Origin of the sequence: Salinigranum sp. (assembly GCF_041641895.1) — an archaeon.
Taxonomy (GTDB): domain Archaea; phylum Halobacteriota; class Halobacteria; order Halobacteriales; family Haloferacaceae; genus Salinigranum.
Window position 1 is genome coordinate 1 of sequence record NZ_JBEPXO010000012.1, and the last position, 56,686, is coordinate 56,686.

The 56,686-nt window shown below is 67.0% G+C and carries 55 protein-coding genes and 1 pseudogene; 34 read left to right on the plus strand and 22 right to left on the minus strand.

Annotation, left to right across the window (positions count from 1 at the left end; genetic code table 11):
• From ACESK5_RS04025 to ACESK5_RS04125, 21 genes and pseudogenes are all read left to right on the plus strand, one after another.
• Positions 1 to 363 (plus strand): annotated as a pseudogene (locus ACESK5_RS04025) (hypothetical protein); the annotation flags it as partial.
• Positions 364 to 576 carry a 50S ribosomal protein L29 gene (gene rpmC, locus ACESK5_RS04030; protein ID WP_372910260.1) on the plus strand — a complete coding sequence of 71 codons (213 nt, stop codon included), beginning with the start codon at positions 364 to 366 and terminating at the stop codon, positions 574 to 576.
• Positions 577 to 591: 15 nt separating this feature from the next.
• Positions 592 to 1,149, plus strand: a complete 558-nt coding sequence (locus ACESK5_RS04035) for a ribonuclease P protein component 1 (protein ID WP_372910261.1) — start codon at positions 592 to 594, stop codon at positions 1,147 to 1,149.
• Positions 1,140 to 1,466 (plus strand): 30S ribosomal protein S17, encoded by a 327-nt coding sequence (locus ACESK5_RS04040; protein ID WP_103426612.1) that lies wholly within the window; start codon positions 1,140 to 1,142, stop codon positions 1,464 to 1,466. Before ACESK5_RS04035 ends, ACESK5_RS04040 begins: the two co-directional genes overlap by 10 nt.
• Entirely contained in the window at positions 1,466 to 1,864 is a 399-nt protein-coding gene (locus ACESK5_RS04045) for a 50S ribosomal protein L14 (protein ID WP_372910262.1), read from the plus strand. The genes ACESK5_RS04040 and ACESK5_RS04045 overlap by 1 nt, the downstream gene beginning before the upstream one ends.
• A gap of 13 nt (positions 1,865 to 1,877) precedes the next feature.
• Positions 1,878 to 2,252, plus strand: a complete 375-nt coding sequence (rplX, locus tag ACESK5_RS04050; protein ID WP_372910263.1) for a 50S ribosomal protein L24 — start codon at positions 1,878 to 1,880, stop codon at positions 2,250 to 2,252.
• Entirely contained in the window at positions 2,249 to 2,962 is a 714-nt protein-coding gene (locus tag ACESK5_RS04055; protein ID WP_372910264.1) for a 30S ribosomal protein S4e, read from the plus strand. Before rplX ends, ACESK5_RS04055 begins: the two co-directional genes overlap by 4 nt.
• Positions 2,962 to 3,498: a 50S ribosomal protein L5 gene (locus ACESK5_RS04060; RefSeq protein ID WP_372910265.1), complete on the plus strand. Its 537-nt coding sequence runs from the start codon at positions 2,962 to 2,964 to the stop codon at positions 3,496 to 3,498. The genes ACESK5_RS04055 and ACESK5_RS04060 overlap by 1 nt, the downstream gene beginning before the upstream one ends.
• Positions 3,495 to 3,668: a 30S ribosomal protein S14 gene (locus ACESK5_RS04065; RefSeq protein WP_103426607.1), complete on the plus strand. Its 174-nt coding sequence runs from the start codon at positions 3,495 to 3,497 to the stop codon at positions 3,666 to 3,668. Before ACESK5_RS04060 ends, ACESK5_RS04065 begins: the two co-directional genes overlap by 4 nt.
• Before the next feature lie 2 nt (positions 3,669 to 3,670).
• Positions 3,671 to 4,063, plus strand: coding sequence for a 30S ribosomal protein S8 (locus tag ACESK5_RS04070; RefSeq protein ID WP_103426606.1), 393 nt, complete (start codon positions 3,671 to 3,673; stop codon positions 4,061 to 4,063).
• 2 nt (positions 4,064 to 4,065) lie between these two features.
• The gene (locus tag ACESK5_RS04075; protein ID WP_372910266.1) at positions 4,066 to 4,605 is read left to right on the plus strand and encodes a 50S ribosomal protein L6; all 540 of its coding nucleotides are present in this window, start codon (positions 4,066 to 4,068) and stop codon (positions 4,603 to 4,605) included.
• Complete coding sequence (locus tag ACESK5_RS04080; RefSeq protein WP_372910267.1) at positions 4,606 to 5,337, plus strand: 50S ribosomal protein L32e; 732 nt, start codon at positions 4,606 to 4,608, stop codon at positions 5,335 to 5,337.
• A complete protein-coding gene (locus tag ACESK5_RS04085; protein ID WP_372910268.1) occupies positions 5,334 to 5,789 on the plus strand; it encodes a 50S ribosomal protein L19e in 456 nt (151 codons plus the stop codon). The genes ACESK5_RS04080 and ACESK5_RS04085 overlap by 4 nt, the downstream gene beginning before the upstream one ends.
• A complete protein-coding gene (locus ACESK5_RS04090) occupies positions 5,789 to 6,343 on the plus strand; it encodes a 50S ribosomal protein L18 (protein WP_372910269.1) in 555 nt (184 codons plus the stop codon). The genes ACESK5_RS04085 and ACESK5_RS04090 overlap by 1 nt, the downstream gene beginning before the upstream one ends.
• Complete coding sequence (locus tag ACESK5_RS04095) at positions 6,340 to 6,996, plus strand: 30S ribosomal protein S5 (RefSeq protein ID WP_372910270.1); 657 nt, start codon at positions 6,340 to 6,342, stop codon at positions 6,994 to 6,996. Before ACESK5_RS04090 ends, ACESK5_RS04095 begins: the two co-directional genes overlap by 4 nt.
• Entirely contained in the window at positions 6,996 to 7,460 is a 465-nt protein-coding gene (locus ACESK5_RS04100; protein ID WP_372910310.1) for a 50S ribosomal protein L30, read from the plus strand. Before ACESK5_RS04095 ends, ACESK5_RS04100 begins: the two co-directional genes overlap by 1 nt.
• Positions 7,457 to 7,966 carry an uL15m family ribosomal protein gene (locus ACESK5_RS04105; protein WP_372910271.1) on the plus strand — a complete coding sequence of 170 codons (510 nt, stop codon included), beginning with the start codon at positions 7,457 to 7,459 and terminating at the stop codon, positions 7,964 to 7,966. The genes ACESK5_RS04100 and ACESK5_RS04105 overlap by 4 nt, the downstream gene beginning before the upstream one ends.
• A gap of 3 nt (positions 7,967 to 7,969) precedes the next feature.
• Positions 7,970 to 9,439 (plus strand): preprotein translocase subunit SecY, encoded by a 1,470-nt coding sequence (gene secY, locus ACESK5_RS04110; protein WP_372910272.1) that lies wholly within the window; start codon positions 7,970 to 7,972, stop codon positions 9,437 to 9,439.
• Between the two features lie 306 nt (positions 9,440 to 9,745).
• Complete coding sequence (locus ACESK5_RS04115) at positions 9,746 to 10,642, plus strand: metallophosphoesterase (protein WP_372910273.1); 897 nt, start codon at positions 9,746 to 9,748, stop codon at positions 10,640 to 10,642.
• A 130-nt stretch (positions 10,643 to 10,772) separates the two neighbouring features.
• Complete coding sequence (locus ACESK5_RS04120) at positions 10,773 to 11,072, plus strand: AbrB/MazE/SpoVT family DNA-binding domain-containing protein (protein ID WP_372910274.1); 300 nt, start codon at positions 10,773 to 10,775, stop codon at positions 11,070 to 11,072.
• Positions 11,069 to 11,506 carry a type II toxin-antitoxin system VapC family toxin gene (locus tag ACESK5_RS04125; RefSeq protein ID WP_372910275.1) on the plus strand — a complete coding sequence of 146 codons (438 nt, stop codon included), beginning with the start codon at positions 11,069 to 11,071 and terminating at the stop codon, positions 11,504 to 11,506. Before ACESK5_RS04120 ends, ACESK5_RS04125 begins: the two co-directional genes overlap by 4 nt.
• Before the next feature lie 61 nt (positions 11,507 to 11,567).
• Here ACESK5_RS04125 and ACESK5_RS04130 read toward each other — a convergent pair whose 3' ends face one another.
• A complete protein-coding gene (locus tag ACESK5_RS04130; RefSeq protein ID WP_372910276.1) occupies positions 11,568 to 11,729 on the minus strand; it encodes a hypothetical protein in 162 nt (53 codons plus the stop codon).
• A gap of 571 nt (positions 11,730 to 12,300) precedes the next feature.
• Between ACESK5_RS04130 and ACESK5_RS04135 the strand changes: the two genes are divergently transcribed.
• The 3 genes from ACESK5_RS04135 (at position 12,301) to ACESK5_RS04145 (ending at position 15,417) form a co-directional block, all read left to right on the plus strand.
• The gene (locus ACESK5_RS04135; protein ID WP_372910277.1) at positions 12,301 to 12,885 is read left to right on the plus strand and encodes a hypothetical protein; all 585 of its coding nucleotides are present in this window, start codon (positions 12,301 to 12,303) and stop codon (positions 12,883 to 12,885) included.
• A gap of 316 nt (positions 12,886 to 13,201) precedes the next feature.
• The gene (locus ACESK5_RS04140) at positions 13,202 to 14,500 is read left to right on the plus strand and encodes a DUF362 domain-containing protein (protein ID WP_372910311.1); all 1,299 of its coding nucleotides are present in this window, start codon (positions 13,202 to 13,204) and stop codon (positions 14,498 to 14,500) included.
• Positions 14,501 to 14,628: 128 nt separating this feature from the next.
• The gene (locus ACESK5_RS04145) at positions 14,629 to 15,417 is read left to right on the plus strand and encodes an SDR family oxidoreductase (RefSeq protein ID WP_372910278.1); all 789 of its coding nucleotides are present in this window, start codon (positions 14,629 to 14,631) and stop codon (positions 15,415 to 15,417) included.
• Positions 15,418 to 15,506: 89 nt separating this feature from the next.
• On the opposite strand, the gene ACESK5_RS04150 is transcribed toward ACESK5_RS04145, so the two are convergent.
• A complete protein-coding gene (locus ACESK5_RS04150; protein ID WP_372910279.1) occupies positions 15,507 to 18,257 on the minus strand; it encodes a cation-translocating P-type ATPase in 2,751 nt (916 codons plus the stop codon).
• A gap of 138 nt (positions 18,258 to 18,395) precedes the next feature.
• Positions 18,396 to 19,070 carry a hypothetical protein gene (locus ACESK5_RS04155; protein WP_372910280.1) on the minus strand — a complete coding sequence of 225 codons (675 nt, stop codon included), beginning with the start codon at positions 19,068 to 19,070 and terminating at the stop codon, positions 18,396 to 18,398.
• A gap of 94 nt (positions 19,071 to 19,164) precedes the next feature.
• On the opposite strand from ACESK5_RS04155, the gene ACESK5_RS04160 reads away from it, so the two are divergent.
• Positions 19,165 to 19,689: a phosphopantetheine adenylyltransferase gene (locus tag ACESK5_RS04160; protein WP_372910281.1), complete on the plus strand. Its 525-nt coding sequence runs from the start codon at positions 19,165 to 19,167 to the stop codon at positions 19,687 to 19,689.
• 4 nt (positions 19,690 to 19,693) lie between these two features.
• Here ACESK5_RS04160 and ACESK5_RS04165 read toward each other — a convergent pair whose 3' ends face one another.
• Together ACESK5_RS04165 and ACESK5_RS04170 are read right to left on the minus strand one after the other, a co-directional pair.
• Positions 19,694 to 20,659 carry a DUF1616 domain-containing protein gene (locus tag ACESK5_RS04165; protein WP_372910282.1) on the minus strand — a complete coding sequence of 322 codons (966 nt, stop codon included), beginning with the start codon at positions 20,657 to 20,659 and terminating at the stop codon, positions 19,694 to 19,696.
• Positions 20,660 to 20,826: 167 nt separating this feature from the next.
• Positions 20,827 to 23,040, minus strand: a complete 2,214-nt coding sequence (locus tag ACESK5_RS04170) for a hypothetical protein (protein WP_372910283.1) — start codon at positions 23,038 to 23,040, stop codon at positions 20,827 to 20,829.
• A 716-nt stretch (positions 23,041 to 23,756) separates the two neighbouring features.
• Here ACESK5_RS04170 and ACESK5_RS04175 point away from each other — a divergent pair.
• Entirely contained in the window at positions 23,757 to 24,959 is a 1,203-nt protein-coding gene (locus tag ACESK5_RS04175) for a hypothetical protein (RefSeq protein ID WP_372910284.1), read from the plus strand.
• Between the two features lie 175 nt (positions 24,960 to 25,134).
• Positions 25,135 to 26,637 (plus strand): sulfatase-like hydrolase/transferase, encoded by a 1,503-nt coding sequence (locus tag ACESK5_RS04180; protein WP_372910285.1) that lies wholly within the window; start codon positions 25,135 to 25,137, stop codon positions 26,635 to 26,637.
• Between the two features lie 100 nt (positions 26,638 to 26,737).
• Here ACESK5_RS04180 and ACESK5_RS04185 read toward each other — a convergent pair whose 3' ends face one another.
• The 8 genes from ACESK5_RS04185 to ACESK5_RS04220 all read right to left on the minus strand — a co-directional run bounded on the left by ACESK5_RS04185 (position 26,738) and on the right by ACESK5_RS04220 (position 37,501).
• Positions 26,738 to 27,775 carry a glycosyltransferase family 2 protein gene (locus ACESK5_RS04185; RefSeq protein WP_372910286.1) on the minus strand — a complete coding sequence of 346 codons (1,038 nt, stop codon included), beginning with the start codon at positions 27,773 to 27,775 and terminating at the stop codon, positions 26,738 to 26,740.
• Positions 27,772 to 29,592: a hypothetical protein gene (locus tag ACESK5_RS04190; protein ID WP_372910287.1), complete on the minus strand. Its 1,821-nt coding sequence runs from the start codon at positions 29,590 to 29,592 to the stop codon at positions 27,772 to 27,774. The genes ACESK5_RS04185 and ACESK5_RS04190 overlap by 4 nt, the downstream gene beginning before the upstream one ends.
• Positions 29,589 to 30,767: a glycosyltransferase family 4 protein gene (locus ACESK5_RS04195; protein WP_372910288.1), complete on the minus strand. Its 1,179-nt coding sequence runs from the start codon at positions 30,765 to 30,767 to the stop codon at positions 29,589 to 29,591. The genes ACESK5_RS04190 and ACESK5_RS04195 overlap by 4 nt, the downstream gene beginning before the upstream one ends.
• 212 nt (positions 30,768 to 30,979) lie before the next feature.
• The gene (locus tag ACESK5_RS04200) at positions 30,980 to 32,254 is read right to left on the minus strand and encodes a glycosyltransferase family 4 protein (RefSeq protein WP_372910289.1); all 1,275 of its coding nucleotides are present in this window, start codon (positions 32,252 to 32,254) and stop codon (positions 30,980 to 30,982) included.
• Between the two features lie 17 nt (positions 32,255 to 32,271).
• Positions 32,272 to 33,792: a sulfatase gene (locus ACESK5_RS04205; protein ID WP_372910290.1), complete on the minus strand. Its 1,521-nt coding sequence runs from the start codon at positions 33,790 to 33,792 to the stop codon at positions 32,272 to 32,274.
• Between the two features lie 230 nt (positions 33,793 to 34,022).
• Positions 34,023 to 35,411 carry a glycosyltransferase family 4 protein gene (locus ACESK5_RS04210; protein WP_372910291.1) on the minus strand — a complete coding sequence of 463 codons (1,389 nt, stop codon included), beginning with the start codon at positions 35,409 to 35,411 and terminating at the stop codon, positions 34,023 to 34,025.
• Positions 35,412 to 35,465: 54 nt separating this feature from the next.
• A complete protein-coding gene (locus ACESK5_RS04215; protein WP_372910292.1) occupies positions 35,466 to 36,482 on the minus strand; it encodes an NAD-dependent epimerase/dehydratase family protein in 1,017 nt (338 codons plus the stop codon).
• Positions 36,479 to 37,501, minus strand: a complete 1,023-nt coding sequence (locus tag ACESK5_RS04220; protein WP_372910293.1) for an NAD-dependent epimerase/dehydratase family protein — start codon at positions 37,499 to 37,501, stop codon at positions 36,479 to 36,481. The genes ACESK5_RS04215 and ACESK5_RS04220 overlap by 4 nt, the downstream gene beginning before the upstream one ends.
• 508 nt (positions 37,502 to 38,009) lie before the next feature.
• On the opposite strand from ACESK5_RS04220, the gene ACESK5_RS04225 reads away from it, so the two are divergent.
• Both ACESK5_RS04225 and ACESK5_RS04230 read left to right on the plus strand, forming a co-directional pair.
• Complete coding sequence (locus ACESK5_RS04225; RefSeq protein WP_372910294.1) at positions 38,010 to 38,279, plus strand: hypothetical protein; 270 nt, start codon at positions 38,010 to 38,012, stop codon at positions 38,277 to 38,279.
• Positions 38,279 to 39,367 (plus strand): DUF4350 domain-containing protein, encoded by a 1,089-nt coding sequence (locus tag ACESK5_RS04230; RefSeq protein ID WP_372910295.1) that lies wholly within the window; start codon positions 38,279 to 38,281, stop codon positions 39,365 to 39,367. Before ACESK5_RS04225 ends, ACESK5_RS04230 begins: the two co-directional genes overlap by 1 nt.
• Before the next feature lie 172 nt (positions 39,368 to 39,539).
• Here ACESK5_RS04230 and ACESK5_RS04235 read toward each other — a convergent pair whose 3' ends face one another.
• The 3 genes from ACESK5_RS04235 to ACESK5_RS04245 form a co-directional block, all read right to left on the minus strand.
• Complete coding sequence (locus ACESK5_RS04235; RefSeq protein ID WP_372910296.1) at positions 39,540 to 40,535, minus strand: hypothetical protein; 996 nt, start codon at positions 40,533 to 40,535, stop codon at positions 39,540 to 39,542.
• Between the two features lie 149 nt (positions 40,536 to 40,684).
• Positions 40,685 to 41,206, minus strand: coding sequence for a hypothetical protein (locus ACESK5_RS04240; protein ID WP_372910297.1), 522 nt, complete (start codon positions 41,204 to 41,206; stop codon positions 40,685 to 40,687).
• Positions 41,199 to 42,773, minus strand: a complete 1,575-nt coding sequence (locus ACESK5_RS04245) for a DUF58 domain-containing protein (RefSeq protein WP_372910298.1) — start codon at positions 42,771 to 42,773, stop codon at positions 41,199 to 41,201. The genes ACESK5_RS04240 and ACESK5_RS04245 overlap by 8 nt, the downstream gene beginning before the upstream one ends.
• A 136-nt stretch (positions 42,774 to 42,909) precedes the next feature.
• Here ACESK5_RS04245 and ACESK5_RS04250 point away from each other — a divergent pair, with 136 nt between their 5' ends.
• The 3 genes from ACESK5_RS04250 to ACESK5_RS04260 all read left to right on the plus strand — a co-directional run bounded on the left by ACESK5_RS04250 (position 42,910) and on the right by ACESK5_RS04260 (position 46,476).
• Positions 42,910 to 43,905, plus strand: coding sequence for an AAA family ATPase (locus ACESK5_RS04250; protein WP_372910299.1), 996 nt, complete (start codon positions 42,910 to 42,912; stop codon positions 43,903 to 43,905).
• 269 nt (positions 43,906 to 44,174) lie between these two features.
• Positions 44,175 to 45,224 (plus strand): glycosyltransferase family 2 protein, encoded by a 1,050-nt coding sequence (locus ACESK5_RS04255; RefSeq protein WP_372910300.1) that lies wholly within the window; start codon positions 44,175 to 44,177, stop codon positions 45,222 to 45,224.
• A 181-nt stretch (positions 45,225 to 45,405) separates the two neighbouring features.
• Positions 45,406 to 46,476, plus strand: coding sequence for a glycosyltransferase (locus ACESK5_RS04260; protein ID WP_372910301.1), 1,071 nt, complete (start codon positions 45,406 to 45,408; stop codon positions 46,474 to 46,476).
• A 46-nt stretch (positions 46,477 to 46,522) separates the two neighbouring features.
• Here ACESK5_RS04260 and ACESK5_RS04265 read toward each other — a convergent pair whose 3' ends face one another.
• Positions 46,523 to 47,419: a T9SS type A sorting domain-containing protein gene (locus ACESK5_RS04265; protein WP_372910302.1), complete on the minus strand. Its 897-nt coding sequence runs from the start codon at positions 47,417 to 47,419 to the stop codon at positions 46,523 to 46,525.
• 199 nt (positions 47,420 to 47,618) lie between these two features.
• On the opposite strand from ACESK5_RS04265, the gene ACESK5_RS04270 reads away from it, so the two are divergent.
• Positions 47,619 to 48,590, plus strand: a complete 972-nt coding sequence (locus ACESK5_RS04270) for a hypothetical protein (protein WP_372910303.1) — start codon at positions 47,619 to 47,621, stop codon at positions 48,588 to 48,590.
• A 70-nt stretch (positions 48,591 to 48,660) separates the two neighbouring features.
• Here ACESK5_RS04270 and ACESK5_RS04275 read toward each other — a convergent pair whose 3' ends face one another.
• The 5 genes from ACESK5_RS04275 to ACESK5_RS04295 form a co-directional block, all read right to left on the minus strand.
• The gene (locus ACESK5_RS04275) at positions 48,661 to 49,389 is read right to left on the minus strand and encodes a thiol-disulfide oxidoreductase DCC family protein (RefSeq protein ID WP_372910304.1); all 729 of its coding nucleotides are present in this window, start codon (positions 49,387 to 49,389) and stop codon (positions 48,661 to 48,663) included.
• 60 nt (positions 49,390 to 49,449) lie between these two features.
• Positions 49,450 to 50,070, minus strand: a complete 621-nt coding sequence (locus ACESK5_RS04280) for a hypothetical protein (RefSeq protein ID WP_372910305.1) — start codon at positions 50,068 to 50,070, stop codon at positions 49,450 to 49,452.
• Positions 50,067 to 50,792 carry a hypothetical protein gene (locus ACESK5_RS04285; protein WP_372910306.1) on the minus strand — a complete coding sequence of 242 codons (726 nt, stop codon included), beginning with the start codon at positions 50,790 to 50,792 and terminating at the stop codon, positions 50,067 to 50,069. The genes ACESK5_RS04280 and ACESK5_RS04285 overlap by 4 nt, the downstream gene beginning before the upstream one ends.
• A 162-nt stretch (positions 50,793 to 50,954) precedes the next feature.
• A complete protein-coding gene (locus ACESK5_RS04290) occupies positions 50,955 to 52,373 on the minus strand; it encodes a sulfatase-like hydrolase/transferase (RefSeq protein ID WP_372910307.1) in 1,419 nt (472 codons plus the stop codon).
• A gap of 99 nt (positions 52,374 to 52,472) precedes the next feature.
• Entirely contained in the window at positions 52,473 to 53,975 is a 1,503-nt protein-coding gene (locus ACESK5_RS04295) for a lipopolysaccharide biosynthesis protein (RefSeq protein ID WP_372910308.1), read from the minus strand.
• A gap of 310 nt (positions 53,976 to 54,285) precedes the next feature.
• On the opposite strand from ACESK5_RS04295, the gene ACESK5_RS04300 reads away from it, so the two are divergent.
• The coding region (locus tag ACESK5_RS04300) for a PQQ-dependent sugar dehydrogenase (RefSeq protein WP_372910309.1) at positions 54,286 to 56,686 on the plus strand (2,401 nt) is incomplete at its 3' end.

Genomic DNA, 56,686 nt, shown 5'->3' on the forward strand with positions numbered 1-56,686 from the left:
GAACTCCTCACCGAAGAGCCCGAGGACGTCCCCGACTTCTCCGACGAGGACGTCGAGGTCCCCACCGACGAGCCCGACGAGGTGCTCGACGAGGAGGACATCGAGGTCGTCGACGAGGAGGACATCGCCATCGAGGAGGAGGTCGTCGAAGAGGACGTCGACGCGGAGACCGGTCCCGCCGAGACGGCGCCCGAAGACCCCGACGCGGACGAAGCCGCCGCGGAGGCCGCCGCCGAAGAGGCGCTCGACGAGGAGGTCGAGGCGGAAGCCGCCGACCTCGTCGCCGAGATGGAAGCGGCCGACGACGAGGACGAAGACGCGGACACGGACGCCGACGACGCCGACGAGGAGGAGGGAGCGTAGATGGCCATCCTCTACGCCGCGGAGATCCGCGACATGACGCCCGCCGAACGACAGGCCGAACTCGAGGAGCTCGAGACCGAGCTGCTCAACGCGAAGGCCGTGCAGGCAGCGGGTGGCGCGCCGGACAACCCCGGTCGCGTGAAGGAACTGAAGAAGACCATCGCCCGGATCAAGACGATCCAGACGGAAGAAGGCGACATCGACGAGGAATAACGGACTCGAACCGAGATGGCACTCACACCCGAGACCCTGACACGACACGAACTCAACGGCCTCCTCGTGGAGGTCGTCGACGCCCCGAACCCCGACCTGGTCGGGATAGCCGGGCGTGTCGTCGTCGAGACGATGCACACCCTGCATCTGGACTGCGACGCGGCCCCGCCGCGTCGAACGCGAGACGGCGAGGCCGTCGAGCACGACGGTGCTCGGGTGCGGCAGGTCCCCAAGCAGGGGTCCGTGTTCGAGTTCCGCCTCTCGACCGCCGAGGCCGCCGAGACCGACAGCCGGACGGGCGACGTCCCTACCGTCGCGTCCGGCGCTCGGTCTCGGCCCACAGGCACACGCACAGATGAAGCCGCCGAAGCTGCGAAGGCTTCGGGGACCGCGTCCGAACTGGTTTCGGGGCCCGACGAACCCGCCACCGACGCCGACTCCAACGGCGAGTCGGTCGAGGCGGCACGGGTCGAAGCTGGCGAGGGCGTGGCCTACGTTACGGTGGATGGCACACAGCTGCTCTCACGACCCGCGCTCCGCACGGAGAACGCAGGTGAATCAACATGGCGTTAGGACTCAACGTACCACAGCCGGAGGAGACCTGCTCCGACCAGAACTGTCCGTTCCACGGATCGCTTTCCGTGCGCGGACAGACGCTGGAGGGCACCGTCGCCTCCACAGACATGGACAAGACCGTCGTCGTCGAGCGAGAGTACGACGTTCGCGTCCCCAAGTACGACCGGTACATGAAGCGTCGGAGTCGGATTCCGGCCCATGCACCGCCGTGTCTGGGACTCGAAGCAGGCGACACGGTCCGTATCGCAGAGACACGACCGCTCTCGAAGACGAAATCGCACGTGGTCATCGAACGCGTCGGAGGTGACGACTGATGAAGGCGCTCAAGGCCGACGTCACTCGTGGCCTCAACCGCGGCGCGCTCGTCACGTGTGCGGACAACACCGGAGCCCGCGAGCTGAAGGTCATCAGCGTCCACGGCTACTCCGGCACGAAGAACCGTCAGCCCTCGGCGGGCATCGGTGACAAGGTGACCGTCTCGGTCACCAAAGGCACCCCCGAGATGCGCCGCCAGGTGCTCGAAGCCGTCATCATCCGACAGCGGAAGACCATCCGTCGACCGGACGGCACGCGCGTGAAGTTCGAAGACAACGCGGCCGTCGTCATCGACGAGATGGAAGAGCCGCGCGGGACCGAAATCAAGGGTCCCGTCGCACGCGAGGTTGCCGAGCGCTTCGGGAGCATCGCATCGACAGCGACGATGATAGTCTAACCAGGAACCGCATATGACGAAACAACCACGCAAACAGCGAACTCGGACGCGCGACGCGCCGCTCCACGAGCGGCACAAGCAGGTCCGTGCCACGCTTTCGGAGGACCTCCGCGAGGAGTACGGTCGGCGAAACGCCCGCGTCAACGCGGGCGACACCGTCGAGGTACTCCGCGGCGACTACGCCGGCGAGACCGGCGAGGTCATCGAGGTCGACCTGAAGAAGGCGGCCGTCCACGTGGAGGACGTGACCGTCGAGAAGGCCGACGGCGAAGAGGTGCCGCGGCCGCTCGACGCGTCGAACGTCCGCATCACGAAGCTCGAGTTCCACGACGACGACGACCGACGCGAGGCACGACTCCGCGCGGACACGGAGGAGGATAACGAATGACGCGACACCAGAAGCGACTCTCGGTCCCGAACACGTGGCCGGTCGAACGGAAGGAAGCGACGTGGACGGTCAAGGCCGACGCCGGCCCGCACGGCGAGGCGGGGGTTCCCCTGCTCATCCTGCTGCGGGACGTGCTCGGTTACGTCGACTCGAAGAAGGAAGCGCGCTACGCGCTCAACCAGGACAGCGTCCTCGTGAACGGGGTGGCGGTGTCGGACGAGTCCCGCCCCATCGGGATGTTCGACATCCTCGCGTTCACCCAGCGCGAAGAGTACTACCGGGTGTTCCCCGACGAGGGGGGCCGCCTGGCACTGACGCCCATCACGGCCGACGCGGCGGACAGCCGTCTCGGCAAGGTGGTCCGCAAGCAGCAGGTGAAGGGTGGTGCCTTCCAGCTTACCCTCCACGACGGGACCAACGTCCGCGTCGAGGAGGGGAGCGACTACGCGACGAACGACTCCGTCGTCGTCGACAACGAGACAAAGGAGATCGTCGCCCACTTCGGCTACGAGGAGGGCGCGCTCGTCACGGCCGTCGACGGCCAGCACGCCGGCGAAATCGGCGAGGTGGCCGAGATCACGGTCACGCCCGGCAGCGGTGCCAACACCGTCCGCGTCGTCCGCGACGACGACACGGAGTTCGAGACGGTCGAGGGCTACGTCGTCGTCATCGACGAGAAGTTCACCGAGAGTTCGGGAGGTGACGACTGATGTCGTCTGACTCCGGCGCGGGCTTCCACGAGATGCGACAGCCCGCCGTCGAGAAGGTCGTCGTCCACATGGGCGTCGGCACCGGCGGCCGCGAACTCGCGAACGCCGAGGACATCCTCGGCGAGGTCGCGGGCCAAGAGCCGGTCCGGACGCAGTCGAAGCGTGCCAGCCAGGACTTCGGTGTCCGTCGGGGCGAACCCGTCGGCGCGAAGGTCACCCTGCGCGGGACGGTCGCCGAGGAGTTCCTCGAGACGGCACTGCCGCTGACGGAACTCTCCGCCACGCAGTTCGACGAGTACGGGAACTTCAGCTTCGGCGTCGCCGAGCACACCGAGTTCCCGAGCCAGGAGTACGACCCCAACATCGGGATCTACGGGCTGGACGTGACGGTCAACCTCGTCCGCCCCGGCTACCGCGTGCGCAAGCGCGACAAGGCAGCCAGTTCCATCCCGTCGCGCCACAAGCTCACTCCCGAGGACGCCATCGCGTTCGTCGAGAGCGAGTTCGGCGTCGACGTGGAGGTGAGCGAAGAATGAGCGAAAGTGAGACAGAGACGGGCGAGCACGCCTCGCGACGCACCGGCATCGAGCGCGAGTGCCGTCGCTGCGAACGGAAGCAGGGCCTGGTCGGGAAGTACGACATCTTCCTCTGCCGGCAGTGCTTCCGCGAGGTCGCCCGCAACATCGGATTCAAGAAGTATCGATAACCATGGCGGATAACGATCCACTCAGCAACGCGCTCTCCGGCGTGAACAACGCCGAGAGCGTGGGCCATCTGAGCCACACGGTACAGCCCGCCTCGAACGTCATCGGCTCCGTCCTCGAGGTCTTCTACGACCGCGGGTACATCGACGGCTTCGAGTTCGTCGACGACGGCAAGGCCGGGAACTTCGAGGTCGAACTGAAAGGTGCGATCAACAAGTGTGGCGCCGTGAAGCCCCGGTACGAGACCGGGGCCGACGAGTACGAGAAGTGGGAGAAGCGGTATCTCCCCGCCCGCGACTACGGGACACTCATCGTCTCGACGAGCCACGGCGTCATGAGCCACTACGAGGCCCGTGAGGAGGGCCTCGGCGGCCAGGTGATCGCGTACGTCTACTGACAATGTCGCGAATACAACTGGACATCCCAGACGACGTCTCCGCCGAGATGGACCACCTCACGCTCACCGTCGAGGGGCCCGAAGGAAGCGTCTCCCGACGCCTCTGGTACCCCGACATCAGCGTCGAGGTCGACGACGACGCGGTCGTCATCGACTCGGCCGAGGAGGACGCGAAGACCGAAGCGACCGTGGGCACGTTCGAGAGCCACGTGCGGAACATGTTCCACGGCGTCACCGAGGGGTGGGAGTACCGGATGGAAGTCCTCTACGCCCACTTCCCGATGCAGGTTTCCGTCGACGGTGACCACGTGGTCATCGAGAACTTCCTCGGCGAGAAGGCACCGCGTCGCGCGAAGATCCGCGGCGACACCGAGGTACAGGTGGACGGCGAGGAGGTCATCCTCTCCGGCCCGAACAAGGAGGACGTCGGCCAGACGGCGGCCGACATCGAACAGCTCACCCGTGTGAAGGACAAGGACACGCGCGTGTTCCAGGACGGCGTCTACATCACGGAGAAGCCGACGAAGGCAGGAGGTGCCTAGATGTCCGCTGACGAGAACGACACCGACGGACCACAGGAACTCGAAGACATCAGCGGCGTCGGCCCGTCGAAGGCCGAGGCGCTCCGCGAGGCCGGCTACGAGTCGGTCGAGGACGTCAAGGCCGCGAGCCAGTCCGAACTCTCCGAAGTCTCCGGCATCGGCAACGCGCTCGCCGCGCGTATCAAAGCCGACGTCGGCGGCCTCGAAGTGGCCGAAGAGACCGAGGCGGAGGTCGAAGACGAGACCGAGGCCGAGGTGGAAGAAGCCGAGGAGGAGGACGTCCCGACGAAGACCGTCCCCCGCGGCCACGCGGACAAGACGCCCGAACTCGACGACGAGACCGAGCGGGCGCTCGCCCAGAAGCACCGCGAGGGCAAGCCGCAGTTCAAGCGGCAGGACTACCACATGAAGAAGCGGACGCCCGAGTCCTGGCGACGCCCCCGCGGCAACCTCTCGAAGCAGCGCCGCGGCATCAAGGGCAAGGGCGACACGGTCCAGGCGGGCTTCCGCTCGCCGAAGGCCGCGCGCGGACTGCACCCCTCGGGCTTCGAGGAGGTTCGGGTCCACAACACCGACGACCTGGCGGACGTCGACGGCGACACGCAGGCCGTCCGCATCGCCTCGTCGGTGGGTGGCCGCAAGCGCGAGCGCATCGAAGACGAGTGTGAGGACCGCGAGATTCGCGTCCTCAACCCGACCTACATCGAGGTCGAAGCGGAGGGAGACGAATGACGGACCTGAAAGCCCAGCGACGGATGGCCGCCGACGTCCTCGACGTCGGCAAGGACCGCATCTGGATGGACCCCGAGGAACAGGCCGAGATCGCGGACGCCATCACGCGCGAGGACGTCCGTGACCTGGTCGACCAGGGAACCATCCGCGTCAAGGACGCGAAGGGCAACTCGAAGGGTCGCGCCCGCGAGCGGAAGGCGAAGCGCGACTACGGCCACCGCAAGGGGGCCGGCTCCCGGAAGGGGAAAGCGGGTGCCCGTCAGAACAAGAAGAAGGCATGGATCAGCCGGATCCGCGCACAGCGGAAGCGACTCCGCAACCTGCGCGACGACGGCCCGCTGTCGCCCTCGGAGTACCGCACGCTCTACAACAAAGCGAGCGGTGGCGAGTTCGACAGCGTCGACCGGCTCGAATCGTACATCGAGACACATTACGGATACGAGGTGAAATAATGGCGACAGGACCACGGTACAGAGTACCGATGCGTCGTCGCCGCGAGTCCCGGACCGACTACCATCAGAGGTTGCGCCTGCTGAAATCAGGTAAGCCGCGGCTTGTCGCTCGCGTGAGCAACAAGCACGTCAGGGCGCAGCTGGTCACGCCGGGCCCGCAGGGCGACGAAACACACGTGAGTGCCTCGAGCGAGGACCTCGCCGACTACGGCTGGGAGGCCCCCACAGGGAACCTCCCGAGCGCCTACCTCACGGGCTACCTCGTGGGCCTTCGGGCCCGCGAGGCTGGTCTCGCGGAGGCGGTGCTCGACATCGGCCTGAACACGGCGACCCCTGGCAACAAGGTGTTCGCAGTACAGGAAGGCGCAATCGACGCCGGGCTCGACATCCCCCACAACGAGAGCGTGCTGGCGGACTGGTCGCGTAACCGCGGCGAGCACATCGCCGCGTACGCCGAGCAGCTCGACGAGCCGCTCTATTCGGGAGGATTCGACGCCACGGAACTGCCCGAGCACTTCGATAGCGTGCTCGAGCGACTTCAGGAGGACGCATGAGCAGAAGCAACGACGGATGGGAGCCGCGCACGCGGCTCGGCCGTATGGTACAGGACGGCGACGTCACATCGATGGACCAGGCCCTCGAGTCGGGTCTCCCGCTCAAGGAGCCCGAGATCGTCGACCAGCTCCTCCCCGGACTGGACGACGACGTGCTCGACATCAACATGGTCCAGCGCATGACCGACTCCGGCCGCCGGGTGAAGTTCCGGTGTGTCGTCGCGGTCGGAAACCGCGACGGCTACCTCGGCTACGCCGAGGGCCGTGACGACCAGGTCGGTGGCGCGATTCAGAAGGCCATCGAGGTGGCGAAGCTGAACATCATCAAGGTCGACCGCGGCTCTGGGTCGTGGGAGGACCGCGCCGGCGGTACTCACTCGTTGACCCGGAAGGCAGAGGGGAAAGCCGGCTCCGTCACCGTCGAGATCATCCCGGCCCCGCGCGGGCTCGGACTCGCGGCGTCGGAGACGACCCGGAGTATCCTCGAACTCGCCGGCGTGCAGGACGCGTGGACCAAGTCCCACGGCAACACCCGCACGACGGTGAACCTCGCGAAGGCGACGTACAACGCGCTGAAGAACGCCTCGCAGTCGCGGACCCCGCGCCGCGCGCGGCAGGTCCAGGCCGAGGCGGACGGGGAGGTGTCCGAATGATGCAGGCAGTCGTCCAGGTTCGCGGTGAGGTCGACATGAGCTCGGGCGTCCGCGACACGATGAAGATGCTCAACCTCCACGGGGTCAACCACTGCACGTTCGTCCCCGAGGAGGACACCTACCGCGGCATGATCACGAAGGTGAACGACTGGGTGGCTCACGGCGAGCCCTCGGTCGACGTGGTCGAGTCGCTGCTGCGCAAGCGCGTCGAGCCGCTCGAAGGTGACGCCGACGTCGACGAGGCGTGGCTCTCCGAGCACACCGATTACGACGACTTCGCCGCCTTGGCGGCGGCGCTCGCCGACGAGGAGACGACGCTGCGCGCGCAGGGGCTCTCGCCCGTGCTCCGCCTGCACCCCCCGCGCGGGGGCCACAAGGGCCTGAAGCACTCTGCCCCTGAGGGCGGACAGCTCGGCAAGCACTCGACCGACCAGATCGACGACCTTCTGGAGGCGATGCGATGACGTCGAAGAAGCGACGCCAGCGCGGCTCCCGCACGCACGGCGGCGGCACTCACAAGAACCGGCGCGGCGCCGGCAACCGTGGCGGCCGCGGCCGCGCCGGACGGGACAAACACGAGTTCCACAACTACGAACCACTCGGGAAACACGGCTTCACGCGACCCGAGGAGACGCAGGACACCGTCGTCGAGGTGCGTGTCCAGAAGCTCGACGAGGACGCGGCACTCCTCGCGAGCGAGGGCGTCGCCGAGGCCGACGGCGACGCGTACCACCTCGACGCGCGAGACGTCGCCGAGGACGGCCACGACGTCGACGTCGTGAAGGTGCTCGGCGGCGGACAGGTCCGAAACGAACTCCACATCGTCGCCGACGCCTTCACCAGTGGCGCCCGCGAACTCGTCGAGGAGGCCGGCGGCAGCGCAGAGCTCACCGAGCGCGCGCAGCAGGCCGCGGCCGAAGCCGAGGACGAAACCGAAAACGCTTCAGACGACGAGGCGAACGGAGAGTAACTCATGGGATGGAAGGAGGCCGCCGAACCGGTGCTGACGCGGATGCCCTCGGTCACCCGTCCGGAGGGGCACGTGCCCTTCCGCCGCAAGCTCGGGTGGACCGCGGGCATCCTCGTCCTGTATTTCTTCCTGACGAACGTCACCCTGTTCGGGCTGGCGACTGGCTCGGAGGACTTCTTCGGCCAGTTCCGCTCGATCCTCGCAGGGTCGCAGGGGTCGATCCTCCAGCTGGGGATCGGTCCCATCGTCACGGCGAGCATCGTGCTGCAACTGCTCGGCGGGGCCGACCTGCTCGGTCTCGACACGTCGGACCCCCGTGACCAGGTCCTCTACCAGGGGCTGCAGAAGCTTCTGGTCGTCGTGATGATCTGCCTGACGGGGCTCCCGATGGTGTTCGCGGGGAACTTCCTGCCCGCGGACCCCGCGGTCGTGCAGTCGCTCGGCGTCGGTTCCAACGGCGTGAAGGCGCTCCTCTTCGCGCAGATCGCCGTCGGTGGCATCCTCATCCTGTTCATGGACGAGGTCGTCTCGAAGTGGGGCGTCGGCTCCGGTGTCGGGCTGTTCATCATCGCCGGCGTCAGCCAGCAGCTCGTCGCCGGGCTGTTCAGCTGGGAGGCGCTCGGGCGGACCTCGGGCTTCTTCCCGACGTGGTTCGGCATCATCACCGGCTCGAACGAACTCCCCTCGCTGCTGACGGCGGAGGGCCTGCAGGCGCTGTTCCTCGGACAGGGACAGATCCTCGCGCTCATCACGACGCTGCTCATCTTCGGCATCGTCGTCTACGCCGAGTCGGTCCGCGTCGAGATTCCCCTCTCGCACGCCCGCGTGAAGGGTGCCCGCGGCCGGTTCCCGGTGAAGCTCATCTACGCGAGCGTCCTGCCGATGATCCTCGTTCGCGCGCTGCAGGCGAACATCCAGTTCCTCGGCCGGATCCTCAACTCGCAGCTCGCGTCGATGCCGGCGTGGCTCGGTCAGTACAACACGAACGGACAGGTCACCGGCGGCCTGTTCTACTTCCTCGCACCCATCCAGACCCGTGCGGACTGGATGTGGTTCCTCGGGCTCACGTCGAACGAGCCGTGGGAGATCATCGTCCGGATCCTCGTCGACCTGACGTTCATGATCATCGGTGGCGCCATCTTCGCCATCTTCTGGGTTGAGACGACGGGAATGGGTCCCGAAGCGACGGCCCGGCAGATCCAGAACTCCGGGATGCAGATTCCCGGTTTCCGGCGGAACCCACAGGTCATCGAGAAGGTCATGGAGCGGTACATCCCGCAGGTGACGGTCATCGGCGGGGCGCTCGTCGGCCTGCTGGCCGTGATGGCCAACATGCTCGGGACCATCGGGCAGGTCTCCGGAACCGGTCTGCTGCTGACGGTCTCCATCACGTACAAGCTGTACGAGGAGATCGCCGAGGAGCAGTTGATGGAGATGCACCCGATGATGCGCCAGATGTTCGGCGGAAACTGAACATCTGGAAAACATTCATTAACACACCTCGCGTTCGGGGTGTATGAGTTCTGAATCGGACGCCGAACCGGACGACGTGTCCCCGCACGTTCACCTGAAGATCAGCCCGGCAAAGAAGCGCAATCAGCTTAGCAGGATTTTTGATCGGTTTCTTAACTGGGTTTGGATTCTTGTGAGTTTGTTGCGCTGTGTATTCAGCACGCCCCGACAAACTATCAGCGGCTGAGGGTTTCAAGAAGGCCTCTGAACTCATCCTCGTCTCCCCCGAGTGCGACCTATTAAGCATTATTATGATGACAGTCGATTATGACTGAACAGCGCGTCCTCGTCATGGGTGACAACCACGGCGATGCTGACTCCCTGAGACGCGTCGTTGAGGAGACAGAGGGTGAGACCTTCGATTTCATCATCCATGTCGGTGACCTCACCAATGCGTCGTATACCGACGAACCAGACGCTGGGCGCACGCAGCTGGAGAGCATCGCTCCGCATTTCGAGTCACTCGCACAGCGCGGCACGCTAATCTACATTTGGGGTAACCGTGACGGGTACGGTGACAGCGTACCCCACGACGTACTTGATTCGGGCATCCTGCTTCACGAGGAAAGCAAGACCATCGACGGCCAGCGGTTCACGACTGATCCCAGTGATGTAACGTCCGAAACCATCCTCATCACTCACGGGCTCTACCCACAATTCATCGATCACTTTGAGGGGAGAGCGTACTTTTCGGGACACGTCCACGTCGGGCGGTATCGAGGACGGGTACTCAACTCAGCCTTCTTATATCGCGATGGACTCCACGGGTCTAACCCTCTAACTGGTGGCTATTTCGTCGTCACAGTGAAAGACGAGCCGCCGTTCGACGTGGGTTTCAGGAATCTTGACGGCCTCAAGCGAGTCGTCTGTCTCGACCATATCGAGCGCGGGGTTCTCTTCCAGCCACACTACCAGACGTGTATGTTCTGTTATTACGAGGGCAAACTTGAGGGAGAAATGCTCGCTACCGGTTTCTACGGCTGCACACAGAAGACTGGGCGCGAAGCGGTCAGCGACGAGGAACTCATCGAGTACGCTATGTCGCTATTCAATAATCCGCCAGATGGATTCGAAGAATCGTTTACTGCGTATCTACAGACTGCAGCCGATCATTCGCGTTCTCGAATTGAGCGGAACGACGATGGCCGACTCACACTCCGGTGACTGGGCTAAGCAGTAGTTGGTAGCGCGGCTTCATTATTCAGTTTTGTGAGTGGAAGAAACAGGACCGTTGAGCGGCATTTCAGAAAAGTATTACAAAAGCTAAAGTAATACTGTATGCTACTCATTACGTATGAACGACGCAGAAGACGGAACCACCGTCACCGTTACGAGCAAAGGGCAGGCAACGATTCCCAAAGAGTTCCGTGACAAGCTCCACATCGACACGCCGGGGAGAGTCCGATTTGTTGAGAACGAAGATGGAGAAATCGTGATACGGCCAGTAAAACGCCCGTCTGAGATTCGAGGGGCCCTCGCCACGTCCGAGACGGGGGGAGAGGAACAGACGGCCACTGAGATGCTCAGAGAGGAGCGAGAGCGAGATAAGAAGAATCTGGATAAAAAACACAGGCTGTCGGAAAACGGCAAATGAAGGTTGTATTCGATGCCGAGCCGCTCATCGCTTTTGCGTTCGATGAGCCCGGAGCAGGGGATGTTGAAGACTTCCTCGACGACGTGTATGACGGTGAAATCAACGGGTACGTCACGACCATCAATCTTGCAGAATTTCGGTACATAGCGGCCCGTTTAAGTTCGCCAGAGCGGGCGGATGCCCATATCAAGGACCTCAAGGAGATGGGTGTAACCGAATACAAGATTGACGACCTGTGGGAACTCGCATCGGACTTGAAAGCAACGTACAGTCCGTCACTCGGGGATGCGTACGCCGTCGCCGCCGTCAAGGAGGAAGACAACAACGGGAACGACGTGACACTCCTCGTCGGCGCTGACGATGACTATGATGACTTCGAAAATGAGGAGGGGTTCAAGCACTTGATTGAACGGTTCCGAGACGAGCCCGCTTGACACGAGTGTGAGTGAGATCTACATCGTGCGATCTCCAGTCAAAAAAAGAGGGGCTGCGTTGTTACCGAAGGTACGCGACGAGCGCGGCTCCTGCAACGATGATACCAGCACCGAGCGCGATGCCCGCTCCGATGCCGATTCCGCCAGCAGCGGTCGTTGCGAGAGGCGCATTGAACGCGACCTCCGGGGCGATGCTTACCGTTCCGACTTCGATCGGACTCATTCTCTCTTGATCTCCTTGTAGTGGTCACAGTACGGGCACGTCAGCCCGTGTTCTTGCGCACTGTACTCGAACCCGCATGATTCACACGCGATTAGATGCGGAGAGTACGTCTTCTCGTACTCTGCTCGCAGAGCAGTAGTGATCACGCCGTTCCGAGCAACCAGAATCACTCCTGCTGGGTCGTGGAGTCGAGTCCAACCACTCTGGCCCTTGACCTCTACGTCCGATGCTTGTACCCACATCTCGACTGCCGATAGTGGGAAAGCACTGCTCCGCATCGTACACCGCAGTTCCCCGTGTTCAGACGGTTGAGGAGCGGCTTCGGTGTTCGGTTGTCGTCGTTTCTTACGGGCCTTTGGGGGAGTCACCCTTCTAGCGCGCAGTGATCTCGGCTGAGATCGGACTGCCGCCAGTAGGGTTCGTCATGACCCCGTTCCATACATTCTGCTCGGGGTAAATATAACTTTCTCTATTAGTAAATCTATGATTTAGTCAGCAAGGTTTAGATATATAAATCTTTCTCAAAAAGATAAACGCATAATTTAATCTACGCTCGTGCTAACCTCAGAGCATGATTGATACTAGAATGCGGCTGAGTGCCGTCCGAGATGCGGGTAGTGCTGTTATTGAGCTATTAGATGTCGGATTTAAACCTGCAACTCCCGGGTTTGATCCAGATAACGCTCAATTGGAAGAGGATCCAGAATATGGTAAGTGTTTGAGAATGTTAGAGGACGCACTCAAACAATTTGGACCCACCGAAACCTATGAAGTCCGCGACTATCCTTTACGACATCTTGAATCTACTAGAGTGTTTAACGGCAATAAATATAGTGCGATTGAAATATCGTACAAGAGCAACGGAACCGGTCAAATCAAAGTTATTGTCCAAACTCCCGAATATTTCATCACTCCTATTGATGATATGAACTATGAACTATCCAGACTTGAAGTTGGTCGAAGAACAGCACATGGAGAACTCGCTATATTAGTAACTGAACTTGGTTCCTGTGCCGAGGCACTTGATTACTGGGTCACAGACGAATTAGATGAAGCTCCGTTCAAGTCAAATACTTGGCGTACTGCTCGCGGTGTTACTCCACAAGCGATCAGCAATAATGTGAATTCTGCGAGAGATAAGCTGCAAGATGATTGAGGTAGAATTGAATTTTGACTACTTCCGTCTGACATATAAACTAAATTGATTCACTGCAAGCCTGATACTGACTGTTCAAGAAAGGCTGGCTGGTGAGGACGAATCCCCCAACTTCGGGAGCAGCCTGATTGGAATACTTTGGGGCAATATTTGCTGTAGTGTTGTAGAGATGTTGTCACCCCACGAGTGATGCGCCAGATGTTCGGCGGCGGTAACTGAACTGCGACGCCCGCCGTCTCCTCGCGGTCTTCTTTCGAGCGCTCCCGAACGGAGCGAGAGTATTTAGTCACGAGTCCACATTCTCCGCCGGATGGTGCTGGAGTTCCCCGACCGCGACGCCGTCGCCTCGCTTGTCGACGCACAGCCGCTGCCGTCGTTCGTCCGTGTCCGCTCCGCTCCCGCGACGACGACGCTCCCGGAGCCGACCGTCCGCGCTCGCGAGGAACTCGCTCGACTCCCCTTCGACTCGCTCTCGCCCGGTGCTCGCGTCGCCGTCGGCGTCGGGAGTCGCGGCATCCACCGCGTCGACGAGTACGTCGCGAGCGTCGTCGCCGAACTCGACGAGCGCGGCTTCGACCCGGTCGTCGTCCCGGCGATGGGGAGCCACGGTGGGGCGACCGCCGAGGGCCAGCGCGAGACGCTCGCGTCGCTCGGCGTCACCGAGGCGAGCGTCGGCGCACCCATCGACGCGCGGATGGACGCCGAACGGGTCGCAACGGTCCGCGTCGGCGACACCACCTACCCGGTGTTCGTCGCGTCCGCCGCAGTGGCGGCCGACGGCGTCGTCGTCGTCAACCGGGTGAAGCCACACACGAACTTCTCTGGTCGGGTCGAGAGCGGCCTCTGTAAGATGCTCGTCGCGGGCCTCGGCAAGCAGCGGGGGGCGAGTTCGTTCCACGCGGCGGCACTCTCCGAGGGGTACGTCCCGGCGCTGGAGGCGGCGTTCGCCGCGATCGCCGAGGCGGTACCGCTCGTCGGTGGCCTCGCCCTCGTCGAGAACGCCGCCGAGGAGACGGCCCACGTCGAGGGGATCCCCGGGTCGGAGATTCTCGACCGCGAGCCGGCCCTGCTCGAACGCGCGTACGAGGAGATGGCGACGCTCCCCGTCGAGGAGGTGGACCTGCTCGTCGTCGACGAACTCGGCAAGGACGTCTCGGGGGCCGGGATGGACACCAACGTCGTCGGCCGCTACCGGGTGTTGAACGCACCGGACCCCGAGACACCTGAGATACAGCTCGTCTACGCCCGCGGACTCACCGAACGGACCGAGGGGAACGGCAACGGCATCGGTCTCGCCGACCTCACCCGACGGGCGGTCCTCGACCAGCTCGACACGGCGAAGACGTACGCGAACGCGTTGACGAGTGGGTCGCTCGCGAAGGCACGGATTCCCGTCGTCGCTCCCGACGACGAACTCGCGCTCCGAATCGCGCTGTCGGCGCTAGGGAGCCCCGCCCCCGACGACGTCCGCGTCGTCTGGATACGCAACACGCAGGACCTCGGCGAACTGTACGTCTCGACGGGTGTCGTCGGCGACCTGCCCGAGACGGCCACCGTCGTCGAGGAGGTCGAACTCGGGTTCGACGACGGTACCGCCCGGTTCGAGCCACGGTGACCGCGTCGCCCCGTCTCGAGGCCGCGTTGGTCCGGCCGCGCCTCCGACTCACGGACTCGGTGTCGAGTCGACGCCGACCGATTTCCGCTACGACTAGCTTTTCACTCTCCTCGGGGGTAGGGCGTGGCATGGATTTGCACATCGAGGGGAACGCGGCGCTCGTGACTGCGTCGTCGAGCGGCCTCGGGAAGGCCTCGGCGAAGGCACTGGCCCGAGAGGGCGCGAACGTCGTCGTCAACGGACGAGACGCGGACCGCCTGGCCGAGGCGGCGGCCGAGATTCGGGACGTGGCGAGCGGTGAGGTGGTCGCCGAGGCCGGAGACATCACCGACCCGGCGGACGTCTCGGCGCTGGTCGAGAAGACCGTCGACCGGTTCGGCGGAGTAGACCACCTCGTGACGAGCGCCGGCGGACCGCCGTCGGGGGCGTTCCTCGACACCGACGACGAGGACTGGTACGACGCGTACGACCTCCTGGTGATGAGCGTCGTCCGCCTGGCGCGGGAGGCCGCCCCGCATCTGCGCGAGGGGGCTGGCGGCACCATCGTCACCATCACTTCCCGGAGTGTCAAGGAGGCCATCGACAGCCTCGTGCTCTCGAACTCGGTTCGCATGAGCGTCGTCGGTCTGGAGAAGACGCTCTCGAAGGAGTTCGCCCCCGAGGTGCGGGCGAACGCGGTCCTGCCCGGCGCACACGAGACGGCGCGCATCCGCGAACTCGTCGAACAGGCGGTCGACCGTGGCGAGTACGACTCGTACGAGGAGGGAGTCACGAACTGGGCGGACAACCCGCTCGGCCGCGTCGGCGACCCGATGGAACTGGGCGACACCGTCGCGTTCCTCTCCTCGCCGCGGTCCGGATTCATCACCGGTGCCGCCGTCCCGGTCGACGGCGGGAGTTCGCAGTCGAACCTGTGACCCCGTCGCGTTCGACACGGCCGGGTCGTCCCTCGCGGTGAACCGGGCGCGAGGTAGCGACGCGCCGTGCTGGCTGGGACCGACCGGGCCTAAGTCTGCTTCCGCCCGACGAGCACGAGGTTGACGACGAGGACGACGCCCACCGCGAGTCCGATTCGGATCCAGTCGGCCGCCGTGGGGACGACCACGCCGAACAGCCCCGACAGCGGCGTGTAGAGGACGAGTCCGTGCAACGCGAGCGACGCGGCGACGGCCGCGAGGAGCCAGGGGTTCGACAGGGGCGACTGGCCGAAGCGGCGACGGATGACCTGCACGAGGCCCATCTCCGAGAGGACGAAGAAGGTGAAGAGTACCGTCTGTGCACGGGCGAGCGACCCGAAGGTCGACAGCGACTCGAAGAAGAGCGTGACTCCCACGGCCGCGAGGGTCAGGCCGATGGCGAGAATCGAGACGGCGACCCCCCGGTCGATGACGCCGTCGTCCTCGTCGCGGGGGTCGCGTTCGAGTACGTCGTCGGCGGTGGGGTCGACGCCGAGTGCGAGCGCCGGCGGGCCGTCGGTGACCAGGTTGATCCACAGGAGCATGACGGGCGTGAGGATGAGCGCCTCCGCCTGGGCGGCGAACAGTCGCGGGAAGAGGACGCTTCCGACGAGGACGCCGACGAAGACGGTGAACACCTCGCCCGCGTTCGCCGAGAGGAGGAACGTGACGAACGATCGGATGTTGTCGAAGATACCCCGACCCTCGGCGACGGCGTCGCGGATGGTGGCGAAGTTGTCGTCGCGCAGCACCATGTCGGAGGCGTCCCGCGTCACGTCCGTCCCGCGCGTCCCCATGGCGATACCGACGTCAGCCGTGCGGACGCCGGGAGCGTCGTTGACGCCGTCACCCGTCATCGCGACCGTGTGACCGTTCGCCCGCAGGGCGCGGAGGACGCGGACCTTCTGCTCGGGGGTGGCCCGGGCGAACACCTCGACCTCCTCGACCCGTTCGCGCAGTTCCTCGTCCGTGCAGTCGGCGATTTCGCTGCCCGTCATCGCTCCGGTCGGGTCGAAGCCGACCTGTTCGCCGACGGCTTTCGCCGTCTCCACGTTGTCACCGGTCACCATGACGACGCGGATGCCCGCCTTCCGGCAGTCGGCGACGGCGTCCGGCACCTCCGAGCGTGGCGGGTCGATCATCCCCTGCAACCCGAGGAACGTCAGCCCCGTCTCCAGCGTCTCCTCGTCCGCGTCGGGGTCGACACCCTCGCGGCGGGCGAAGCCGAGGACGCGCAGGGCGTCGCCGGCGAACTCGTCGACCGACTCGAGGAACCCCCGTCGACGGTCGTCGGTCAACTCCCGGACCTCGCCGTCGACCAGCACGGTGTCGCACCGGTCGAGGACCACTTCCGGTGCCCCCTTCGTGTAGGCCGTGTGGCTGTCTTCCTCCCGGACGACGACGGTCATCCGCTGGCGCTCCGAGGAGAACGGCACCTCGGCCACCCGATCGGCGTCCACGTCGACGCCCGCCTTGCGTGCCGAAACGAGCAGAGCCACCTCCGTGGGGTCGCCGAGGTACTCGTCGTCGTCGCTCTCGGTCGCGCGCTCGGCGTCGTTACAGACCGCCCCACACCGCAGGACGGCTTCGAGGTCCGGAGACGACGGAGATTCACCGTCGGCAGTCGAGGTGGCCTCGCCGTCGAGGCGGAACTCGCCCTCGGGGTCGAGCCCCGACCCGGTCACCTCGTACGTCTCGCCGCCCGTCGCGACGCGGGTGACGGTCATCTGGTTCTCGGTCAGGGTGCCGGTCTTGTCGGTGAGGATGACGTCGACGGAGCCGAGACTCTCCACGACGGGGAGGCGCCGGACGAGGGCGTTGCGGTCGACCATCCGGCGCGCCCCGAGCGCGAGCGTCAGCGTCACCACCGCGGGGAGCCCCTCGGGGACGGCCGCCACCGCCAGCGTGATGGCCGTCAGGACGACGGCGACGACGTTCGCCTCCGTGAGGAGGAGCTGGACGGCGACGACGAGGAGGATGAGCGCGCCGACGCCGAGACCGATGCGCCGGCCGAGCGCGTCCACCTCTGACTGGAAGGGCGTCTCGTTGTCCGGGGCGGCCTGCAACTGCGTCGCGATGCCGCCCACCTGCGTCTCCATCCCCGTCTCGACGACGACGGCCACGCCGCGGCCGGCGACCACCGAGGTGTTCATGTAGACCATCGTCTCGCGCTCGGCCAGCGGGGCCTCTTCCTCCACTGGCTCCGTCGTCTTCGAGACGCTCGCGCTCTCGCCCGTCAGCGCCGCCTCGCTCGTCGCGAGCGCCTGCGCCTCCACGAGACGGGCGTCCGCGGGGACGGCGTCGCCCGCCTCCAGGACGACGACGTCGCCCGGGACGACGGTGGTGGCGTCGACGACCTGCCGTCGTCCGTCACGCACGACAGTCGCCTCCGGCGACGACATCTCGCGGAGCCGTTCCAGCGACTTCTCGGCGCGGTAGTCCTGGACGAAGCCGAACACGCCGTTGCCGAGCAGGATGAGGAGGATGAGCCCCGCGTCGACGTAGTTCGGCTCCTGGCCCGGGAGCACCCCCGTCGCGAGCGACAGCACCGCCGCGACGATCAGGAGGTAGATGAGCGCGTCCTGGAACTGCGCGACGAACAGCGCGAGCGGTGACACCGACTCGTCGTCGTGGAGTTCGTTCGGGCCGTACTCGTCGAGTCGGCTGGCCGCCTCCTCGGCTGAGAGGCCAGACTCGCCCGTCTGGAGTGTCTCGAAGACGGCGTCGACGGACTGCGCGTGCCACGCCTCGTCCGCCGCCGCTTCGTCGGTGACCGCGGGGTGGCGCTGTGCCTCGCTCATCCGTGTCGCGAGCGGGGCTTCTCACCGGGTCGTGGCGATTCGAGCGCGGCAGGGAGCGTCGTGGCGAACATAATCGTGGACGTCGGTACCCACTCGGCCGGGCGGTTTAGCTACTGCGCCGACCGGGTGGGTCACCGGTCACCCGCGGTGACCGACTCCCGCGTCACCGTGGCCGCCGTCGGCGTCTCCAACGTCGTGGTCGTCGGCGGCGGTGTCGCGGTGGCCCCCCGCGTCGCCGGCCTCGTGGTCGCGACGGTGGAAGTTCTCGAGTAGGCCGTCGCCGAGCGCGACGACGACGAGCGCGCCGAGGAGGTCGAACACCAGGTCGAGCGCGGTGTCGACCCGGCCGTACGAGACGAGGACGGGGTCGAGACCGACGCGTCGAGAGAGCCAGTGGCTCGCGTACTCGACCACCTCCCAGAGCGCCCCGCCGCCGACGACACCGGCGATTACGCGCGGACGGGGGTCGAGGCCAGTACGCCGTGCGACGGCGTGTGTGACGCCGCCGAGCAGGGTCGCCGAGTGGACGTGCGTCAGGTGGTCCCACCACCAGACGTCGTCGTAGGGGCCGAGCATGCCGACGGCGTGAGTGAGCATCGCCGCCTCGGTGTAGACGCGCTGCCACGGGCGGAACCGCACCGGGTAGCGCCGCTCGACCACGTCGGGGAGGTAGCTGCCGACGAGGGCGAGGGCGGCGTTGACGACCGCCCCGGGGTCGCGACGGCGGACGCCGACGACGAGGACGCCGACGATACCGACGCGGATGGCTCGCTCCGCCGTCCGCACGGCCCCCCTCGAGACGTCACTCGACACAGTGGTTCACCGTCCGATGTGAATCCGACGAGCAAAAGCGTTCTGTCCGACCGGACCGGTAAGTTATTCGACCGTGGCGTGAGGAGACGCCCACGTGACGGACACTGACCGCACGGCCATCCTCGGCGGCACGTTCACGCCCATCCACAACGGCCACCGTGCGCTCTTACACGCGGCGTTCCAGACCGCGAGCCACGACGGCCCCGGCGACGGCCACGTCGTCGTCGGCCTCACGTCCTCCGACCTCGCCACCCGGACCCGGAGCGACGCCGAACAGGGGAGCCTCTTCGGTTCCTACGAGGAGCGTCGCGCGGCGCTCGACGACGAACTCGACCGGCTGAGCCGGGCGTACACCGCCTCGTACGAGATTACGAAACTGACCGACACGCGTGGACCGGCGGCGACGGACGAGGGGGTCGACGCGCTCATCGCCTCCCCCGAATCGAAGGCCCAGCGGCGCGCGCACGAGATCAACCGACAGCGGACCGAGGGGGGGTTGCGCCCGCTCGAAATACACACCGCCCCGTTCGTCGTCGCCGAGGACGGCAGGCGCATCAGCAGCACGCGCATCCGACGTGGCGAGATAGACGTCCACGGACGCGTCCTCGACGAGGAGTAGGCGGCTACCGCCCGAGACTCACGTAGACGGTCCGGTACGCCGTCTCGCTCGACGGCACGGGCGGAGCGTCGCCGCGGTACAGGTAGTACACGACCCGACCACCGGTGGCCGAGACGCCGTGCCGTGCCTCCCAGCGCTTGCCGTCGGCGAGGCTGAACGCGACCCGGTTGACCTCCTGTCGGGCCGTGACGTCTCCCGCGCCGTCGAGACGCTGTCGCTGTGCGACGACCGTGTAGGAGACACGCTCGCCTTCGCGGTTCGTCACCGAGAGTACGAGCGTCCCCCCGTCGTCCAGGACGTCAGCGTACGACCGGCCGAGGCGGTCACCGTCGGGTGTCTCGGCGAGGACGGCGAACTCGGTGTACGGGTCGGCGCTCGCGGGGTTGGTGAAGGCGTAGCCGACCGAGACGGCCGCCACGAGGACGCTCCCGAGGACGAGGAGGTTCAGTGCGACCCTCAGGGGTGGCTCCGACCACAGTTCACGGACCAGGCTCTCGACCCGGTCCACCGGAAGCGCGAACCGGTCCCCCGGTGGAAGCTGGAGCCGACGCCACATCGCGGCGACGCTCGTTCCGAGGACGAGGACACCCGTCCCGACGGCGAGGGAGGTGGTGGTGACTCCCCACGGACTCTGCGCGAGGACGAGACCGACCAGCGGGACGACTGCGAGGCTCGCACCGACCGACAGCAACACGCGGTCGAGGCCGTCGAGCCGGGTGCGGCGGTCGTCCGATGCCACCCGACCCGGTACGTCCACTCCGGGGAACAGCGCCGAGACGACGACGTAGCCCGGGACGAACAGGACGAACGGCCAGACGACGACACTCCGGAGTGGGGTGTCGCGAACGACCGGGAGCAGGATGCTCCCGAGGACGACGAGCGTGAACAGGCCGACGGCTCCGAGGTCGGTCGGCACGCGTGCGACGGTGTCGGCCCAGGCACTCGTTCGGTGGTCGGTCTGCGTGGCCATCTGTCAGTCGTACGGGAGTCGGATGCAAAAGTAGGACCTGCCTTCTCCCCCTGGGAGTGGCTTAACGGCACTGTCGACTGGGCAGGTCGCGTCACCGAGACGGCCGTCTCCGAGTCGTCGAGGCTGCCGTCGCCGAGTCGGTCCTCGCGCCGTCGCCTCGTCGTCCATCAGGAGAGCAACGACGCCGAGGTGTCGATCGCGGACGACGCGTCCTCCTCGGTGGGGGGCGTCGGGCTGAACGCGGCTCGCTCGTACCGCGTCGTCACGTCGGACAGTCGCGCTCGCTCCGAGCCGGCCAGCGAACGGTCGGCGTCGGCCGCCCGGAGGAACTGACGGTGGGTTCCGCGCTTCGGCACGCCGCGCGCGTGGACGAACCACAGACGGGCGGCAAGATAGCTGTACTCGACGGCGTCGACTGGGTCGCCGGCCGCGAGGCGAGCGCGAGCCACGTCGAGGAGCACGGCCGGCAGTTTCGCGACGGCGATGCTCCCGGCATCCGCGTCGGCGTCCGTCGGCGCTGCGCTCGTGCCGTCGCCGTCGTCGGGTGCTCCACCAGTCGCGTCCGCGTCGACGCGGCGTCGGTACGCGAGGACGCCGGCGACGACGAGGGCGACGACGACCCCACCGAACCACAGGGGAGCCGAGAGGACTGTCCCGAGCAGGCGCGCGAACACGCCGTCACCGAGCGCCTCCGCGTCGATGCCCAGCAGGCCGGCGAACGAGGACTGGAGGCCGGCTGGTTCGTCCGCCGTGGCACCCGACCGACGGACCGGTAGCGCCACGCTGTCCGTCTCACGGGTCGGTTCGAGGTTCGTCCCGTCGCCGTCGAACGCGGCTTCGACCCTCAACTCACCGCCAGTCCCCAGGTCGGGCGGTACCCACAGGACCGTCTCGAACTCACCGTCGGAGTCGGTTACGACGGTACCGACGACGCGCCCGTCGAATCTGAGGTCGACGGGCTGGCGGGCGACGACGTCGCCGTCTGTCGTCGTGTGAGTCCCGGAGACCGCCACCGACTCGAGTGCCTCCGCGTCCGCGTCGACGTCGAGGACCGTCCCGGTCGACTCCACGACGACCGGCACGTCGGCGGACGTCGGCGCGAGTGCGCGCCCCGCCTCGGCGAGTCCGACGCGGACCGTCCGGTCGCCGGCGGGGACGGCCGCGGGGAGGAGTCCGGTGAACGCCACGATACCGGTCTCGTTCGTCTCCGTCGCGTTGAGCCGCGTCCCACCCATCCACAGCGTCACCTCCGTCCCGTCGACGGGGACGTCTCCGACGGTCACCCGCCCGACGACGCGGTACGCCGCCCCGAACGCGGTACGCGTGGGAGCGGTGTCGACTGTCACCGTCGGTGTCGACTGTTCGACCGTCGCCGTCATCGTCGTGTTCGACCCGAGGTACACCGAGTCGTTCCGGGGGACGAAGGCGACGTCGAGCGTCTGGCGGCCGACCGGGACCGCCGTCGGCCGGTACACGAACTCGAACGCGCCGTCGTCGGCTACCCGCGTCGTGTACGCCCGCGCGCCGACGGTGAACGTCGCCGGGCCGAACGGCTCCGGCGTCCCGTCCGGCGACGTCACCCGACCACTGACGACGATGGGGTCCTCGAACGATCCGGCCGCCTCCGCCTCCTCCAGCGTCAACGTCGTCGCGAAGAACTCGACGGATCGGATCTGCGCCTGCTGGTTCTCGATTTCGTCCGCGAGCGCCTCCACCTGCGAGAGCTCCGCAGTGAAGTTCAGTCCAGTGTCGCTCTGGATGGTGGTGTAATCCTCGACGAGACGGTCACGGCTGGCGACGGAGCGGTCCGCGACGGCGTTGAGGTCACGGGCGAGCTCGCGCGCTCGCTCCTCGTCGCCAGCCCGCTTCGCCGCCTGGTAGGCCTCGCGCTTCTGTCGGTACTCGGCGACCGAGTCGACGAACTCGCGCTGTGTCCGTCCCGCTTCTTCGAATCGGCTCTCGCGCTCGCCGCGGCGCTCCCGGGAGACGGAGACGTACCGGTCGAGGATGCTGTCGTACTCCGGGCCGACGAGCTGCCGGGCACGGTCGTACTCTCCCCGGTCGAGTCGGACGATACTGTCGCCGAGTCGGGTCGCGAGGAGCCGGCTCAGGTGCGACTCCAGGTCCGTCACGTTCCCCTCCTCGCGCACCTCTGACGGGTTACGGTGGCGCACGCCGGCGGCCGCGGTGGTCTCGTTCCCCTCCGACGGCACGGGCGTCGACACCTGTGGTACGGGAACGGGTCCGAGTCGGTCGGCGACGCCCGTCGCGGTCGCCGCCGGGACGGACGCCACACACACTAGGAGGACGACGAGAAACACGGCCCCCCGACCGGTCACCGCCCGCAAGCGTCCGACCAGTAGAGGGGAGGGTCCGAACATGGCGACGTAGAGACACCCGTGGGGCAAAGTTACGACTCCCATACCGGTCCGGAGTCGCTTCCGAAAGCGGCTCTCCGCCTCCCACCGCCCGACTGTGTCACGGGGCCGTGTCGTCTCGTCCCGCTGGCCCGTCCACGCCCGGCGGGACGGACTCGCTCGAACCACCACCGCCGGGCCGGGTCTGGACCTCTCGCGCCCGGCGCGTGCTCGGGGAGAATCCGGGTGTTCTCAGTGGTACCGTTCGGCACGGCGGACGTTCCACGGCCGCCAGCCGTGAGTGAGGGGCGTGTCACTCGGTCCTTGCAACCGGAGCGACCACTACACGACCTCTCGGTTTAGGAACGCGTTATGCTCGGGTCACCAGCGGTCCGAGAGCGGTTGGTCTCTTCGACGTTCGTTCAGGTTCGAACGAAGGTCAATGAATATTTGATAATTATGAGTGGAAAAAGTATATGTAATAAATACTGCGTTAAGACAAACGCAATGGCACGCGAACACGGCAAGCAGCGCACTCCAGAGAGAAGCGTGGACGATGTGACTCCGTTCCATCAGTCTGTTCTGCTCGTGCTGGGGTCTAGCCGTCGCTCGAGCGACGGTTGCCGTGTTTCCGACCGGCCGGGTCGGACCCGACGACGCGTCAGGTCCGACTCCGACGCCGGTACAGGGGACATGAGTCCTCTGCGACACGACTGACACCCACACTACAGGCTTGGAACATGACAGACCACAACACGGCAAACCACAGCTACAACACTCCGGCGAGAGGAACGCTCGACTGGGACACGCTCCTGAACGACAACTTCGCGCGACTCGAACGGGACGTCCCGGTGTACGACACGGAGACGAACCGCGACAGCTACGCACCGTACGACGGTTCGGTGTTCGTCGCCACCGACACCGGCCGGCGATACGTCGGTGACGGGACGGCGTGGAGCGAACTCCCCTACCCGAGCAGCGACACGTCTTCGGGGTCGACCGACGACTCCGGGTCGACGTCGTCCGACGCGAACGTCACCGTCTCGAAGGCCAACGGGACTATCGAGGCCGCTCGCGACGGGACGACGTTCTCATCGTCGAGCGACGCCGACGTGGTGTTCGACGACCTCGTCAACGCACTTCAGGACGGTGACACGGTCTCGATCGGTCAGGGCGTCTACACCATCAGCGACATGAAGATTATCGGTGGAGTCACCGGCCTCACCTGGCACAGCGAGGGGACCGTCGTCCTCAATGACGGTGGCAATCGGGTCCCTGGGATGTTCCGTTTCTCGAACTGCTCGAACCTCCTCGTCGACGGTGGGACGTACGACTACGACTACACCAACAACTACGACGACGGCAGCCCCGGGACGCAGTTCGTCCTGAGCCTCTGGAACCCCGTGGGCGTCGAGATCAGGAACACGACCCTGTTGAACGCACAGGACGGCTTCATCGGCGGGGCCGCCCAAGACATCGTCATCCACCACAACACGATGGACACGAGCGGCGAGCGCGGGATGTATCTCGCGAACGACACCGCCAACGTCGAAATCCACAACAACGACATCACCAACGTCGCGAGCGGTGTCCTCCGTGGCGAGGACGGCTCGAGCGGCTGGTACTCTCACGACAACTACTTCACCACGATGGAGACGTCGGAACGCGGCGTCGGTCCGGTCTACCTCTTCGGGACCGGTCCCCACGACCTGACGTTCGAGCGCGACGTCTGTGTGATGGAGGGCTACGGGTACGCGGGCTACTTCCGCGGCACGTTCGACGGCGTCGGCCCGAACAACATCACCGTCACCGACTGTGAGTTCCGCGGGAAGACCGGGAGCGACCTCAAGTTCCTCGAGTTCACTGACAACCCCGACATGAACAGCATGGACATCTCCAACAATACGCTCGACAACGTCGAGAACACCATCGACGTGAAGTGACCTGGTGACCCGCTGAGACCAGGGGCCCCGCACACGGGAACCGCCACTGGTCCGTTCCCACTTTCTCTGAGTCCACGCGAGCAGCGTGCCCGCGCTGGCGCGACGCGGCAGTAATACGACTGCTAGACCCCGGTAGCGGCTGTATACTTAATCACCGACCTCGCCTCCTCCCCTCATGCATCGCCCCAACGTCCTCTTTCTCATCTGGGACGCGTGTCGGTACGACGCCGCGGTCTCTCACGCTTCGAACCTCCGACGACTCGGTGAGTCGAACCTCTGGTTCGAGAACGCCATCGCACCGTCGACGTGGTCGCTCCCGTCTCACGCCGCCCTCTTCTCCGGTCGGTATCCGAGCGAACTCGGGGTCCTGCGTGCGGGTGAGCGGGTCGATGCGCCACCGCTCGTGTCCGACCTGTCCGCGCGTGGCTACCGGACCCACGGCGTCTCTGGCAACTCCTTCTTCTCGCCGAGCCACGGCTTCGACGCCCCGTTCGACGAGTTCACGTACACGACGCTGTTGCGCTACGCCGAGGGGATGGACGTCTCGGAGCTGTACGACCTGTTCGCCGCGCGCGACCCCGGCGTCACGGGACTGCTCGGTGTCGGCGCGTCCGCCGCCCGCCGTCTCGTCGCGCACGACTACCCGATACAGAGTGCGGTGAACCTCGCGACGGCCAGCATCCAGGTCCTCTCGTCCGGCCCGTTCCCCCAGCTCAACGCCGTCCCACACCCAGTGTTCAACGACTACACGCTGTTCTCGTACACGCCGGAGAAGAACACCAGACTCGTGAAGTCGGCCATCGAGCGCCGCGACGACGACCGGCCGTTCTTCGTCGTCGCGAACTACATGGACACCCACCGGCCGTACCTCCCTCCCGAGCGGTACCAGCGTGAGTTCCTCGGACGGACGCTCTCGTACCGCGAGAGCGAGTCGCTGAACAAGGACCTGGCCGACTTCTGGGAGCATCAGACCCGCCTGGCGGCTGGGGACGTCGCAGACGACGAACTGGCCGACCTCCGCGGCTTGTACGCCGGCGAGGTCCGCTCCGTCGACGACCACCTCGGTGAACTCCTCTCGCACCTAGAGCGCTGTGGCGAACTCGACGACACGCTCGTCGTCGTCACCGCCGACCACGGTGAGAACCTCGGCGAACTCGACGAGATGGGACGCGTCAGGATGGGACACGAAGCCTCCGTGAGCGAACACCTCCTCCGCGTGCCACTCGTCGTCGCCCACCCCGCACTCGACGCCCGCCGGGTGACCGAGTACGTGAACATCAAGGACCTCTACGGGCTGTTGACCCGGGACCTCGAGCCGTTCCTCGCGAGCGGTGGGGCCGAACTCGGTTCGCTCGTCCCCGACGACGGTATCGTCGTCGTCGAACATCCGGCGAAGGGCCCGCTCGACTTCCGCTCGCGCTATCCGGGCGTTCCCGAAGACGTCGCCACCCGGGTGCAGTCGGAGAACGCGGCCGCCGGCTACCTCGACGGTTGGAAGGTCGTCCTCACAGATGACGACTCGTGGGCCTGGCTCGACGGAGAGACCCGGCCGGTTTCGGACGCCCCCGAGCGACTGGTGGACGCGTGTGCCCGTCACCTCTCCTCGCTCGGTCGCGAGGACGACGACGAACTCAGCGACGACGCGATTCGACATCTCGAAGACCTCGGCTACCTCTGAGGCCTGAGGCGGACCCGTCTCCCCCTAACCAGTCCGAAACCGACCTGTTCTCCGTCTCACTGTCCACGTTCGACATCTTCGACGTGCCCCTCGACCCGCTCTACGAGAGTCGCGCCCGCGCCCGCGTCGCCGCGCCGCGCGCTGCGGCGTACGCCACGTCGGCGTACTGCCGGACGGTCGGAAGGTGTGACCGGCGCAGGTAGTACAGCCCCTTCCGGAAGTTCCCCTCCGAGAGGAACGCCCGAGCGACGATGAACAGGTGTCTACCGGTGACGTCGTGTCCCTCGGCCTCGAGTGCGGCGACGTCCTCGCCGAACGTGTCGAGGTAGTGGCGGATCGACCGCTCGATGGTCTCGGCGGCCGGCGGTGCGGACTCTTCCTTCCGGACGAGGACGGCGTCGACGTAGGCGAGCTTTCCCTCGCGCAGCAGTCGGTTGCGGAACTCCCAGTCCTGCTGACGCTGGAAGGACTCGTCGAACCCACCCATCCGCTGGACGACGTCGCGCCTGACGAGGAGCGTCGACGACCCGCCCGTCGAGAAGCCACGCAGCAACAGCGACTCCGTCACGAGTTCCTCGCCGCCCTCCATCCCCTCCCGCTCGACCGAGGGGAGGATCGCGTCGACGAGGACGCGGAGTCGGCTGTCGGGGCCGCTTCGCTGGCGGTCGTAGCCGCAGTAGGCGGCGACCCAGTCGTCCGACCGCGACTCCAGACAGGCAACCTGTCGTTCGAGCTTCCGTGGCTCCCACAGGTCGTCCGAGTCGAGCAGGGCGACGTACGTCCCGCGCGCCGCCTCGATACCCGTGTTCCTGGCAGCGCTCCCCCCGCGGTTCTCGTCGTGTCGGAGGTACTGTACCCGGTCGTCGTCGTAGCCGGTGACGACCGATTCGGTGTCGTCAGTCGAGGCGTCGTCGACGACGAGCAGTTCGAGGTCGGACACGGTCTGTGCGAGGACGCTCTCGATGGTCGGGGTGAGGCTGTCGGCGCGGTTGTACGTGGGGACGACGACGCTCACGAGGGGCGCGGCGTCGTGTTCGTCACGCATCCGTGCGGGTGTCACCGTCGCCGTGGGTTCGACAGCCGTCCTCTCGGCGTCGGGGTCGCTTCGGCTGGTCGCCCCCGTCCGAGACTCGGTCACGTCCGCCCTTCCGCCTGGAGCTGTCGCTGCCAGCGGTTCGCGTCCTCGCTCCACCGGTCGAGTTCGAACACCTCGACGACGCCGTTGTCGTAGACGCGCGACCCGCCCGGGTGTGTCGCCTCGACCGGACGGTCGTGGCCGGGGTCCGTCTGACCGACGACGGCGAAGCCACAGTCACAGGCGTACCGGTCCCGGATAGTCACCGACGTCTCCGGTGTAGGGCGTCCGTAGCCGTAGAACGCGTCCATGATTCGGTTGTATCCCTGATCCCCGTACAGGTAGATGTCCTCGTCGCCCGCGCTCACGTACCGATGCAGGAACGTCCGAGCGTCGACCTCCTGTGCGTCGATGTGCAGGTGAGGCTCCTCGTCGACGGGAGAGGCGACCCGAACGGGTTCGGGTGTCCCGACGATGTCGACAGGGAACTTCATCACGCTCGTCAGGAGAACGAGTACGAGCGCAACGCTGACCACGACGCGAGTCGCGTCGCGTGCGGTCGGTCCCCGGAGTGCTCGGCGAATCCGCGCGACCCGACCGGTCCCCTCCGGTTCGGCGATTCGATGGACGGCGAGCAGACCGACGGCGAACGCCACGGCGTAGGGAATCGCGAAGAACGTCAACACCCGTCCCGGGTTGAGGAGGAAGCCCGTCACGACGGCGGTGACGACGAGGCCACCCAGCACGAACGCAGCCGTGACGACGAACGTCGCGATGTACGCGCGCGTCCGGAGCCACAGGAGGGTGAAGACGCCGAACGAGGCGACGAACAGGAGGCGGACCGTCCACTCCGCGAAGAACATCCGGCGGCCGTAGGTGACGCCGGCGACGCCGCTCCCGCCGCCCCCGCTGGTACCGACCGCCGAGACGGCGAACAGACCGACGAGTTCACGTCCGACAGTGGTGAGAAAGCCCGTCAGCGACCCGCTGACGTATCCGACGTACACGAATAGCACGAGAGCGGTGATGAGCAGGTACGCGAAGGGACGCGTCGACCGGCGGTCGACGGCGAACGTCGCGGTCAGTACCGCGAGGAACAGCAGGTACATCAGGGTCGTCGCGAAGTGCGCGAGCACCAGCCCCACAGTCAACAGCGTGTAGAGGCCGAGCGTCTCCCGCGAGCGGCGGGTTACCTCGACGCCTCTGACGAACAACCCGAGGAGGAGCAGAACGACCAGGAAGGCGACGTTGAGCGTCCGGTACTCGATACTGAACCGGAACACGCCCCAGTTGATGCCGAAGATGACCGTCGCGAGAAGCGCCTCGCGCTGGGTCAGAAAGTGCGAGACGAACACGTGGTAGAACACGGCGACTGTCGTCACGAGCGTGACGAGCGGGAGTGCTCGAGCGACCGTCGTCGTGGGAAGGTCGCCGAGGCTCGTCAGTGCAGCCGTGACGAGATAGAGGCCGACGAAGCTCGTCGACACGTAGTCGCCGGCGAGGGCGAGTCGACCGTCGACGACCGTCTCCTCGGCCGCCCGCAGGTGCAAGAACACGTCGATGAAGCCGAGCGGGTGCGACGAACTGAACACCAAGACACCACCCAGGCCGCCGAAGAGGACGACGAGGTAGACGAGGTCGAGCAGCGAGCGGCGGTACTCCCGGGCGACCAACTGTACCATCGGGTACGCGACCAGCGGGACGAGGAGGTAGGTCACGGGGACCGAGACGGTGTCGCTCGTCTGCAGGGCGAACAGCGCGACGGCGAGGGCGCTCACGGCGAACGCGAGGCCGCGGACTATCTCGAACCGGTCGGGAGCACCCGTCGCGTGCCGTGGTACCGCCGCCTCCCCGCCAGCTGTCTCAGTCAGCGTCGTCACGGCCCGTACTCGCGGTAGAGGTCGATGCTCCGTTCGGCGATGCGCGTCCACGAGAGTTCCTCGGTCGCCAGCCTCGCCGCCGCCGCTGCGTGTCGTGCCCGGAGAGCGGGGTCGTCGACGTACTGCCGGAGTCGCTCAGCCAGTGCGGGGACGTCGTGGCGGTCGAACACGAGGCCGTTCTCCCGTCCGGTCAGGAACGTCGTCGCCGGGCTGTCGCACACGACGACCGGGAGACCGGTCCCGATGGCTTCGATGATGGTGATGCCAAGCTTTCCGGGCCAGACGCCGACGTCGGCCGCGTTGTAGACTCTCTGGAGGTCGTGGTGGGGGACGGCACCGTAGAAGACGACCCGCTCCTCGACCCCCTCGTCGGCGACGACGGCGCGAACCGAGTCGAGGTACGACGCCTCGCCGTCGCCGACGAGGACGAGCGTGACGTCCGACCGGTCGCGGGCGACGGTGGCGAACGCGCGGACGAGGTCCGCGAGGTCCTTCGTCGGCTCGAGGTTCCCCGCCGAGACGACCAGCACGTCGTCGGGGCCGACGTCGAGTTCGGCCCTGAACGCGTCGCCCGCGTCGGGGTCCGGGGTGAACACCTCGTCGTCGACGCCGAGCGAGAGCAGCGCGACTCGGTCCGCCGGGACTCCGAGGTCGTCGACGAGGAGGCGCTCCGAGAGGGGATTGACCGGGAGAAACGCGTCGGTCCGCTCGACGAGTCGCGGGAGGACGAACCGTCTGAACGCCCAGAAGCCGGCGCGCTTGTACGGTCGGTCGAGGTGGAAGTTGTCGTTGTCGATGTGGACGTCGACGAACAGTTTCGCGTCGCTCCCGGCGGCGTACCGGAGCGTCTGGAACGTCTTCAGGCTCAGCAGGCCGTGGGCGTGGACGACGTCCGGGTCGAACCTCTCGATCGTTCGGGCGAGCGACCGGAGCGCCAGGTCGTCGATGCCGGGCAGCGTCACCAGCGGCGGGAGACGCTTCGTCGGGACGCCGTCGTACTCGTAGTCGCCGGGCGGGTAGCGCGCCCGGCCGACGACCGACTGGAACTTCGGCGGGACGACGGTGCTCGTCACGAGCAACACGTCGTGGCCGAGCCGGCGCTGCTTCGCGAGGAGGTAGTTCTCCTGGTAGCCCAGGCCGGGCACGAACGGGTGCTGGACGTGGAGGATGCGCAACGGGGGCGCCGTCTCCGACGCCGTCCGCGCGTCGGTGGTGGCGCTCGGTGTCGTCGACGCCACGGCCGTCACGCCCTCCTGACCGGCGGGTGCCCGAGTCGGCGGGGCGACTCGGTCCGCGGAAGGGTGTTCGTACTCATCTGTCGTCACGTCGACACCGACGGGCTTTGTTTCCCGTCCCCTAACCGACCGACAGCGGCGGAAATGAGGCGTTACCGACAGAGCGTCTCGTACGTCTCGGCGACGCGTCGGGCGACGCCGTCCCACGAGTACTCGCGCTCGACGCGCTCGAAGCCGCGGGCAGCGACCGACGCCCGGTACGCGTCGTCGGTGAGCAACTGGTCGACGCACTCGGCGACACGGTCGGGTCGCTCCGGCGGGACGAGCACGCCCGCCTCCCCCGCTAGCTGGTCGGGGATGCCGCCGACCGTCGTCGCCACCACGGCTGTCCCGGCGGCCATCGCCTCCAGCGTCACGAGCGGGAACACGTCCGACCGGGTGGGGAAGACGAACACGTCCGCGCGCTGGAACAGCGTCCCCAGTTCGGGGTAGCCGACGTAGCCGAGATACCGGACCTGGGTGTCGTCGTACGATTCGAGTCGCTCGCGGTACGCTGGCTCCTTCACCGGGCCGACGACGACTAGCGTACACGCCGTCTCGAGCGCGTCGTACGCCGCGAGCAGGTCGCCGACGCCCTTGCTGGTGCTGAGTTGACCGACGAACAGGAGGACGCGCCGGTCGGCCGGAATCCCCCACCGCTCGGTGACGCGGTCAGCCGCGTCGGGCTCTGGCGGACGAAGTCGGACGCCGTTCGGGACGACGCTCACCGACTGCCCGGGGAGCCGCGCACGGAGGCGTGCGGCGTCGTCTGCAGAGAGCGCGAACAGGTGCCGCGCGTGCCGGAGGACCGTCCAGTACGGGCGGTGGACGGCGACTTCGAACGCGACCCGCGGGAGCAGGGACATCTCCATCGACGTCGGCAACGCGGAGATGCTGCTCACCTCGTGGGTGGTCACCACGTACGGCACGCCGCGGCGTTTGCACGCGAGCGCAACCCGGACCATCCCGGCCATCGGGACGGAGTTGTGGACGTGGACGAGGTCGTACTCGTCGAGGTCGAGGTCACGCAGGTCGGACCAGACGACCGTGTTCGAGTAGTTCTTCGACGAGGAGTGGACGCGGTTCCACAGCCCGCGGAGCCACGTCCGCGACGGGACAGTGACGAACGCCCCCGTCAGTTCCAGTTCGGTCACGAGGTCCTCGTCGTGTGTGGCGGCCATCTTCGCGTTGTCGACGTCGACGTACGCCGCGAGGTGGTCCCCGAGCTGGAGACCGGCCCGCTCCGCGCCGCCGGCTCTGAGTTCAGGCGTCGACATCGCCACGTTCAGGACGCGCAGTCGTCGCGTCGGACCCGCGTCGTCGTGGTCCGTGCCCCGCGTCGTCACCACTGCCGGCTGTGTGCCGTCGGAGCCCCGAACCGGCGTCATGACCTTCCTCTCTCCGGTCACGTCTGGTACCCGAGCTGTCTGAGGCGGTCCTCGACGTCGTAGTCGTACTCGACACGGAGCGTCGGGCGGGCGCCGTTCGTCGTCTCGACGGCGTCCGCGTGGGCCGGGAGCGACTCGGGGACGACCGACCCCGGAACCGGATGCCGTTCGGTCCGGTCGGAGTCGGTCCGGAAGCCGGTCCCCTCCGTTGTCCAGTCCCAGTCGGTCGGTGCCTCGTCGAGGTCGATGTACGACCACTCACTCAACGTGCTTCCGACGCGCCAGTACTTCCACTCGGCGTTCCGAACCACGATACTATGCCCGCAGTCGTCGAGCGCGTCCGCGACGACGACGGCGTCGGCGTCTCCCTCCGCCGTGACGTGTGAGGTGCGGCCGCTGGTCGCCGGGAACGGGCCGCGCGCGACGCCTGTGACGTCCGCGAGGAGTTCGTGGAGCCACGCGAGCGAGAACGGGCCGTCGACTCGACGACCGACCCGTGCGGGCGTCCGAACCAGCAGGGGAACGTGGAGCAGTTCGTCGTACATGTAGTGAGCCGGGTGGCCGTAGAAACCCCGGTCGAAGAGCGCCTCGCCGTGGTCGCCCGTCACGACGAGGACGGTGTTGTCCCACACGCCGCGAGCCTCTAGGTAGTCGACGACGGCCGCGATCTGCCCGTCGACGTACCGGACGACACTGTCGTACATCGCGTTGTAGCCTGAGCTGTAGACGTTACAGAGCCGTTCGGCGTCGTAGCGGAACGCCTCGTACCTCGAAACTGTCGTCAGCCCCCCGGCGTTGACCTGTACCGGGTGGATGGGCGCGTGCAGGTCCATCAGGTGCGTCCAGGCGAACACCGGTCCTTCCGCGTCGAACGCGGCGTCGAGTTGTCGGGTGAACGCGTCGACGACTGTCTCCGCGGACGGACTCGGCCAGTCGCGCAGCTGCGAGTAGCGGTATGCGACGAACGGGAGGACGTACGGGTTCCGCAGCGGCGACGCGGTGGACTTCGTCCGGAGGCGACCCCGCAAGTCCTGGAAGAGGCTCCCCATCTGTTTGCCGCGGAAGGGGGTCGCCTTCGCCTCCGATTCGTCGTCTGAGCCGCTCTCTCCGCCGCCTGTCCCCGCCTCGCGTTTTCCGTCGCCATCGTCGCCGGTGACCTCCACGTTGCGGAACTCGTCGAATCCGACGTCGAAGTTGAGGCTCGGCAGGAGGTGTGCGTTGGTGACCGTCGCGACGGTCCGGTAGCCGTGGTCGCGCAGGTGACTCGCCAGCGTCGCGCTCCCCGCGGGGATTCCCTGGACCTGCGTCTGGGGGTGCTGGCTGTTGACCGAGGCGTTGTGCGAGTGGTGCCCGGCGAGAATGCCGGGGAACGACCCGGCGGTGATGCTCCCGGAGGCGAACGCGCGGTCGAAGACGAGCGACTCGCCAGCCAGTCCGTCCAGCACCGGCGTCGTCGGCCGCGCGTAGCCGTTGAATCCGCACCTGTCGTATCGCCAGCAGTCGACAGTGAGCAGAACGACGTGTGGAGTCTGTTGCATCTCTGACACCAAGGAGTCGGTTCGAGGACTTATTTATGAACGTAGTTACCGGTCGCCAGCCGCGCGATGCCGTGACGGCGCGTCACCGACGATCTCAGCCGAATCCGAGGACTGGACGGTGCTTGGTGAGCGGTTCGGGTCTCGCCGTCCGTTCGGGGTTTAGCACGCACCTAACCGCCCGTCCGGCCTCGACGTGGGTGCCGCATCAGGAGAGGTGGGGTCCGGCCGAATCAGTCGTCGGCCGTCGCCGCCTCCGAGTCAGTCCGGCCCGACGTGTCGACTGTGTCGTCGGCCTCTGCGACCCTCACGTCGCTCACCGCCGCCGGTCCCCGCGTCAACAGGGCGTAGTAGGCGTCGATGGCCTCGTCACGCGTGAAGTGGGCGTCGAACGCCCGCCGGGCGTTCGCGGCCTGTCGCCGGTAGTACGCGGGGTCGGACCGCCAGCGGTCGATGGCGGCGACGAGCGCCTCGGTGTCGCCCTGGGCGACCTGCCGACCGGCGTCGAACCCCTCGACGATGCGTGCCTCGTCGGAGTCGGGCTGAGCGATGCAGAGCACCGGCCGCCCCGTCGCCATCGCGGTGTAGAGTTTACTCGACACGCAGAGCCCCTCGAACCCCTCCTGGACCGTGACGACCATGACGTCGCCCGCGGTGAGGCTGTAGGGGAGGTCCTCCCAGTCCTGGTACGGGAGGAACGTCACCCGCTCGGGGACGAGACCGAGTTCGTCGGCGAGGCCCCGGACGTGTCTCCTGTTGTCCCCCTCGCCGATGACGAGGAAGTGGACGTCGGGGTCGTCGACGCGGGCGGCCGCCTCGACGAGGGTGTCGAGGTCGTGGAAGGTGCCGATGTTGCCCGAGTACACTAGGGTGAAGCGGTCGACGACGCCGTGTTCGGCGCTGAACCAGTTCTCCGCCTTGTCGCGGGGGACGACGAACGACCCGTCCTGCCAGTTGTGGACGATGGCGACTCGACCCGCGTCGAACCCCGGCCCGGAGACGCGGGCGATTCGGTCGCGCATCACCGGACCGAGTGCAACGACCGCCCGCGCGGCACGGAACACCCGCCGGTGCACCCACGACCAGACGCGGACCACGAGCCCCCCTCTCCGGAGGAAACCCAGTTCGACCATATTGTCGGGGTAGAGGTCGTAGACGACGTACGTGTAGTCCCAGCCGCGGAGTCGCGCGACGAACCACATCGCCGGCGGGAGAAAGGGCGGGTTCGAGACGAACAGCAGTTCCCGGTCGCGCCCCCCGGACGGTGACGAGACCAACAGCGTCAGCGCGGCTACGAGGGTGAACACGGTCCAGTTGAACAGTCGACGGGGGAGCGACGACTGCCGAAGCTGTGGGGCGCGGATTCGGCGCACGGGGACGCCCTCGTGGACACTCTGGCGTGGCTGGCGTTCGTTCTCGCCGCTGTGGTAGTTCGGCTGGCTCGTCAGGACCGAGAGGTCGAGGCCACGCCGGCGAAGCCCGACCGCGAGGTCGGTCATCAACACGCCGGTCGAGGCGGTGTCGGGCGCGAAGTACTCCGTGACGAGCACGTACTCGCGGTCGGGGTCGAGGTCGGCGGCGGTGGGGTCGTCGGAAACGGATTCGATGTGGGTATGAGTCATGTCATGTCAGGTATGAGAAACGCGGATCGGGTGGCACGAACGGGACGGGGAACCTCAGCGCGAGGTCAGGAGCGTCTCGAGGTCGCGGCGGACGTCCTCCTTCTCGCGGTGGGTGACGTACCAGTCGAGCGTCCGTTCGATGCCCGTCTCGAGCGAGTACTCCGGCGACCAGCCGAGCAGTTCCTCGGCGCGGGTCGTGTCGGCGGCGCGGTGCTTGACGCCGACGGGCTTGTCGGTCATGTAGTCGATCTCCTCCGGGCGCCAGCCGAGCGTCTCGAAGATGACCTCGGTCACCTCGTTGATGGAGATGTAGTCGGGGACACCCGCGTTGACGGCGGAGCCGTCGGTGATGTGCTCGCTCGCGAGCATCAGCGCGCGGGTGATGTCGTTCACGTAGGTGAAGTTGCGCGTCTGCTCGCCGTCGCCCCATATCTGGAAGGGCTCTTGCTCGGCGTACGCCTTCGCCATGAGCGCGATGACGGCGTGGGACTCGTTCTCGCGGGGGCCGTACGCGGTGAAGATGCGCACCGACGCGGCGTCGAGGCCGTACTGTTCGTGGAACGCTCCCAGCGAGAGCTCGCCCATCAGCTTCGCCCAGCCATAGGTCTCGTCGGCGAACGCGCCACCCCGCTCGTCGAAGGAAATCATGTCCTCGCGGAGGGGGACGCGCTCCTGTTGGATGTCGGTCGGGTAGGCGCAGGCGCTGGAGGCGAACGTGACCTTCGACACGCCGTTCTTCGCGGCCGCCTCGAACACGGTGTTGTCGAGTGCCATGTTGGTCGCGCAGTTCGCGGGGTACTTCGAGATGTAGCCGCGGCCGCCGTGGTCGGCGGCGAGGTGGAACATCCGGTCCATCCCCTCGGTGGCCTTGCGGGCGAAGAACGGGTCCCGGAGGTCGCCGTGGAGCACCTCGACGTCGTCTTCGACGGCGGCGAGGTTCTCGTTCCTCCCCGAGGAGAAGTCGTCGGCGACGCGGACGTCCGCGCCGGCGGCGACGAGGTCCTCGACGAGGTGCGAACCGATGAACGAGGCGCCGCCAGTGACGAGTACCTCGTCGCCGACGAAGCTCATCGGTCGCCCCCGTCGGCCAGCACGGGCTGGTGAGCGTCGGCACCGAGGTCGGCGGCCGCCCAGTCGTACACCTGCTGCAGTCCCTCGTCGAGAGAGACGGTCGGTTCCCAGCCGAGTTCGCGAATCATCGTCGTCATGTCTGCACAGTAGCGGTTGGTCCCGGTCGGTCCGGAGCGGTCACGGTCGATACGCAGTTCCTTCCCGGAGATGGCGATGACCCGGGCGGCCAGGTCGGCGATGCTGACGACTTCGTGGGCGTTCCCGACGTTGATGACGCCGCCGTCGCCTTTCACCTCGGCCGCGCGGACGAGTCCGTCGACGAGGTCGGTCACGTAGATGAAGCCCCGCTCCTGGGTCCCGTCGCCGAATATCTCGATGCTGCCGCCGTCGGGCGCCTCGATAGCCTTTCGGCAGAGCGACGGAATGACGTGACTGCTGTCGGGGTCGAGGCTCTCGCGCGGGCCGTACGCGTTGAAGATTCGGACCGAGACGGTCCGCATCCCGTAGTCGTCGTGATACGCCTTGCAGGCGACTTCGCCGAGGACCTTCGCCCAGCCGTAGGTTGAGAAGGGGTGTGCGGGGTAGCCCTGGTCCTCGCTGAACTCGTTGAGTTCGTCTGTCTGCTGTCGGTAGATACAGGCGCTCGACGCGAAGACGAAGCGGTCGATGCCGCGGATCCGGCACGCCTCGAGCATGTGCTGGTTCATCAGCACGCTCGGCGTCAGGCCGCCGACGTTCTCCCGTTCGATGTAGTGGACGCCTCCGACGCTCGCAGCGAGGTGGAAGACGACCTCGACCCCCTCGGTCGCACGGAGACACCCCTCTATCGTCGTGAGGTCGACGGGGTGGAGTTCGACCTGGTCGACGACGGCGGCCAGTTTGTCCGCTCCCCCCCGAGAGAGGTTGTCGGCGACGACGACGTCGGCGCCGAGTTCGACGAGACGTTCGACGAGGAACGAACCGATGAAGCCTGCTCCGCCGGTGACGAGGACCGGGGTCTGATTCCAGGTTGTGTGCATGTTGTGGTCGGTAGCAGTCGAGGCGAGGAACGTGGATAGTTATAATTCAGCTATCATGATTATCGCGGAGCTATACGGAACGCTGTCGATCAACCGAAGCTGACGTTCTTCGGCCCCGTCAGAACCGCTGAATCCGTTCTCGTCGGGGTCTGTCGTCGTCGGTTTCGACCCCTTCGGCGCGTCGATCCGGCGACAAATGGTCTCCTAACTCACACGTCGAGCGCCCTGGTGACCACTCCGACCGCCCGCCGAGTTCGTGCTCGTCGCTGCTGTCGAAGCGGCGACGACACCGGTCCGCTCGTCGACGTGGCTCGTCCGAGTGTCTGCCGTCGGCCGAGGGGCGGTCTGTTGCTCGTCGCGTACGCGCCGGCCGTCGGCTACGCCGGACCCGGTGCACGCAGCGGCTGGACCGACTGCCGTCACCGACCGACTGTCGTCACTGGGATCGACATACGCGTGCGGTTATGAGCTGACAAACTAACCCCGCACTCGGCGTCGACTGGCCTATATGCGGCAGCAGCTTCGGTTCGTCCGTGTCCTGATGGCGTGGTTCGTGGTGAGCGTCTCGCTCCTCGCCGTCTTCGACGCCGTCTCGTTCGAGTTGCTGTTCGTCGTCTCGTTCCTCGGCTTTCTCGTGGTGCGGGAACTGACCGCGCCCGTCAACCGGACGTCGTCGTGGCGACGGCGCCTCTGGCCGGTCACGGTCCTCGGCGTTCTCGGGTTCACGTACTTCGTCGCCCTCCGTCTCGTCGCCGTCCTCCCGAGCGGGTGGTTCTGATGCCCGACGTCGTCCCCGAACGGCTCCTCGCCGTCTTCGGAGTGTGCGTCGTCGTCGCCGTCGTCGTCTCCGCCGGGACGACGAGTGCCGCGTTCAGCCCCTTCAACGGGAACTGGGAGGGGGCGTCGGGACTGCAGGCTGTCGCCGCGGAGGCCGACGTCGAGAGCGACGTCACCCTGACGACCGACGCGTACGACTCGGTTCGGCCCCTCGGGACAGTCGCCGTCGTCGTCTCGCCCGATCGACGCTACACCGACGCCGAGGCCGTCGCAGTCGAGCGGTTCGTCCGTCGAGGCGGGACGCTCCTCGTCGCGGAGGACTTCGGTCCCCACTCGAACGCACTGCTGGCGTCGCTGGGCGCTCGAAGCCGGGTCGACGGCCGGCTGGTCACGGACGACGCTGTCTACTACCGCTCCCCGACGATGCCCGTCGCCCGTCCGGACGCGGCGTCGCGGCTCCTCGTCGGCGTCGACACGTTCACCCTCAACCACGGGACCTACGTCCGGCCGAACGGCGCGTCGGTCCTCGTCGCCTCCTCCGACTACGCCGTCGTCCGAAACGACGCCGGCAACCCGGTCGGGACGTCGCTCGGGCCGTACCCGTTCGTGACGGTCGAACCACTCGGCGACGGCTCCGTCGTCGTCGTCTCGGACTCGAGCGCACTCATCAACGCGATGCTCGACCGCCCGGGGAACGCGGCCTTCGTCGAGAACGTCTTCGCCCGACACGACCGCGTCCTCCTCGACTACTCGCACAGCGTACACGTCCCGCCGCTCGAACAGGCACTCGCCGTCGTCGCGTCGGCCCCTCACCTGCAGGCCGGCCTCGGCGTCGTAACCCTGCTCGTGGTCGGCCTGGTCGCGACTCGCGTCGGCCGCCGTTCACGGGGACGCCCCACCGACGCGACGTCGACTTCTCCACCGAGCGGTCACGGGACCGGGGACGTCCCACACACCCACGCCGGCGTCGACCACGAGACGCTCGTCTCCCACCTCCGCGCGACGCATCCGGAGTGGGACCCCGAGCGGACCGACCGACTCGCCCGGGCCGTCCGGGCGCTCTCCGGCACGGCGCCGGACGACGACTGAAGCCGACGACGCTCCGAGAACCTCCTGCCTCTACTACCCTCCAACGCTGTCGTTCCGACGAACCCACTATCCTCGCCACCCCAGTTCAGTTCGGTCCCGTCGCCCTCCTCAGTGAGCGGTCGGCCTCGACGAGTCGGCAGCGTCGAACCGAGTCGGATTCGACCGCTTCCCGTCACCCCGTGGTCGTGTCGTCGTCTCCGTCTGACTCGGGGTCGTCGGACCCGGGGCCGTCGTCCTCGTCGAGTGCCTCCACCCGGTTCTGGTCCGTGTCGGCCTGCGGGTCGCCCGACGCGCCGTCGCCGTCGAACGAGAAGACGAGGAGCGTCTCGTCGCCCTCGCGAGCGTGGACGCCGGTCCGGACTGGTCGGCCGAGTCCGCGCGCCAGTCCAGTCGCGACGAACGAGACGACCGGATGGTCGAACCGGTCGAGGCCTGCGAGCGTGCTCCCCCGGACGAGAAGGGTGACTCGGTCGTTGTCCGCGTCGTACTCCGGGGTCGCTTCGGCGACGAGTTCGAGCGACTCGACGAGCGCCGCGGCGAGTTGCGTCGCGAGCGCCCCCGGCGTCTCCGCGAGTGGGTCGACCAGCGTCGCCTCGAACCTGTCGAAGAGGACGGCTCCGATGGGTCGCACGGCGATGCCCCGTCGGCCGTCTCCCGCACCGGCGAGGAACACGGCGTCAGCGTCGACGGGCACCTCGTACGACGCCGCCTGAGGGACGAACAGACGGACGCCACTCCCGTCGGCCGCCGTCGCGTCGTCGGCGTCGGCGCCGCTGGGGGGGACGTAGACGGAGACGTCGCGGAGTCCCAGTTCTCCGGCCATCTCGCCGAGCGTCCCGGCGTAGGCCGTGTAGACGTCTCTCGCAGTCGCGTCGCCGTCAGACGGGGCGGCCGTCAGATAGTAGGTGAGTACCGCGCCGAAGAGACCGATTCCCGCGAGCGAGAAGAGGACAGTCCGCGACTCCGGAAAGGCGTATCCGGCACCGGCCGACAGGAGGCCCAGGAGGGCGAACCCGAGCGCTCCTCGGCGGTGGCGACCCGCGAGTGCGTCGGTTCGGTCCGCTCGGAGGCGTCGGTTCTCCGCGCGGACGCGCCGGAGTTCCGCCTCGACGTCGGCCCCTCCATCACCCGATTCGGCGTCGGACGTGGTCCCTCTGCTCTCTGCCATGTGGTCGACTTTCGTACCCTCCGGAACATACCGTAATGTATCTTTTCGTACCGTTTCGTCCGTCGATACCGAGCAGCCGTACCTCGTGAGCGGGTCTCGCGGGGTGTTCACGACCGGTGAGCGCGGTGGCCTGGTGTCCACGTCTCCGCTCACTGCTCCCCGTCGCGGCTAGCTCGGGTGGTGGCGTTCCCTTCGACGCTCATCCGTCTGACGGACAGCCAGAGCACGACCGACAGCAGGACGAACCCTCCGCCGGCGAGGAGGGTGACGTCCGTCTCGCGGCCGTCGGCGACGCTGCCGACGCCGACTGCGACGAGCGCCAGCGCGACGGCGCCGAGGGCGGTGGCGACGACTCCCCGCCGAGTGACCGTCTCCCCGACGAGAACCAGGACCAGTCCCAGTTCGACGAGGGCGAGTTCCGGCGTGAGACGGGCCGGCACCGTGGCGGCAAGGACGAACTGTCCGGCACCGAACGCGTAGACGCCCGAGAGCACGTACAGCAACAGGGCGACGACGCCGGCCCCCACCGCTCCGGGCACTCCCGCGACGGTCCAGAGCCCCGCGCCGACGCCCAGCAGGCCGAGTCCCTGGAGGACGGTCCGTGGCGTCACCCACGACGCGAGACGGTCCCGCCGTGACGCGCCGTGTCGGACCGCTTCGGCCTCAGTCATCGGCCGCCTCCACGCGGGCGACGTTCCGGGGTGCCGTCCCCCCCGACGCCTCGCTCGCGTCTCGGCTGTCCCCTCTCCCCGTGCTCCCGGTTTCGCTCGGGCGCTGTCGTCGCCGCGCGCCCGACGCGCTCGACAGAATCGACGCCAGCGTCTCACCCGGGCCGAGTTCGTACACTGTGACGTCCGGATACGCGTCCACCGACCGACGGAACTCCTCGAACCGCAGGAATTCACGGTACGCCGCGTCCGGGTCCGAGAGCACCCCACCGTCGAAGAGGACGGAAGGAGTGAGGAAGACGACGACCTCGCCACGGTCGTGCGTCGCCGCGGTCACCGTCTCGACGAGTTCGGCGCCGTGGGAATCGTCGGTGAAGACGACGGTCACCACGCGCCCTCGCGACTCGGCTCGACTCGCCCGGACGGCCTGGTACAGTGGGCCGACGTCGGCCGGTCGGCTCCGGCGGCGAGACGGCTCGAAGAACGGACGGAGCCGTGTCGCGAACGCCGACTCGTCGGCGAGGGCTCGTGCCGTCTCGGCGACGACCCGCGGGGAGCGGACCCCGTGACTCCGGCCGGTTCCGTCGCAAGCGAGCGGCCCGTCCGTCTCGCGTGAGCCGTCGCCGAGTGACTCGAGTGCGGACCGTACCGACCCGTCGCCGCTCCGCGCGCGCGTCTGCGGTTCGATTCGCGTGGTCGGTCCCGTCTCGTCGAACAGACAGAGGCCGACGGGGAGCCGTCGGCTCTCGAAGAGCTCACAGGCGGACAGGGAGAAGTGACGCACGTAGTCGAGTTTCGTCCGCCCGGCGGGTCCCTGCAGCATCGTCGCGCGGGTGTCGACGATCAGGAGGATCGACCGGTTCGCCTCCCGTTCGTACTCGCGGACGTAGAGGTCACCGAACCGGGCGGTGGCTCGCCAGTCGATTCGCCGCGCCGAGTCCCCGGTGACGAACTCCCGGACCCGGTCGGGTTCTACCGTGCGCAACAGACCGGTGCTGACCTGGGTGTCGGACCCCTCGAGGAGGCTACGCCCGGTCCGACCGACGCTGACTCGCGAGACCCGCGGGGTGCCGACGCGGACGGGTCGCTCGGTTCCGACAGCTGCCGTCGCGACGAACAGCCCTGCACGGTCCCGGAACGTCGCGAGTGGTCGTCGGAGTCGGTCCCGACCGGCGACGTCCCAGACGACGGTCGTCTCGCCGGTTCCGTCGGTCGCTCCCGCGTCGAGCGTCACGACTGCCTCGGGTCCGTCCGGCGACACACACCGTACCGCCGGGGGGACGTTCAGGTCGACGACGACGTCCAGCGGCGACGGACGCGCCAACGAGACGGAGACGGCCACGGGAAGCGGTTCGTCGACGGCCGTGCGGTCCCGGGTCGGCACCTGGTCGACTGTCGCCGACGCTACGACGCGACGCATCGCCCGGACGAAACGGAACTGTCGTGCGAGCAACCACCCGAGGACGGCCACCCCCCCACCAAGAAGCATCGGCTGCTCGAACAGTACCGCTCCGCCGAGGAGGACGGCACCGGTCGAGACGCCACCCCAGTAGAGACGCGTTACGTTCACACGGGGGTCAACCACTGGTCTCTGGAAAGTTATGAGTCGACTACGCACGGTTCGTCACTCCGGTTCGGAACCCACGACCCCCTCCCGGGCGGATAGGCGACCTGTAACTATCGCGTTCTCCCCCGTCCCTCCCGTAATGACCCACTCCGAGGACCTGTATCAGACGCTCCGCGAGGAAATCGGAACCGTACTCATCGGCAACGACCACGTCGTCGAGGGACTCACCGTCGCGCTACTCACAGACGGTCACGTCCTCGTCGAGGGGGTCCCCGGCGTGGCGAAGACCACCATCGCCAACCTCTTCGCCATCGCCATGGGCCTCGACTACCACCGCATCCAGATGACGCCGGACATGCTCCCCGCGGACGTCACGGGAGCCGAGGTGTACGACCAGCGGACGGGTGAGTTCGAGGTCCGGTCGGGACCGGTCTTCGCGAACGTCGTGCTGGCCGACGAAATCAACCGGGCGACGCCGAAGACCCAGTCGGCGCTGCTGGAGGCGATGCAGGAACGACAGGTCACCATCGGCGGAGAGACCAGACGCCTCCCCGACCCGTTCATGCTCGTCGCGACGCAGAACCCCATCGAGATGGAGGGCACGTTCAACCTCCCGAAAGCGCAGAACGACCGGTTCCAGCAGAAGCTCGTCGTCGATGTCCTCACCGGCCGCGAGGAGTTCGAGCTGCTCGACCGGTTCGACGCGAAGCCCGGACTCGGCCCCGACGAAGTCTCCAGCGTCGTGACTGTAGCCGACATCCGCCAGGCACAGGCGGAGGTCGAAACCGTCCACGTGAGCGACCGACTCAAGGAGTACATCCTCGCACTCGTGGCGGCGACGCGCAACCATCCGGACGTCGCGTACGACACCTCCTCGCGTGCGACGCTGGCCTTCCTCAACACCAGCAAGGCGTACGCCGCCATCGACGGGCGCGACTACGTCGTTCCCGACGACGTCATCCGCCTCGCGCCCGCTATCCTCAGACACCGCCTCTCGCTCACATCGGAGGCCGAACTCGCGGGTGTCACCAGCGAGGACGTCGTCGAGGAGGTACTCGAGCGCGTCCCTGCTCCCGGTGACGCCGAGGACGTCCCCGACGAGTCGCTGGCGAACCCCTCGGCCTCCGAGTCGTAGCGTCTCCGCGTCGGTTCGGCGCTACCCCTCTCCCGTTCAGGTTCGGCGGTCTCGGTACGTCGCTCCTCCGTCTCGTCACCCTCGCCGCCGAGCGTCGAGACCAGGCTGTCCCCGATTCGAGCGACTCTACGGCCGCCTAACCACACGTGCCGGGTCGCTAACCGGTGACGTTCCGGAGTCGTGACAGTTGTGGTCCGTCGCTAACTGTCGGCCCCCTCCGGATACGTCTGCTATAACAAAGCGTCAGCGGACAGTCCTGAACCACAGACGTGTCATCTGATGCCATCGAACCGACGTCGGCGGACGGAGCCGCCCACACGCCCGTAGACCGCTCGGCGCCGACGGTTCCTGCGCCACGGCGGCGCGCGGCGCCCGTCGACGACGTCCCTGCCGACGGCGTCATCGTCGCGATGCCGGCGTACAACGAGGCGGGGACCGTCGGAGAGGTCGTCGCCGCGGTTCGGCCGCACGCCGACCTCGTCCTCGTCGTCGACGACGGGAGCGCCGACGACACGGCCGCCGAGGCCGAGCGCGCCGGCGCACTCGTCGTCTCCCACCCCGCGAACAGGGGGTACGGCGGCGCGCTGAAGACGATTTTCACCGAGGCTGCTGCCCGGGACGCGGCCCACCTCGTCGTCATCGACGCCGACGGCCAGCACACCGTCGCGGACATCCCACGGCTCGTCGCCGCACAGGTCGAGACGGGCGCGAACGTCGTCATCGGAAGCCGCTTCGTCGAGGGCGCGGCGACCGACGCACCGCTGTACCGGCGGCTCGGACTCTGGGTGATCAACGCCCTGACGAACCTGAGCCTCGGCGCGTACCGCCCCGACCAGCGACTCACGGACGCACAGAGCGGCTTCCGCGCCTACGACGCCGTCGTCACCCGGTCGCTCGCCGCCGCCGAGACCATCGGCGACTGTATGGCGGCGAGTCTGGACATCCTCTACCACGTCCACCGACACGGCCACTCGGTCGCCGAAGTCGGGACGACCATCACGTACGACGTGGAACACGCCAACAGCCAGAACCCGCTCACACAGGGGTTCGACCTCGTGTCGGCGATCGTCGCGACGACGGTTCGGGACCGACCGCTGTTCGCACTCGGCGTCCCTGGTGCGATGGCAACCGCTCTCGGTCTGGCCGTCCCCCTGCTCCTCGTCCGACCTGCGGGACTCCTCGGTGGCGTCGGCCTCGCGGGCGTGTTCTGGGCACTCGCCGCCTGTGGCCTCGGTCTCTGTAGTCTCGGACTGTACCGCCATCTCGCGACCCGCCGCGAGCGCCTCGGGAGTCCACCCTACGCCGTCGCCGAAGACTGAGATGTGGAACCGGATTCGCGTCGCGACGGTCGGCCGGACGCGCCGACAGCACCGAGAGCACCGACAGCGAGCCCAGCGCGGCCAGCCTCCGGACGGGACGGGTGAACGTACAGCGGGCGTGGCTGACGACACCGCGTCGACCCGCGAGACTTTTGCCCCGGCGTCCGCCTCGTCTGATACCGTGAAGGTCCTGTTCGCCCCGTACTACCCCTCGAACCCGTACCAGAAGGCGCTCGGCGAGGCGCTCGGGCGCGGGAACGTCACCGTCGACACGGTGACCGACGGCCCGTTCCTCCCGCTCCTCGGGGCGTATCTCCGCACGCGCGACGTCGACGTCCTCCACCTCCACTGGCTCCACGCGTACTTCCACGCGCCGTGGGCGCCGCTGTTCTACCTCCGTGCTGCCGTGCTCGTCGTCCAGCTTCTCGTCCTCCGGCTCCTCGGCGTCCGGGTCGTCTGGACGCTCCACAACCTCACCTCACACGAGTCACCGACGGTGGCGGGGGAAGCCGCGTTCAAGCGCCTCTTCGTCACGCACCTCTGTGACGCAGTCGTCGTTCACTGCGACGTCGCGGTCGACCGGGCCGTCGAGACGTACGGTCTCTCTCCTGCCGCGAGAGCGAAGCTACACGTCGTCCCCCACGGCCACTACCTCGACCGATACGAGACGGAGGGCGACGCGACGGCGGCCCGCGCCGCCCTCGACCTTCCGCCCGACGCGACCGTGTCGCTGTTCTTCGGGATGATCCGGCCGTACAAGAACGTCCCCGCGCTGATCGAGACGTTCTCGCGCGTAGCCGGCGCCGACGACTACCTCCTCGTCGCGGGCAACCCACACGCCGACGAGGTCCGCGAGGCGGTCGAACGTGCCGCCGCTGCGGACGACCGCGTCCGAACGCGACTCGAGTACGTCCCCGCCGACGACGCCCAGACGTACATGCTGGCCGCCGACGCCGTGGTGCTCCCGTTCCGCGACACCCTCACCTCCGGGAGCGCGGTCCTCGCGATGAGTTTCGGTCGCGCGTTCGTCTCCCCCGCTATCGGCTGTCTCCCTGCCCTCGTCGGCGACGACGGCGGGGCCGTGCTGTACGACCCGGACGACCCCGAGGGGCTGGCCGAGGCGCTTCGCTCGCTCGCGGGGCGGGACCTCGCGGCGATGGGTGCACGGAACCGCGAGCGCATCGCCGCGAACGACTGGGACACTATCGCCGACCGGACCGCCGAGGTCTACCGGGACGTCGCCGAGCGGTGACACCGAGGGGAGGAGAGAACGAGAGACGACTACGACCCGGCCGAACTCACCGCCGCGGCCGCAGCCGGACGACGAGCCCCCCGACGACGAGCGTCAGCAGGAGGAGGACGACGCCGGTCTCGGGGAACTGCGTCGACGTCGTCTCGGGCGAGGGAGAGGTGGGTCCCTCGGTCGCGACGTCGCTGGCGACGTCGGTCGTCCCCGCCTGTCCTGCCTGCTCGTTCCTGTCGCCCTCGGCCGCCGTGTCGCCGTCGACCCTGACGGTGAGCGCCTCACTCATGCCGACGTACGGGCCAGGACGACCGACGAGTCGCGCGTAGACGGCGTACTCACCTGCGGGGAGGGCGGTCCGGTCGACTGTCGCGGCGTACAGTCCCTGCCTGAGCTCGGTCCCGTCCGTGGTCACCTCGCGGGTTCCGTCGGTCGCGACGACCTCCACGCCGTGGTACGGGATGTCACCACCGGGGATGACGGTGACGTAGAAGGCGAACTCGTCGGGCCCACCCGCCTCGTCGACGGCGACGTCGACGTCGTGTCGCGAGACGACGAGCCGCTCGACGGCGCGGAGTTCACCAGCGTCCCGGACGACGAGGTAGTACGTCCCCGACGACAGCGCCTCAGTCGGTATCGTGGCGGTGTCGCCGGTGCGGTCGACGACCGTCCGGCGGTCGCCGTTCGCGTCGAACAGTTCGAGACGGGCGTCGCCTGTCGGCGCAGTCACCGTCACGGTGATCGGTTCGTATCCGGAGTGCGGCGAGGTGGAGTCGACGTCGACCGTCGTTCCGCCGAGCGTGACGGCCTCCGCCGGCGTGTGGACACTGACGGTCCCGTCGACGGTGAGGCCGTACGGTTCGGCCGCGTGCGAGTCGAAGGGCGGTCCCCCTGCCGGTCCCGCGAGGACGACGAGGAGGGCAGCGAGGACTGCAGTGGCGTGTGCGCTCATCCCCGACAGAGGGGCGTCCGAGCGCTTAGTTACCCAGTTCGTTACCGCACACGGTCGCTCAAGAGCGGCGGTGACCCCGACCGCGAACTCGAGTCACCCGCCCCCGGACTGTTCGCGAGGTTATGAGCGTCGAAACCACCCACAGTCACCGATTAGTCTGGCTATAGTAAGGACTGATTCGCGCGTACGATTGTGGAAGATGAACGTTCTCACGGTCATGTTCGGCGGGATCGACCTCCACTACCTCGAGCGGTTCGACTGTCGGAACCTGATGCAGGCACAGTACGGCGGTATCGAGGTGGACGAGCTCTGGCAGACGCGCGACGTCTCCACGCAGATAACCTCACAGCTCATCACCGGCCACGACTGGCGGACGAGTGGCGTCACCGGCCGGAAGCGCTACACCGACCCGCAGGCCGAGTGGCTCGAGAAGCACGTCATCCGCCCACGGACCTACCGGAAACCGTTCGTCCACGGCCTCGAGGTCCGGACGCGTCCGCTCCGAGAGGGTCTCTACCGGACGCTCCGTCCCCGCCTGGAGAAGCGCAACTACCTCCAGGTCGACCTCCAGGTGCCGACGCTGTTCGAGAAGATTCCCGACAGTCAGGCGCTGTACGTCCCCGCGTACAACCCCGAACCCTCGTGGGCGCTGGGGCGGAACATCCTCGACCCGCGGCGGTTGCCCGAGTTCGGCGAGGCCGGTGCCGTCGACTTGGCCGAGAAGAACTTCGCGTGGCGCAGTCGGAAGTTCCGCGAGGCGCTCGCCGGCGAACCGCGGCAGTTCCTCATGACGCAGTTCCAGATTCTGGACTCGTACCAGCACCTGTATCTGGTCTACGCCGAGGAGCCAAACCTCGAGAGGGTCGAGGAGATTTACCGGCGCATCGACGCGTTCGCCGGCGAAATCTGTGACCTCGCCGCGGGGACGTACGACCTCGTTGTCTTCTGCTCGGAGAACGGCGCGGCCAACACCTCGCCCGGGAGGACACACTACAACCGACCGTTCTACTCGCTGTCGAAGCCGATGGATCTCGGCGGCCGGACGAACATGCGAGACTTCCACGACCACCTCCTCTCGTGGGTAGCGATGGAGCCGAACCCGGCCACGCTCTCGACCGACGCCCACCGTCACCCGGGCGGCCGAGGGACCGTCCCGGTCGAACTCGGCTGAACGCGTGGGGGATTCGCAGACGCTGTGGCCCCCAGAAAGCTCGACTCCGGTCCGCGAGCGCGCGACGGTGTCAGTCAGCGCGTCGTTCGTCGGGTCGTGAGACGCTACCGTCGGTCCTCGTCGTGCCCTCGTCACCGGGGACGCCAGAGGGCGAGTCGGGGTCGACGGCACAGACGAAGTACGTCGAGCGGTTGGCGGCGATTCGGCGGTACACGCGTTCGCCGACGCGTGCGACCGGACCGAGGTCCATCGCGAAGGTGACTGGAGCGAACACTCTGAACTGGCGGAGGAGTTCGCGGAAGGCCCAGTACCCCTCGTGGGTCCGTCCGTCGGGGGTGAACAGGTACATCGAACGACTGTAGTCGACCGCGTCGTGGTCTTCTCTCTCGGCGTACTCGGACGGGACGTCCGACTGCGAGTAGAACGTCACCGTTCCATTCACGTCGAGATACTTGAACAGGTAGAGGCTGCGCGCACAGAAGAAACACGCCTCGTCGTAGACGACCACGACGGGCCGTGTGGAGACGAGACGCCTGTAGAGGACGTCCCAGGTGAAGAAGAGCAGGAACAGCGGGTAGACGTCGAAGAAGAACGGCCCGATAGCGACGGCGATGACGGCCTGCATCCCGAAGATTCCGAGGACGAAGGGTGCGAGCGGGAGGCCGAGCAGGATGGCCGGGAGGGTCCCCAGTTCGAGGACCAGGGTCCCGATGGCACTCGCCGTCACGAGTGCGGGATGTGAAACCAGGAACTCGCCGACCCCCCACGGACTCGGGTAGTAGAACGTCTCGATGAGCACGATTCGGCTGAGGTTCGTCGCCGTCGGCCACGCCCACAGCGGGCCGAGGATGGCCTTTATCTACCCCGCACCGAAGTAGACGATTCCCATCGTGAGGAGTCCCCACTTCAGCGCGTGGTGGCCGTGAGTCGACGGTTCGTCCGCCTTGAGGTGGTCGTTGAGCGAGGCGAGAGACTGGCTCGCCGTCCGTCGGACTGCGTCGACCGAGAGCTCGTTGTCCCGGTCGTACAGGGCGAAGAAGACGAGTAGATACGCCGCGAGGAACAGCGGCGTGGTCGCGCCCGAACCGTTCTGTGTGAACCGCACGACGCCCATGTGGACGAGGAACGTCGACGCGACGAAGGCGGTGAGGCGGAGGCGATAGCCGACGACGAACAACCCGAGAGCGACCACGGTGAGGAGCTGCTCGGCAGTCAACACCCACCAGAGTTCGGCAGGCGGGACGACGAACGCGTAGGTCGTCGTGTCGAGGACCGGCATCGACAGGAACGCCCGCCAGTCGTACCAGACGATCTTCCAGACGACGTACGAGCCGAGCAGGAACCGGGCGACGGCGTGGTTGATTGGCGACGTCCGGGTGGGGCTCCGGACGTAGTTGACGAAGCCGAGTCTGCCGAGCCAGCCGAGACGGTTGCGGAGGCTGCGACTCTCGTCGTACTCCCCGTGACGCCCAGCGGTCACGCCACCACCCCCCGCGTCGTGCCCGCGGCGGCGTCTGCCGAGACGCGGTCGGCCGCGTCGTCGGTCGCCCGGCCGCGTTCACTGGCCGAAGCGGGCAGGTACTCGTAGACGACCCACTCCTCGTGGGAGACGATGTCCGTCCCCGCCTCGTTGGTCGCGTAGTGCATCTCGTAGACGCAGATGCCGACGAACTCGCCGTACTGCGTCGTGTCGATGCGGTCCCAGCCGACGTCGAGTCCGTGCGGTGGGAACCGGACCGGCCGGAGGAACCGGCCGCCGCGCTCGACAGTCACGCGATACTCGCGTCCCCGTTCGAGGAGGTAGGCCGCGACCTCGTCGTTCGTCTCCTGGTCGTAGACTGTCGCCATCCGCTTCGCGGTACTCGTGGCCTTGATACCGTCGTTGGCGAACGGTGCCTGGCGGTCGTAGTTGAGTTCGCGCCCCGCGTCGTCGACGACGCGGATCTGGTAGCGGACCTCGTCCGCGTCCACGGTCGCCGGGAACTTGTGCCACGCGAAGAACGGTAGGAAGTGGAGGTCCGTGAGCGTCACCGACAGCAGACAGAAGACGAAGAGCAGGACGAACGCCTTCCGGACGCCGGGCCGGTCCTGATAGTGGATGGCGAGTCCGGCCACGACGACAGACCCCAGCAGTGTTACGACGGTCAGGACGGGGACAAGTGGACCTAGCAACTCTACCGCACTGAGCCCGATGAGCACCATGATGTTATAATGATACATATCGAGGATATCGGTATTTGTTACATAAAACAGCGTCAAAAGCACTCGAGGCGCGTTAGAACGTTTCTAACCGAGAACGAGAAGAATATCAAATTTTCGTAAATCACTCGCCGGGGCGACAGTCGGAGTCGACTCTCGGCCGATTCACAGGTAGCCGAGGTCGCGGAGTCGAGCCTCGGCGAACGAGCCGACCACCTCGCGTTCTCCGCGCGCCACGTCCCGTGCCCGGGCCTTCGCGTCGGCCGCGTCGTCGGCGAAGTAGTGGGTCGTCCACGCGGGGAGCGAGACGCCCTCGCCTCTCCGTTCCTCCCAGGACGGACGGCCGGGGTCGAGACGGTACGCGACTGTGTTCCCCAGCGAGTCCCACACGTACTTGTCTTCGCCCTCGTACGTCGCCCGGATGAGCCGGTCGAAGTACGACTCCTCCTCGGGTGTGAGGTCCACCGTCCCGGGCGAGAGTCCGACGACTTCGGCGGCGATGCGTTCGCGGGTGACGTCCGGGAACTCCCCACGGGCGAGGCCGACGAGCAACTCGCGTAACTGGAGGTGCGAGACGAGGTCGGTCACTGTCGTCGGTCGCTCGACGGGCGCGTCGACGACGACGCAGGGGACGTGTAACAGCCCCTCCGAGAGGCTGGAGGTGTGTTCGAACAGGTAGCCGTCGGCCTCGCCGGCCAGGTTCTCGCCGTGGTCGGCGGTGACGACGAACGTCGTGTTCCCGTCGGTTTCGTCGCGAACGGACTCGATGAACTCCACGACGAGACGGTCGAGATACTCGACGGAGGCTCCGTACAACTGTTCGAACCGGTCCAGAAACTCACGATTCTCTTCGACCCGCCCCTCGCGGTTGACCTCCCACTTGACACGGTAGAAGTCGTCGGCGGAGCTCCATCCGCGGGGGACCGAGTGGAGCGACCCGTCGATACCGCGAAACGGGTAGTGCGGCTGGTGGGCGTCCATGAAGTTGACGAACTGGACGAACGGTCCCTCCGTCTCACGGACCTGCCTGAGCGCCTCGTGGGAGACGGTGGTCCCACCCTTGTCGTGGAAGGAGACGGGAAGTCGACCCAGGAGTCGGTTCGCCTGGTAGGCCGCTACGTTCGCAGTGTACTTCCCCAACTGACCGCGGCCGTGGGCCGCGCGGACGTAGTTGACGCCGCGTCGGAGACCGGTTCCCTCGACCCCGAGCGGTTCCCACGCGTCCTGGAAGACCACTTTGGGGTCGACGCCGACGAACCGGTCGAACAGCGTGTCGAAGCCGTACCGCGGTCCGGCGAAGAGGTTCGCGCTCACGCCGAGCGCGGTGTACCCGTCGCGGGCGAGGTCACCGACGACGGTGTCCCCGCGGGAGAGCGTCGCGAAGTCCCTGTTGTGAGTGTGGATGCCGTGCTCGTGTGGGAGCGTCCCCGTCAGCATCGAGGCGTGGCTGGGCGAACTCCACGCCGACGCGGCTCGACACTGCTCGTAGGAGACGTCCGCCTCGGCCGCGAGTCGCGTCGCGAAGCGGTCGAAGTAGTCCTTTCTGACCGTGTCGAGACAGATGAGGACGACGTTCCGTTTCATGTGGGTTCAGGAGGCGCGAGGAGGTCATAGACATGGGCTGGCTAACGTCGAGCGCCCGGAGATTATGTGTCGGCTATCCGCCCGGCCGTCCCCGAGTGTTCAGGCGAGGTTCCGCCGGATGAGCGCGAGCACCGAGCGGAGGTCGTAGTCGGTCGTCGAATCGACGACCAGTACGGCGGCCGCGTACACGCCGATTCCGACGACGACGAGCACGACGAACTCGAGGGCGGGCGCGAGCGTGAGACTCTCGCGAACCGCGTAGACGACACTGCCCATCGCGAGACTCGTCGCCGTCGGGTACGCGAGCGTCCGTGCGAACTGTCTGCCCGTCCCGTCGACGAGCTTCAGCCCCCAGTAGTTCGCCAGTGGCTCGGAGGTCAGGAGGGAGGCGACGATGATCGCTCCGGCGGTCCCGACCACGCCGTAGGCGTCGGTCGCGGGGTAGATGAGGAGTGCGACCACGACGAGTTTCCAGAGCTTCACCTTCGTCTCGAGGTCCGGTCGTCCCAGCGCGCGGAACAGCGGCCCGACGTTCGCGCCGACCGAGAGCAACAGGCCCCAGGCGGTGAGCACCTGCAGGACCGGGACCATCGGCAGCCACTCCTCGCCGAGAAAGCCCGCGACGAACGACGGCGCCGTCACCAGGATACCGACGCTCACGGGAAACGTGAGGAAGCTCGTGAACTGCAGGACGCGGAAGTACGCCGACCGGACGGCCGGCAGGTCGTCCTGGAGCTTCGAGTAGGTCGGGAACATCGTCGAGGAGATGACCTTCGTAATCTCCGTCGCGGGCGCGTTCGCCAGACGGTACGCGAGCTGGTAGAGGCCGAGCGCCGTCGCACCGAGGAACCAGCCGACGAAGACGTCGTCGCCCTGCCCGAGCAGGAACGCCGTCACGGATGCGCCCATGATCCACTTGCCGTAACCGAACAGTTCGCGACCCTTGCCGACGTCCGCACGGAACGACGGGCGATAGTCGTGGATGTGATACGAGACGACCGTCCGCGTCGCGTCGCCCGCGAGCTTCCCGATGACGAGCGCCCACACGCTCCCCGTCGCGAACGCGAGCACGAGCGCGACGCCCACGTCCACGACTGCCCCCGAGAGCTGGTAGACGAACTGGCGGTGGAACTCGAGGTTCTTCTGGAAGTACATCACGGCGGGGTTCCGCAGACCGAGGAGGAGCGGCGAGATGCCGATGGCCCGGACGAGGTCGACGCTCCGCGGCTCGCCGAAGAAGGCCGCCACGTGCGGCGCGACGACCCACGCGACGCCCGCCAGTACGACCCCGCGGACGACCTGCAGCACCCACGCGGTGTCGAGGTACGCATCGACGTTCTCTTCCCGGCGCTGGATGAGTGCCGCGTCCATCCCCAGGTTCGAGAACACCTCCAGCACCGCGAGGGTGAGCAACGCGATTCCGAGGAGTCCGAGCGCCGTCGGGCCGAGCAAGCCGGCGACGACGACGAGGGTGACGAGCTGGAGGCCGCGGGTCCCGGCCGTGATGGCCGACGCCCACAGTCCACTCTTGACCGCTCGCTCCGTGAGGTTCCCGCCCGGTGTCAGCCTGGCGACAACTCCTCGCAATCTACTTCCTGGCACTGGTCTGTCCACCCGTTGCCGGTGTGAGCGTATGAGTATGGCCTGCCCAACCGTCCCGTGGCGGTGACGTTCGTCCCCGGCGAACGGCCGCAGTCGACGACCCGCGGCCGTTCGGGCCTGTCGCGTCGGCGACCGGTCGGCAGTAGAAATAACGTTCATATAACCAGTCAGATACCGGAACGACGAGTCGGTAAATCTGAGCGTTAAGCTCCGATATTATTCTCCACGCACGTTCCGTCTGCAGATTGGTGTGTCTAACTTATTGTCTGTACCGTGTAGGACGAGGAAAGAAACAGTCAGTCGTCCTATCATGACCCGACACCTCCACTCCATCCCTTCCGCCCGCTCGTTCGTCACCGCACTCTTCGCGTTCCTCATGGTGACCGGTTCTGCCGTGGCGTTCGTTCAGGTCGGTGTCGGGACGGTCGCCGGGGCCGCCGCTCCAGTCGACGCTGCCCGACCTGCACTCGACGGGGCCGGCGTCGACTCGAGCACCGGTGGCTCGTTCGCCGCGATCAACGACAGTCACCTCCCCGGCCAGTTCGTCACCGAGACGGTCGTCGGCGGACTGGCACAGCCGGTCATGGTCGAGTTCCTCCCCGACGGGCGGATGCTCCTCCTCCAGAAGGGAGGCATTATCTACATCGTCGACCCCGCGACCGGGCAGAAGGAGGTATACATGCAGTTCCCGAACGGGAGCGGGAAGGACGAACTCGAGGACCGAAACGAGAAGGGCGTCACCTCCATCGCGCTCGACCCGAACTTCGAGGAGAACGGTTACCTCTACATCTACTACACCTACCAAGTCGAGAACCTCCTCGGATACAACCAGATCAGCCGGTTCACTCACGCCGAGAACAGCGGCGGACTGTCTTCTCGCAGCAGTCTCGACTCCGAAGTCGTCATCTGGCGCGACAACGAACCCTGGGAGTCGTGCTGCCACTACGGCGGTGGGATGGGCTTCGGGCCGGACGGGAAGCTCTACCTCGCCACCGGCGAGGAGTTCGACGGCGACCAGGCACAGAACCTCAGTCGTGCGGGCGGGAAGCTCATCCGTATCAACAAGGACGGCACCATCCCGAGCGACAACCCGTTCGTCGACACCCCCGACGCACTTCCCGAGATTTACGCGTACGGTCTCCGGAACCCATACCGCGCCACGTGGGACTTCCCGACCAGCCGCTTCTACATCGGCGAGGTCGGCGGCAACGACAACACCAACGCGTACGAGGACATCCACGTCGGCCGGAAGGGGGCGAACTACGGCTGGCCGAACTGTGAGGGGATGTGTACCGACCCGGCGTACGACGACCCCATCTACACCTACCCGCACGAGGGAACCGGGGCGTCGGTCACCGTCGGAACCGTCTACCGCGGGAACAACTTCCCGAGTGAGTACGCCGGGACGCTCTTCTACGGCGACTACGTCCGCGGCTGGATCAAGTATCTGACGCTCGACTCGAACGGCGACGTCGTCTCCTCGACGGACTTCGCGACCGACGTGGGGTCCGTCGTCGACATCGCGGAGGGACCGGACGGGGCGCTCTACTACGTCGACATCTACTCGGCCGACACCGGCTCCGGCAGCGTCCAGCGCATCGTCTACGACAGCGCGAACGAGGCCCCGGTCATCGACTCGGTGAGCGCCACCCCGACGAGCGGATCGGCCGGCAGCACGGTCGACTTCACCGCCAGTGCGACCGACCCGAACGGGTTGCCGTTGACCTACACCTGGACGTTCGGTGACGGGGCGACTGCGACGGGACAGACCGTCCAGCACACGTACACCGACGTCGGCGTGTACAGCCCCATCGTCGAAGTCTCGAACGGGGAGCGGACGACGACGTCCGACCCCATCACCATCTCCATCGGCGAGCCCCCGACGGCGTACATCGACCAGCCGGCGGACGGAACGCTGTTCCGTGCGGGCGAGACGATCAACTTCAGCGGCTACGCCGTCGACCCCGACGACGGGGCGCTACCCGCCAGCCAGCTCCAGTGGGAGTCGCTCTTCTTACACAACGAGCACACCCATCCGGGGGTCGTCGTCGACGGCGACTCCGGGTCGTTCGTCGTCTCCTCGTCCGGGCACGACTACTCCTCGGACACCGGCTACTCGATCACGCTCATCGCGACCGACTCGGACGGTCTGTCGAACAGCACGAGCGTCCGCATCTACCCGGACAAGGTCAACGTCGCTCTCGACACCAACCAGACCGGACTGAGCCTGACGCTCGACACCATCCCCCGGTCGACACCGTACGTCCACGACACGCTCATCGGGTTCGAACACCAGCTCTCTGCGCCCACAGAGCAGTGCGTCGACGGCGTCCGGTACGAGTTCGTCTCGTGGTCAGACGGCGGCGCACGGACCCACACGTACACCGTTCCCGACACTGACTCGACGGTCACAGCCGACTACCGCCCGGCAGGCTCCTGTGGTGACCTGCCGGTGACGGACGGGCTGGCGCTGCACCTCGATTCGACGAGAGGCGTCACCACCTCGGGCGGGGCCGTGACGGCGTGGGCGGACCAGTCGGGCAACGGGAACGGCCTCTCGGCTAATGGTGGACCGACGCTCGCGACGAGTCCGACGGGCGCACAGGTCGTGCGGTTCGACGGCGTCGACGACGTCGCCTCGCGGACGGGCGGCCTCACGGGCGTCCCGACCAACAACGGCGACCGGACGATGTTCGTGGTCGCGGAGTACC

Coding starts and splice junctions, on each gene's coding strand:
- rpmC (WP_372910260.1), top strand. CDS start 364: ATGGCCATCCTCTACGCCGCGGAGATCCGCGACATGACGCCCGCCGAA.
- ACESK5_RS04035 (WP_372910261.1), top strand. CDS start 592: ATGGCACTCACACCCGAGACCCTGACACGACACGAACTCAACGGCCTC.
- ACESK5_RS04040 (WP_103426612.1), top strand. CDS start 1,140: ATGGCGTTAGGACTCAACGTACCACAGCCGGAGGAGACCTGCTCCGAC.
- ACESK5_RS04045 (WP_372910262.1), top strand. CDS start 1,466: ATGAAGGCGCTCAAGGCCGACGTCACTCGTGGCCTCAACCGCGGCGCG.
- rplX (WP_372910263.1), top strand. CDS start 1,878: ATGACGAAACAACCACGCAAACAGCGAACTCGGACGCGCGACGCGCCG.
- ACESK5_RS04055 (WP_372910264.1), top strand. CDS start 2,249: ATGACGCGACACCAGAAGCGACTCTCGGTCCCGAACACGTGGCCGGTC.
- ACESK5_RS04060 (WP_372910265.1), top strand. CDS start 2,962: ATGTCGTCTGACTCCGGCGCGGGCTTCCACGAGATGCGACAGCCCGCC.
- ACESK5_RS04065 (WP_103426607.1), top strand. CDS start 3,495: ATGAGCGAAAGTGAGACAGAGACGGGCGAGCACGCCTCGCGACGCACC.
- ACESK5_RS04070 (WP_103426606.1), top strand. CDS start 3,671: ATGGCGGATAACGATCCACTCAGCAACGCGCTCTCCGGCGTGAACAAC.
- ACESK5_RS04075 (WP_372910266.1), top strand. CDS start 4,066: ATGTCGCGAATACAACTGGACATCCCAGACGACGTCTCCGCCGAGATG.
- ACESK5_RS04080 (WP_372910267.1), top strand. CDS start 4,606: ATGTCCGCTGACGAGAACGACACCGACGGACCACAGGAACTCGAAGAC.
- ACESK5_RS04085 (WP_372910268.1), top strand. CDS start 5,334: ATGACGGACCTGAAAGCCCAGCGACGGATGGCCGCCGACGTCCTCGAC.
- ACESK5_RS04090 (WP_372910269.1), top strand. CDS start 5,789: ATGGCGACAGGACCACGGTACAGAGTACCGATGCGTCGTCGCCGCGAG.
- ACESK5_RS04095 (WP_372910270.1), top strand. CDS start 6,340: ATGAGCAGAAGCAACGACGGATGGGAGCCGCGCACGCGGCTCGGCCGT.
- ACESK5_RS04100 (WP_372910310.1), top strand. CDS start 6,996: ATGCAGGCAGTCGTCCAGGTTCGCGGTGAGGTCGACATGAGCTCGGGC.
- ACESK5_RS04105 (WP_372910271.1), top strand. CDS start 7,457: ATGACGTCGAAGAAGCGACGCCAGCGCGGCTCCCGCACGCACGGCGGC.
- secY (WP_372910272.1), top strand. CDS start 7,970: ATGGGATGGAAGGAGGCCGCCGAACCGGTGCTGACGCGGATGCCCTCG.
- ACESK5_RS04115 (WP_372910273.1), top strand. CDS start 9,746: ATGACTGAACAGCGCGTCCTCGTCATGGGTGACAACCACGGCGATGCT.
- ACESK5_RS04120 (WP_372910274.1), top strand. CDS start 10,773: ATGAACGACGCAGAAGACGGAACCACCGTCACCGTTACGAGCAAAGGG.
- ACESK5_RS04125 (WP_372910275.1), top strand. CDS start 11,069: ATGAAGGTTGTATTCGATGCCGAGCCGCTCATCGCTTTTGCGTTCGAT.
- ACESK5_RS04130 (WP_372910276.1), bottom strand. CDS start 11,729: ATGAGTCCGATCGAAGTCGGAACGGTAAGCATCGCCCCGGAGGTCGCG.
- ACESK5_RS04135 (WP_372910277.1), top strand. CDS start 12,301: ATGATTGATACTAGAATGCGGCTGAGTGCCGTCCGAGATGCGGGTAGT.
- ACESK5_RS04145 (WP_372910278.1), top strand. CDS start 14,629: ATGGATTTGCACATCGAGGGGAACGCGGCGCTCGTGACTGCGTCGTCG.
- ACESK5_RS04150 (WP_372910279.1), bottom strand. CDS start 18,257: ATGAGCGAGGCACAGCGCCACCCCGCGGTCACCGACGAAGCGGCGGCG.
- ACESK5_RS04165 (WP_372910282.1), bottom strand. CDS start 20,659: ATGGCCACGCAGACCGACCACCGAACGAGTGCCTGGGCCGACACCGTC.
- ACESK5_RS04170 (WP_372910283.1), bottom strand. CDS start 23,040: ATGTTCGGACCCTCCCCTCTACTGGTCGGACGCTTGCGGGCGGTGACC.
- ACESK5_RS04175 (WP_372910284.1), top strand. CDS start 23,757: ATGACAGACCACAACACGGCAAACCACAGCTACAACACTCCGGCGAGA.
- ACESK5_RS04180 (WP_372910285.1), top strand. CDS start 25,135: ATGCATCGCCCCAACGTCCTCTTTCTCATCTGGGACGCGTGTCGGTAC.
- ACESK5_RS04200 (WP_372910289.1), bottom strand. CDS start 32,254: ATGACGCCGGTTCGGGGCTCCGACGGCACACAGCCGGCAGTGGTGACG.
- ACESK5_RS04205 (WP_372910290.1), bottom strand. CDS start 33,792: ATGCAACAGACTCCACACGTCGTTCTGCTCACTGTCGACTGCTGGCGA.
- ACESK5_RS04210 (WP_372910291.1), bottom strand. CDS start 35,411: ATGACTCATACCCACATCGAATCCGTTTCCGACGACCCCACCGCCGCC.
- ACESK5_RS04215 (WP_372910292.1), bottom strand. CDS start 36,482: ATGAGCTTCGTCGGCGACGAGGTACTCGTCACTGGCGGCGCCTCGTTC.
- ACESK5_RS04220 (WP_372910293.1), bottom strand. CDS start 37,501: ATGCACACAACCTGGAATCAGACCCCGGTCCTCGTCACCGGCGGAGCA.
- ACESK5_RS04225 (WP_372910294.1), top strand. CDS start 38,010: ATGCGGCAGCAGCTTCGGTTCGTCCGTGTCCTGATGGCGTGGTTCGTG.
- ACESK5_RS04230 (WP_372910295.1), top strand. CDS start 38,279: ATGCCCGACGTCGTCCCCGAACGGCTCCTCGCCGTCTTCGGAGTGTGC.
- ACESK5_RS04235 (WP_372910296.1), bottom strand. CDS start 40,535: ATGGCAGAGAGCAGAGGGACCACGTCCGACGCCGAATCGGGTGATGGA.
- ACESK5_RS04240 (WP_372910297.1), bottom strand. CDS start 41,206: ATGACTGAGGCCGAAGCGGTCCGACACGGCGCGTCACGGCGGGACCGT.
- ACESK5_RS04250 (WP_372910299.1), top strand. CDS start 42,910: ATGACCCACTCCGAGGACCTGTATCAGACGCTCCGCGAGGAAATCGGA.
- ACESK5_RS04265 (WP_372910302.1), bottom strand. CDS start 47,419: ATGAGCGCACACGCCACTGCAGTCCTCGCTGCCCTCCTCGTCGTCCTC.
- ACESK5_RS04270 (WP_372910303.1), top strand. CDS start 47,619: ATGAACGTTCTCACGGTCATGTTCGGCGGGATCGACCTCCACTACCTC.
- ACESK5_RS04285 (WP_372910306.1), bottom strand. CDS start 50,792: ATGGTGCTCATCGGGCTCAGTGCGGTAGAGTTGCTAGGTCCACTTGTC.
- ACESK5_RS04290 (WP_372910307.1), bottom strand. CDS start 52,373: ATGAAACGGAACGTCGTCCTCATCTGTCTCGACACGGTCAGAAAGGAC.